Origin of the sequence: Aquamicrobium terrae, from assembly GCF_040545735.1 — a bacterium.
Lineage (GTDB): Bacteria > Pseudomonadota > Alphaproteobacteria > Rhizobiales > Rhizobiaceae > Mesorhizobium > Mesorhizobium terrae_A.
On record NZ_JBEPML010000003.1, the window covers coordinates 112364 to 166473 of the forward strand.

At 64.8% G+C, this 54110-nt stretch carries 63 protein-coding genes and 1 tRNA gene (2 of these 64 running past the window's edge); 47 read left to right on the top strand and 17 right to left on the bottom strand.

All coding sequences use genetic code 11. From position 1 onward, the window contains the following. Window positions 1-706 carry the 3' portion of a CobW family GTP-binding protein gene (locus tag ABID37_RS05685; RefSeq protein ID WP_354193192.1) on the top strand. The gene continues 398 nt to the left of window position 1, outside the view, so 706 of the gene's 1104 nt are visible here — the last part of the coding sequence; its start codon lies off the left edge, out of view; it ends in the stop codon at window positions 704-706. A 9-nt stretch (window positions 707-715) separates the two neighbouring features. Here ABID37_RS05685 and ABID37_RS05690 read toward each other — a convergent pair whose 3' ends face one another. Beyond that, on the bottom strand, window positions 716-949 hold the full coding sequence (locus ABID37_RS05690; RefSeq protein WP_354193193.1) for a sulfurtransferase TusA family protein: 234 nt from the start codon (window positions 947-949) through the stop codon (window positions 716-718). A 7-nt stretch (window positions 950-956) separates the two neighbouring features. Beyond that, window positions 957-2234 (bottom strand): L,D-transpeptidase family protein, encoded by a 1278-nt coding sequence (locus ABID37_RS05695; RefSeq protein ID WP_354193194.1) that lies wholly within the window; start codon window positions 2232-2234, stop codon window positions 957-959. Between ABID37_RS05695 and ABID37_RS05700 the strand changes: the two genes are divergently transcribed. Further along, complete coding sequence (locus tag ABID37_RS05700) at window positions 2233-2400, top strand: hypothetical protein (protein WP_354193195.1); 168 nt, start codon at window positions 2233-2235, stop codon at window positions 2398-2400. The genes ABID37_RS05695 and ABID37_RS05700 overlap by 2 nt on opposite strands. Before the next feature lie 131 nt (window positions 2401-2531). Here ABID37_RS05700 and ABID37_RS05705 read toward each other — a convergent pair whose 3' ends face one another. From ABID37_RS05705 to ABID37_RS05715, 3 genes are all read right to left on the bottom strand, one after another. After that, on the bottom strand, window positions 2532-3482 hold the full coding sequence (locus ABID37_RS05705) for an acetyl-CoA carboxylase carboxyltransferase subunit alpha (RefSeq protein ID WP_354193196.1): 951 nt from the start codon (window positions 3480-3482) through the stop codon (window positions 2532-2534). Window positions 3483-3588: 106 nt separating this feature from the next. Further along, window positions 3589-4506, bottom strand: coding sequence for a site-specific tyrosine recombinase XerD (locus tag ABID37_RS05710; protein WP_354193197.1), 918 nt, complete (start codon window positions 4504-4506; stop codon window positions 3589-3591). A 13-nt stretch (window positions 4507-4519) separates the two neighbouring features. After that, window positions 4520-4669 carry a histidine kinase gene (locus tag ABID37_RS05715; protein WP_354193198.1) on the bottom strand — a complete coding sequence of 50 codons (150 nt, stop codon included), beginning with the start codon at window positions 4667-4669 and terminating at the stop codon, window positions 4520-4522. Window positions 4670-4808: 139 nt separating this feature from the next. Here ABID37_RS05715 and ABID37_RS05720 point away from each other — a divergent pair, with 139 nt between their 5' ends. Genes ABID37_RS05720 through ABID37_RS05730 form a run of 3 tightly spaced genes read left to right on the top strand, consistent with a single transcriptional unit; the run spans window position 4809 to window position 7431 of the window. Further along, the gene (locus ABID37_RS05720) at window positions 4809-5405 is read left to right on the top strand and encodes a shikimate kinase (RefSeq protein ID WP_354193199.1); all 597 of its coding nucleotides are present in this window, start codon (window positions 4809-4811) and stop codon (window positions 5403-5405) included. Further along, window positions 5402-6535, top strand: a complete 1134-nt coding sequence (gene aroB, locus ABID37_RS05725) for a 3-dehydroquinate synthase (protein ID WP_354193200.1) — start codon at window positions 5402-5404, stop codon at window positions 6533-6535. Before ABID37_RS05720 ends, aroB begins: the two co-directional genes overlap by 4 nt. Continuing rightward, window positions 6532-7431 (top strand): transporter associated domain-containing protein, encoded by a 900-nt coding sequence (locus ABID37_RS05730; protein WP_354193202.1) that lies wholly within the window; start codon window positions 6532-6534, stop codon window positions 7429-7431. Before aroB ends, ABID37_RS05730 begins: the two co-directional genes overlap by 4 nt. On the opposite strand, the gene ABID37_RS05735 is transcribed toward ABID37_RS05730, so the two are convergent. Together ABID37_RS05735 and ABID37_RS05740 are read right to left on the bottom strand one after the other, a co-directional pair. Then, complete coding sequence (locus ABID37_RS05735) at window positions 7379-8089, bottom strand: aquaporin (protein WP_354193203.1); 711 nt, start codon at window positions 8087-8089, stop codon at window positions 7379-7381. The genes ABID37_RS05730 and ABID37_RS05735 overlap by 53 nt on opposite strands. 3 nt (window positions 8090-8092) lie before the next feature. Further along, window positions 8093-8389, bottom strand: coding sequence for a BolA family protein (locus tag ABID37_RS05740; protein WP_354193204.1), 297 nt, complete (start codon window positions 8387-8389; stop codon window positions 8093-8095). 176 nt (window positions 8390-8565) lie between these two features. Here ABID37_RS05740 and ABID37_RS05745 point away from each other — a divergent pair, with 176 nt between their 5' ends. The 5 genes from ABID37_RS05745 (at window position 8566) to ABID37_RS05765 (ending at window position 13767) form a co-directional block, all read left to right on the top strand. Then, window positions 8566-9180: a J domain-containing protein gene (locus tag ABID37_RS05745; RefSeq protein ID WP_354193205.1), complete on the top strand. Its 615-nt coding sequence runs from the start codon at window positions 8566-8568 to the stop codon at window positions 9178-9180. 271 nt (window positions 9181-9451) lie between these two features. Further along, window positions 9452-10438, top strand: a complete 987-nt coding sequence (gene cobS, locus ABID37_RS05750; RefSeq protein WP_354193207.1) for a cobaltochelatase subunit CobS — start codon at window positions 9452-9454, stop codon at window positions 10436-10438. 13 nt (window positions 10439-10451) lie between these two features. Next, entirely contained in the window at window positions 10452-10799 is a 348-nt protein-coding gene (locus tag ABID37_RS05755) for a GFA family protein (protein ID WP_354193208.1), read from the top strand. 15 nt (window positions 10800-10814) lie between these two features. After that, complete coding sequence (gene cobT, locus ABID37_RS05760) at window positions 10815-12707, top strand: cobaltochelatase subunit CobT (protein ID WP_354193209.1); 1893 nt, start codon at window positions 10815-10817, stop codon at window positions 12705-12707. A 22-nt stretch (window positions 12708-12729) separates the two neighbouring features. Beyond that, a complete protein-coding gene (locus tag ABID37_RS05765; protein ID WP_354193210.1) occupies window positions 12730-13767 on the top strand; it encodes an esterase-like activity of phytase family protein in 1038 nt (345 codons plus the stop codon). A 16-nt stretch (window positions 13768-13783) separates the two neighbouring features. Here the strand turns inward: ABID37_RS05765 and ABID37_RS05770 are convergent, their stop codons facing one another. Beyond that, window positions 13784-14953, bottom strand: coding sequence for an NAD(P)/FAD-dependent oxidoreductase (locus ABID37_RS05770; RefSeq protein ID WP_354193211.1), 1170 nt, complete (start codon window positions 14951-14953; stop codon window positions 13784-13786). 189 nt (window positions 14954-15142) lie between these two features. Here ABID37_RS05770 and ABID37_RS05775 point away from each other — a divergent pair, with 189 nt between their 5' ends. Together ABID37_RS05775 and ABID37_RS05780 are read left to right on the top strand one after the other, a co-directional pair. Further along, a complete protein-coding gene (locus ABID37_RS05775; RefSeq protein ID WP_354193213.1) occupies window positions 15143-16021 on the top strand; it encodes an HpcH/HpaI aldolase/citrate lyase family protein in 879 nt (292 codons plus the stop codon). A gap of 55 nt (window positions 16022-16076) precedes the next feature. Next, window positions 16077-16286: a DUF1737 domain-containing protein gene (locus ABID37_RS05780; RefSeq protein WP_354193214.1), complete on the top strand. Its 210-nt coding sequence runs from the start codon at window positions 16077-16079 to the stop codon at window positions 16284-16286. A gap of 21 nt (window positions 16287-16307) precedes the next feature. Here ABID37_RS05780 and ABID37_RS05785 read toward each other — a convergent pair whose 3' ends face one another. Further along, window positions 16308-16730 (bottom strand): metallopeptidase family protein, encoded by a 423-nt coding sequence (locus ABID37_RS05785; protein ID WP_354193215.1) that lies wholly within the window; start codon window positions 16728-16730, stop codon window positions 16308-16310. Window positions 16731-16902: 172 nt separating this feature from the next. Here ABID37_RS05785 and ABID37_RS05790 point away from each other — a divergent pair, with 172 nt between their 5' ends. The 3 genes from ABID37_RS05790 to ABID37_RS05800 are packed head-to-tail and all read left to right on the top strand — an operon-like array spanning window position 16903 to window position 22665. After that, window positions 16903-17868, top strand: a complete 966-nt coding sequence (locus ABID37_RS05790) for an ImuA family protein (RefSeq protein WP_354193216.1) — start codon at window positions 16903-16905, stop codon at window positions 17866-17868. After that, window positions 17810-19282, top strand: a complete 1473-nt coding sequence (locus ABID37_RS05795) for a Y-family DNA polymerase (RefSeq protein ID WP_354193217.1) — start codon at window positions 17810-17812, stop codon at window positions 19280-19282. The genes ABID37_RS05790 and ABID37_RS05795 overlap by 59 nt, the downstream gene beginning before the upstream one ends. Continuing rightward, window positions 19279-22665: an error-prone DNA polymerase gene (locus ABID37_RS05800; protein WP_354193219.1), complete on the top strand. Its 3387-nt coding sequence runs from the start codon at window positions 19279-19281 to the stop codon at window positions 22663-22665. Before ABID37_RS05795 ends, ABID37_RS05800 begins: the two co-directional genes overlap by 4 nt. A gap of 196 nt (window positions 22666-22861) precedes the next feature. Here the strand turns inward: ABID37_RS05800 and ABID37_RS05805 are convergent, their stop codons facing one another. The 4 genes from ABID37_RS05805 to ABID37_RS05820 all read right to left on the bottom strand — a co-directional run bounded on the left by ABID37_RS05805 (window position 22862) and on the right by ABID37_RS05820 (window position 25493). Continuing rightward, entirely contained in the window at window positions 22862-23068 is a 207-nt protein-coding gene (locus ABID37_RS05805; RefSeq protein ID WP_354193548.1) for a Trm112 family protein, read from the bottom strand. Between the two features lie 119 nt (window positions 23069-23187). After that, window positions 23188-23862 carry an LON peptidase substrate-binding domain-containing protein gene (locus ABID37_RS05810; RefSeq protein ID WP_354193220.1) on the bottom strand — a complete coding sequence of 225 codons (675 nt, stop codon included), beginning with the start codon at window positions 23860-23862 and terminating at the stop codon, window positions 23188-23190. A gap of 80 nt (window positions 23863-23942) precedes the next feature. Further along, window positions 23943-24908 carry a thioredoxin gene (trxA, locus tag ABID37_RS05815; RefSeq protein WP_354193221.1) on the bottom strand — a complete coding sequence of 322 codons (966 nt, stop codon included), beginning with the start codon at window positions 24906-24908 and terminating at the stop codon, window positions 23943-23945. A gap of 87 nt (window positions 24909-24995) precedes the next feature. Next, entirely contained in the window at window positions 24996-25493 is a 498-nt protein-coding gene (locus tag ABID37_RS05820) for a prolyl-tRNA synthetase associated domain-containing protein (protein ID WP_354193222.1), read from the bottom strand. A gap of 386 nt (window positions 25494-25879) precedes the next feature. Here ABID37_RS05820 and ABID37_RS05825 point away from each other — a divergent pair. The 27 genes from ABID37_RS05825 to ABID37_RS05955 all read left to right on the top strand — a co-directional run bounded on the left by ABID37_RS05825 (window position 25880) and on the right by ABID37_RS05955 (window position 43451). Further along, window positions 25880-25954, top strand: a tRNA-Gly gene (locus tag ABID37_RS05825). 286 nt (window positions 25955-26240) lie between these two features. Then, window positions 26241-26540: a hypothetical protein gene (locus ABID37_RS05830; RefSeq protein ID WP_354193223.1), complete on the top strand. Its 300-nt coding sequence runs from the start codon at window positions 26241-26243 to the stop codon at window positions 26538-26540. Then, window positions 26537-26959 carry a PIN domain-containing protein gene (locus ABID37_RS05835; RefSeq protein ID WP_354193224.1) on the top strand — a complete coding sequence of 141 codons (423 nt, stop codon included), beginning with the start codon at window positions 26537-26539 and terminating at the stop codon, window positions 26957-26959. The genes ABID37_RS05830 and ABID37_RS05835 overlap by 4 nt, the downstream gene beginning before the upstream one ends. Window positions 26960-27145: 186 nt before the next feature. After that, entirely contained in the window at window positions 27146-27406 is a 261-nt protein-coding gene (locus tag ABID37_RS05840) for an antitoxin (RefSeq protein WP_354193226.1), read from the top strand. Further along, the gene (locus tag ABID37_RS05845; RefSeq protein ID WP_354193227.1) at window positions 27403-27588 is read left to right on the top strand and encodes a PIN domain-containing protein; all 186 of its coding nucleotides are present in this window, start codon (window positions 27403-27405) and stop codon (window positions 27586-27588) included. Before ABID37_RS05840 ends, ABID37_RS05845 begins: the two co-directional genes overlap by 4 nt. Window positions 27589-27685: 97 nt before the next feature. After that, on the top strand, window positions 27686-27985 hold the full coding sequence (locus ABID37_RS05850; protein ID WP_354193228.1) for a type II toxin-antitoxin system TacA family antitoxin: 300 nt from the start codon (window positions 27686-27688) through the stop codon (window positions 27983-27985). A gap of 3 nt (window positions 27986-27988) precedes the next feature. Then, complete coding sequence (locus ABID37_RS05855) at window positions 27989-28498, top strand: GNAT family N-acetyltransferase (RefSeq protein ID WP_354193230.1); 510 nt, start codon at window positions 27989-27991, stop codon at window positions 28496-28498. A 333-nt stretch (window positions 28499-28831) separates the two neighbouring features. After that, entirely contained in the window at window positions 28832-29323 is a 492-nt protein-coding gene (locus ABID37_RS05860; protein WP_354193231.1) for a LexA family protein, read from the top strand. 127 nt (window positions 29324-29450) lie between these two features. After that, complete coding sequence (locus ABID37_RS05865) at window positions 29451-30122, top strand: Abi family protein (RefSeq protein ID WP_354193232.1); 672 nt, start codon at window positions 29451-29453, stop codon at window positions 30120-30122. Window positions 30123-30252: 130 nt separating this feature from the next. Further along, window positions 30253-31545, top strand: coding sequence for a dsDNA nuclease domain-containing protein (locus tag ABID37_RS05870; protein ID WP_354193233.1), 1293 nt, complete (start codon window positions 30253-30255; stop codon window positions 31543-31545). After that, entirely contained in the window at window positions 31542-32111 is a 570-nt protein-coding gene (locus ABID37_RS05875; protein WP_354193234.1) for a hypothetical protein, read from the top strand. Before ABID37_RS05870 ends, ABID37_RS05875 begins: the two co-directional genes overlap by 4 nt. Next, window positions 32108-34048 (top strand): AAA family ATPase, encoded by a 1941-nt coding sequence (locus tag ABID37_RS05880; RefSeq protein ID WP_354193235.1) that lies wholly within the window; start codon window positions 32108-32110, stop codon window positions 34046-34048. Before ABID37_RS05875 ends, ABID37_RS05880 begins: the two co-directional genes overlap by 4 nt. Beyond that, entirely contained in the window at window positions 34035-34271 is a 237-nt protein-coding gene (locus tag ABID37_RS05885) for a hypothetical protein (protein ID WP_354193550.1), read from the top strand. Before ABID37_RS05880 ends, ABID37_RS05885 begins: the two co-directional genes overlap by 14 nt. Beyond that, on the top strand, window positions 34268-34702 hold the full coding sequence (locus ABID37_RS05890) for a type II toxin-antitoxin system VapC family toxin (RefSeq protein ID WP_354193236.1): 435 nt from the start codon (window positions 34268-34270) through the stop codon (window positions 34700-34702). Before ABID37_RS05885 ends, ABID37_RS05890 begins: the two co-directional genes overlap by 4 nt. Before the next feature lie 212 nt (window positions 34703-34914). Continuing rightward, window positions 34915-35877 (top strand): ArdC family protein, encoded by a 963-nt coding sequence (locus ABID37_RS05895; RefSeq protein ID WP_354193237.1) that lies wholly within the window; start codon window positions 34915-34917, stop codon window positions 35875-35877. Beyond that, window positions 35874-36245, top strand: a complete 372-nt coding sequence (locus ABID37_RS05900; RefSeq protein ID WP_035029402.1) for a DUF2958 domain-containing protein — start codon at window positions 35874-35876, stop codon at window positions 36243-36245. The genes ABID37_RS05895 and ABID37_RS05900 overlap by 4 nt, the downstream gene beginning before the upstream one ends. 54 nt (window positions 36246-36299) lie before the next feature. Further along, entirely contained in the window at window positions 36300-36641 is a 342-nt protein-coding gene (locus tag ABID37_RS05905) for a hypothetical protein (RefSeq protein WP_354193238.1), read from the top strand. A 103-nt stretch (window positions 36642-36744) separates the two neighbouring features. Then, window positions 36745-38901 carry a ParB/RepB/Spo0J family partition protein gene (locus ABID37_RS05910; RefSeq protein ID WP_354193240.1) on the top strand — a complete coding sequence of 719 codons (2157 nt, stop codon included), beginning with the start codon at window positions 36745-36747 and terminating at the stop codon, window positions 38899-38901. A gap of 98 nt (window positions 38902-38999) precedes the next feature. Beyond that, a complete protein-coding gene (locus tag ABID37_RS05915; protein ID WP_354193241.1) occupies window positions 39000-39473 on the top strand; it encodes a UCP036055 family protein in 474 nt (157 codons plus the stop codon). A gap of 70 nt (window positions 39474-39543) precedes the next feature. Continuing rightward, window positions 39544-39810 (top strand): DUF6117 family protein, encoded by a 267-nt coding sequence (locus ABID37_RS05920; RefSeq protein ID WP_354193242.1) that lies wholly within the window; start codon window positions 39544-39546, stop codon window positions 39808-39810. Then, window positions 39807-40103, top strand: a complete 297-nt coding sequence (locus tag ABID37_RS05925; protein WP_354193243.1) for a hypothetical protein — start codon at window positions 39807-39809, stop codon at window positions 40101-40103. Before ABID37_RS05920 ends, ABID37_RS05925 begins: the two co-directional genes overlap by 4 nt. Before the next feature lie 396 nt (window positions 40104-40499). Next, the gene (locus ABID37_RS05930) at window positions 40500-40664 is read left to right on the top strand and encodes a hypothetical protein (protein ID WP_354193245.1); all 165 of its coding nucleotides are present in this window, start codon (window positions 40500-40502) and stop codon (window positions 40662-40664) included. A gap of 174 nt (window positions 40665-40838) precedes the next feature. Beyond that, a complete protein-coding gene (locus ABID37_RS05935; protein ID WP_354193246.1) occupies window positions 40839-41099 on the top strand; it encodes a thermonuclease family protein in 261 nt (86 codons plus the stop codon). 206 nt (window positions 41100-41305) lie between these two features. Beyond that, complete coding sequence (locus ABID37_RS05940; RefSeq protein ID WP_354193247.1) at window positions 41306-41863, top strand: hypothetical protein; 558 nt, start codon at window positions 41306-41308, stop codon at window positions 41861-41863. 51 nt (window positions 41864-41914) lie between these two features. Then, window positions 41915-42334, top strand: a complete 420-nt coding sequence (locus ABID37_RS05945; protein WP_354193248.1) for a hypothetical protein — start codon at window positions 41915-41917, stop codon at window positions 42332-42334. 63 nt (window positions 42335-42397) lie between these two features. Continuing rightward, a complete protein-coding gene (locus tag ABID37_RS05950; RefSeq protein ID WP_354193249.1) occupies window positions 42398-42814 on the top strand; it encodes a hypothetical protein in 417 nt (138 codons plus the stop codon). Further along, the gene (locus tag ABID37_RS05955) at window positions 42807-43451 is read left to right on the top strand and encodes a DUF8835 domain-containing pootine (RefSeq protein WP_354193250.1); all 645 of its coding nucleotides are present in this window, start codon (window positions 42807-42809) and stop codon (window positions 43449-43451) included. The genes ABID37_RS05950 and ABID37_RS05955 overlap by 8 nt, the downstream gene beginning before the upstream one ends. A gap of 1 nt (window position 43452) precedes the next feature. On the opposite strand, the gene ABID37_RS05960 is transcribed toward ABID37_RS05955, so the two are convergent. Further along, on the bottom strand, window positions 43453-43842 hold the full coding sequence (locus ABID37_RS05960; RefSeq protein ID WP_354193251.1) for a type II toxin-antitoxin system VapC family toxin: 390 nt from the start codon (window positions 43840-43842) through the stop codon (window positions 43453-43455). Continuing rightward, complete coding sequence (locus ABID37_RS05965) at window positions 43839-44096, bottom strand: type II toxin-antitoxin system Phd/YefM family antitoxin (protein WP_240578769.1); 258 nt, start codon at window positions 44094-44096, stop codon at window positions 43839-43841. The genes ABID37_RS05960 and ABID37_RS05965 overlap by 4 nt, the downstream gene beginning before the upstream one ends. Window positions 44097-44272: 176 nt before the next feature. Between ABID37_RS05965 and ABID37_RS05970 the strand changes: the two genes are divergently transcribed. The 3 genes from ABID37_RS05970 to ABID37_RS05980 all read left to right on the top strand — a co-directional run bounded on the left by ABID37_RS05970 (window position 44273) and on the right by ABID37_RS05980 (window position 50986). Further along, the gene (locus ABID37_RS05970) at window positions 44273-48634 is read left to right on the top strand and encodes a strawberry notch-like NTP hydrolase domain-containing protein (protein ID WP_354193253.1); all 4362 of its coding nucleotides are present in this window, start codon (window positions 44273-44275) and stop codon (window positions 48632-48634) included. Beyond that, window positions 48634-49689 (top strand): DUF7146 domain-containing protein, encoded by a 1056-nt coding sequence (locus ABID37_RS05975; RefSeq protein WP_354193255.1) that lies wholly within the window; start codon window positions 48634-48636, stop codon window positions 49687-49689. Before ABID37_RS05970 ends, ABID37_RS05975 begins: the two co-directional genes overlap by 1 nt. A gap of 364 nt (window positions 49690-50053) precedes the next feature. After that, window positions 50054-50986: a DUF2493 domain-containing protein gene (locus ABID37_RS05980; protein ID WP_435521543.1), complete on the top strand. Its 933-nt coding sequence runs from the start codon at window positions 50054-50056 to the stop codon at window positions 50984-50986. A 148-nt stretch (window positions 50987-51134) separates the two neighbouring features. Here ABID37_RS05980 and ABID37_RS05985 read toward each other — a convergent pair whose 3' ends face one another. Next, the gene (locus ABID37_RS05985; protein ID WP_354193551.1) at window positions 51135-52022 is read right to left on the bottom strand and encodes a LysR family transcriptional regulator; all 888 of its coding nucleotides are present in this window, start codon (window positions 52020-52022) and stop codon (window positions 51135-51137) included. Between the two features lie 136 nt (window positions 52023-52158). On the opposite strand from ABID37_RS05985, the gene ABID37_RS05990 reads away from it, so the two are divergent. Next, window positions 52159-53070 (top strand): DMT family transporter, encoded by a 912-nt coding sequence (locus ABID37_RS05990; protein ID WP_354193257.1) that lies wholly within the window; start codon window positions 52159-52161, stop codon window positions 53068-53070. Window positions 53071-53099: 29 nt separating this feature from the next. Here the strand turns inward: ABID37_RS05990 and ABID37_RS05995 are convergent, their stop codons facing one another. Next, window positions 53100-53600 (bottom strand): Lrp/AsnC family transcriptional regulator, encoded by a 501-nt coding sequence (locus tag ABID37_RS05995; RefSeq protein ID WP_354193258.1) that lies wholly within the window; start codon window positions 53598-53600, stop codon window positions 53100-53102. Window positions 53601-53686: 86 nt separating this feature from the next. Between ABID37_RS05995 and ABID37_RS06000 the strand changes: the two genes are divergently transcribed. Continuing rightward, window positions 53687-54110: the 5' portion of an MFS transporter gene (locus ABID37_RS06000; RefSeq protein ID WP_354193259.1), read on the top strand. 749 nt of this gene lie beyond the right edge of the window; 424 of the gene's 1173 nt are visible here — the first part of the coding sequence; its start codon is at window positions 53687-53689; its stop codon lies off the right edge, out of view.

A 54110-nucleotide genomic window follows, 5' to 3' on the forward strand; every position in this document is an offset into this window, starting at 1 on the left:
CGATGCCGTCAACGGCGCTGCGACGCTGGATGCCCATATGGAGGCGGTGAAGCAGGCGGCGGTTGCCGACCGCATCGTCCTCTCCAAGCTCGACATGGTCGCCGGCGAGGCGGTTCCGGCCGGGCTGACGGCGCGGCTCAGCCGGCTCAATCCGTCGGCGCCGATCCTCGATGTCCGCAATGCCGGGCTGCGGGACCTGTTCGGTTGCGGGCTCTACGACCCCGAAACCAAGACCGCCGACGTGCGCCGCTGGCTGGGGGAAGCGCGGCATGACCATGATAACTATGCCTGCGAGGGGCACCACGACCACGACGCGCACCATCGCCACCACCATCACGACGGGCGCATCCGCACCGACACCTTGGTCCATGACGGGCCGGTGCCTTTCGCGGCCATCGAGATGTTCCTCGACCTGCTGCGCTCCACCCATGGCGAGAACCTGCTGCGCATGAAGGGCATCGTCGAGCTGGCCGAGGACCCTTCGCGGCCGCTGGTGGTGCATGGCGTTCAGAGGATCCTGCATCCGCCGGCGCGCCTGCCCGCATGGCCGGACGACAAGCGCGGCACGCGGCTGGTGCTGATCACCTTCGACATGCCGGGCGACTATGTGGCGCGTCTGTTCGCGGCGATCACCAATGTGCCGCAGATCGACATGCCGGACCGCGCGGCGCTCGAAGGCAATCCGCTGGCCATCCCGGGACGATAAGCCCCGGACTCAGCCGCCCCGCTCGATCAGGAAGCGGTGGGCGCCGTCCAGCGCCGTGGTTTCGATCAGCAGATGGCCGGCCTCGTTGCAGAAGGCGGGAATGTCGAGCACGGCCAGCGGATCGGTGGTTTCCACCCACAGGAGCGCGCCCCGGGGAAGGCCGGCGAGGCGCTTGCGCGCCTTCAGCACCGGCAGGGGGCAGTTGAGGCCCCGCAGATCATAGACGTCGATGTCGTCGGGCAAGGCTATGTCAGCCGCCGAACATGCCGAGCAGCCGCTTCTTCAACTTGGCGGCGGTGCCTTCGTCCGCGTTTTGTGATTGCGCGGTCTGCATCGGCGGCGCGGGCTGGACGGGCGCCTGCGCCGCGACCTCGGCGGCTTTGGCCGCGGCGGCCGCCTCGACCTTCTGCGTTTCCTTCGCCGCCTTGGCGGCGGCGACCGCGGCCGCCTTTTCCTCGGCAGCCTTCTTCTTGGCTGCCTCTTCCGCCTCGATCGCGGCCATGCGGCGGCCTTCGGCGGAATCGATGCGGCCCATGCGCTCGGTCTGGGTGACGGTCCCGTCGGGGTTCAGCGACGGCGGCTCGATCGGCACGCGCTCGCCGCGGGCGCGCTTGCGCGTCCATTCCGAAACGATGTTGGCTTCCTTGACGCCGGCGATGGTCGGCTTCGGCGCCGGGGTGGAGGCTTTCAGCGCGCTGTTGAAGGCCGCCTCATAGTTGCTCTGGTAGCTGCTGTAGGCGACCTTCAGCGAATCCGGCTGCGAACTGGCCGGGCAGGCGCCGGTCGGGTTGAAGGGCTGGCCGTCGACCGGAAGCTGGTTGAACACATAGCGCCGCTCGCACACGTCGACCTTCGGCGGCACCTTGGTCAGCTCGAAATGATCGTAGCCGACCTTGAGCATCTTCCAGAACTCGTAGTTCGGGTCGTTGCGGTAGCGCGCCATGTTGGCGGCGGTCATGCGGAAGGGGAAGGCCTGCACCTGGAACTCGGTCTGCCCGCCCTGGAAGGCGTCGCGGCCGAAGGCGTAGATTTCCTCGATCTGCTGGTCGGTCATCGAATAGCAGCCGGCCGACGAGCAGGCGCCGTGCACCATCAGATTGGAGCCGGTGCGGCCGTTGGCGCGGTCATAGGCGTTCGGGTAGCCGATGTTGAAGGCCAGGTGGTATTGCGAGTTCGGCTTCATCTGCGAGGGCCGCACCGTGTAGAAGCCTTCCGGCGCCTGCCGGTCGCCCTCGGTGAATTTCGGCCCGAGCTTGCCCGACCATTTGCAGATGTCGTAGCTGGCGATGAGGTCGTAGCGGCCGTTGGTCTTCTGCTTCCAGATTTCCAGCTTGCCCTCTTCCTTGAACACACGCGCCAGGATCGGCGACGTCTTGTTCATGCCCTTGGCCTTCATCGCCTGAAGGACCTTAGGCGGAAGCTGCCGGTTGGCATGCTGGGGGGCGAAGTCCCCGATGGAGGAATCGGTACATCCGGCAAGCGCGATGGCACCGATGAGAAGTCCGGCCCTGGCGAAACTGGTCAGCATGGACACGCTCTTCGTCTTTGTCCCCGTTCCGGCCTGCCGGCCGGGTGATGTCTCAAATCTGGCGGCGCCGGACGATTGCACCTTCAGATCAACCGGTGAAACCGTCCAATTTCCTGAAACCTGCCCGGCCAAGGAATCGCCGCGCATTTTCCTAGAATTGTCTTAGTCTCGTTAACCTTGCAAAATCCTTACCGCAAGCCGGCCGGATGTGCCTTGACCCCCAAACGGCCTTCACAGCTTCGTTACGGGGGATGCGGCGGCATCTTTATGGCGAAAATGCGGTTGTGGGCGCAACGATCAGAGGTTGCGACCCATCGCCAGGTATTTTTCACGTCGTTGCTCGCGGAAATCGACATTGCCTTCGCCGAATTCCTTCATGGTGCGGGCGATCAGGTCGCCGGTGGCGGTGATGACCGCTTCGGGCCCACGATGGGCGCCGCCGAGCGGCTCGGGGATCACGGCATCGACGATCTTGAGATTGAGCAGGTCCTGCGCGGTGATCTTCATGTTGGTCGCCGCATCCCTGGAGCGCGTGGTGTCGCGCCACAGGATGGAAGCCGCGCCCTCCGGCGAGATCACCGAATAGATGGCGTGCTCGAGCATGTAGACCCGGTTGGCGGTGGCGATGGCGATGGCGCCGCCCGAGCCGCCCTCGCCGATGATCACCGCGATGGACGGGACCTTCAGGCCGAGACCGGCCGAGGTCGAACGCGCAATGGCCTCGGCCTGGCCGCGTTCCTCGGCGCCGACGCCGGGATAGGCGCCGGCCGTGTCGACCAGCGAGATCAGCGGGATGCCGAAGCGGTCGGCCAGTTCCATGATGCGCACCGCCTTGCGGTAGCCCTCGGGGCGCACCGAGCCGAAATTGTGCTTCAGCCGGCTGGCGGTATCGGAACCTTTTTCCTGGCCGAGGATCGCCACCGGCTCGCCGCGGAAGCGGGCGAAGCCGCCGACCAGCGCCTGGTCCTCGCCGAAAGTGCGGTCGCCGGCCAGCGGCGTGAATTCGGTGAACAGGCCCCTGACATAGTCGAGGCAATGGGGACGGTCGGGATGGCGCGCCACCTGCACCTTCTGCCACGGGCTCAGCGCCTTGTAGAGATCGCGGAGCGCGTCGCGGGAGCGCTTTTCAAGCCGGGCGATCTCGTCTGCAACGTCCACGGACTCGCCGCCTTCGGCAAGCTTCTTCAGTTCCAGGATCTTGCCTTCGAGATCGGCAACCGGTTTTTCGAAGTCGAGGTAATTGTACATTCGTGAGCGGACCAGTGCGCCGGAAATGGCGTTGATTGATGCCTGCGCAACCGTGAACGGAAGGTTATCAGGCGCGAAATGTCGCCCTCACATAACGATATGAGGCCTAGTCGGCAAGCGGATGGTGGTCATTGACCAGCCGCACCAGCCGCTCTTCCAGCACATGGGTGTAGATCTGGGTGGTGGAGATGTCGGCATGGCCGAGCAACTGCTGCACGGCGCGAAGATCGGCGCCGTTCTGCAGCAGGTGGCTGGCGAAGGCATGGCGCAGCACGTGCGGCGAGATCTTCGCCGCCGAAATGCCGGCCCGCGCGGCAAGGCCCTTGAGGTCGCGGGCGAAGACCTGCCTTGCAAGATAGCCGCTCGCGGAGGCGGCCGGGAACAGGAACGGGCTCTCGGCGAAGGCCGGCACCTTGGCCCGTGCCGCCAGCCAGGCCTGCATGGCGGCGCGCGCCTTGGCCGAAAGCGGCACCATGCGCTCCTTGCCGCCTTTGCCCTTGACCATGAAGAAACGCTCGTCGCGCAGGGCGACCGCGACGGGCAGGCCGACCAGCTCGGAGACGCGCAGGCCGGTCGCATAGAGCACCTCGACCAGCGCGTGCAGGCGCAGCGCGGCAACGGCGTCGCCGCCGGCCAAGGCGGGGTCGGCGGCCTCCAGGGCCGCGCGGTCGAGCAGGCGGCCGGTGTCGGCCTCGCTCATGATCCTGGGCAGCGCTTTCTTCTTCTTCGGGCTGTCGAGCGTGCCGGTGGGATCGTCCGCCCGCAGCCCCTCGGCATAGAGGAAGGCGAAGAACTGGCGCAGCGCCGAAAGCTTGCGGGCCTGCGAGGAGGCGGCGAAGCCGCGCCCGGCGATGTCGTCCAGATAGGCGCGCAGTGCGGCCGCATCGGCCCCGCCCAGCCCGCCCCCGATGATGTCCGAGGCATCCTCGAGATCGCGGCGGTAGGAGTCCAGCGTGTTGCGGGCGGCGCCGCGTTCCGCGCTCATCATCTCGAGGAAGGCTTCGATGCGGGCGGCGTCCTTCATGGCCGGTGGCAGCCTATCTTTGCGGGTTCAGCTTTTCGGGCGGGATGCGCACGCTGAGTTCCGCCTGCTTCGGCTCCACGAACATGACCAGCGCCACCATGGCGCCATAGACGATGCCGGCCAGTACGGCGAGCGTGACGACGAAACGGAACAGTGTCGGCATGAATTTTCGCTGGTTCTTTCTCGCCGGCCCGGAATTGTCCCCTTATGAGGCGCTGCCGCCGCCATTTCAAGGGCATGCCTACGCCCGCGCTGCCTTGTGCTGCTTGACGCAACCCGGCTTTTCATGTCGATACGCCACGATGAACGCACAGCACGCCTCCGCATCGCAGGCCGACCGCGCCGCCCTCCTCGACAGGCTGGGCAAGCGCTCAATCGTGCTCGTCGGCCTGATGGGTGCGGGCAAGACCTCGATCGGCCGCAAGGTGGCGGCCACGCTCGGCCTGCCCTTCGTCGACAGCGACCACGAAATCGAGGACGTGTCGCGCATGACCATTCCCGAGCTGTTCGAGGCCTATGGCGAGCCGGAGTTCCGGGCGCTGGAGCAGCGGGTCATCGCCCGCATCCTGGAAACCGGGCCCAGGGTGCTGTCCACCGGCGGCGGCGCCTATATGAACGAACAGACGCGCGCGGCCATCGCGGGCCATGGCGTTTCGGTGTGGCTGAAGGCCGATCTCGACCTGCTCATGGAGCGGGTGTCGAAGAAGCAGAACCGGCCGCTGCTGCGCGACCCCGACCCGCGCGGCGTGCTGAGACGGCTGATGGACGAGCGCTACCCGGTGTATGCGCTGGCCGACGCCACGGTGGTGACCCGCGACGAATCCAAGGACGTGATCGCCGCCGAGGTCATCGAGGCGATCGGCCGGCATATGAAGGCTTCCAGCGAGGTGGACCAGTGAGCGAAGACGTAGCCGTGAGCGAAGATGTGAGGGTCGAGGTGGGGCTCGGCGAGCGGGCCTACGACATATTGATCGGGCCGGGCCTGGTCGCGCGCGCCGGGGCCGAGATCGGCCGGCGCCTGCCGGGCATCCGTGCCGCCATCGTCACAGACGAGAACGTGGCGCAGCGACACCTGGAGATGCTGAAGACCGGGCTCGACCGGGGCGGCATCGCGTCCTCCACCATCGTGCTGCCGGCGGGCGAGAAGACCAAGAGCTTCGCTGCCCTTCAGGAAGTGGTCGACGGCGTGCTGGCGGCGCGGCTGGAGCGCGGCGACGCGGTCATCGCCTTCGGCGGCGGCGTTATCGGCGACCTGGCCGGCTTTGCCGCCGGCATCGTGCGGCGCGGCATGAATTTCGTGCAGATGCCGACCTCGCTGCTGGCGCAGGTCGATTCCTCGGTCGGCGGCAAGACCGGCATCAACAGTGCGCGTGGCAAGAACCTGATCGGCGTGTTCCACCAGCCGAAGCTGGTGCTGGCCGACACCGCCGTGCTCGATACGCTGCCGATCCGCGAATTCCGCGCCGGCTATGCCGAGGTCGCCAAATACGGGCTGATCGACCGACCGGATTTCTTCGCCTGGCTGGAGGCGAACTGGCAGGAGGTGTTTGCCGGCGGGCCGGCCCGCATCGAGGCCATCGCGCAATCCTGCCGGGCCAAGGCTGACGTGGTGGCGCGCGACGAGTTCGAGACCGGCGACCGGGCGCTGCTCAATCTCGGCCACACCTTCGGCCATGCGCTGGAGGCGGCGGTGGCCTATGACGGCGCCCGCCTCGTCCACGGCGAGGGCGTGGCCATCGGCATGGCGCTGGCGCACCGCTTCTCGGCGCGCATGAACCTTGCCAGCCCCGACGATGCGGCCCGCGTCGAGGCCCATCTCAAGGCCGTCGGCCTGCCGTGGCGGATGGCCGACGTACCGGGCGGCCTGCCGGATGCCGACGCGCTGCTTTCCTTCATCGCGCAGGACAAGAAGGTCAGCCGCGGCGCGCTGACCTTCATCCTGACGCGCGGCATCGGCCAGTCCTTCATCGCCCGCGACGTGCCGGTCTCGGAGGTTCTGGCCTTCCTGAAGGAGAACCATCCGGGATGAAGGAAGCCGGCTGGATCGTCGCCCTGATACTGGCGGCGCTTGGCGCCGCCGCCTTCCTGCTGCGCCACAGGCTGGCGCGGGCCATCGGCTATGTGCGTGCCGACCAGGCCGGCGGCGAAGGGCGGCGCGAGGAAAGCCCGCGCGGCAACGGGGCGCGCTCGGACCGGCAATGGCTCGGCGAGCGCTTCGAGCTGGACGAGCTTGAAGTCTCCGACGTGATGGTCCACCGCACCAACATGCGCTCGGTCAATGCCGACAATCCGCCGGAAGCCATCGTGCGGGAAATCCTGCAAAGCCCCAACACCCGCATACCGCTGTGGCGCGGCTCGCTCGACAACATCGTCGGCGTGCTGCACGCCAAGGACGTGCTGCGCGCGCTGGACGAGGCCGGCAACGATCTTGCCCGCGTCGACCTGATGAAGTTCGCCGAGCGGCCGTGGTTCGTGCCCGACACCACCACCTTGCAGGAACAGCTCAACGCGTTTCTTAGGCGCAAGGCGCATTTCGCCATCGTCGTCGACGAATATGGCGAGGTCGAAGGGCTGGTGACGCTGGGCGACATCATCGAGGAGATCGTCGGCGAGATCGCCGACGAGGGCGACATCGACCTGGCCGGCGTGAAGAAGGAGGCCGACGGTTCGGTGGTGGTCGACGGCACCGTGCCGATCCGCGACCTCAACCGCGCCCTCGACTGGGACCTGCCCGACGAGGAGGCGACGACCATCGCCGGCCTCGTCATCCACGAGACGCAGTCTATTCCCGACGAGAAGCAGGCCTTCACCTTCCACGGCAAGCGCTTCGTGGTGATGAAGCGCGACAAGAACCGCATCGCGCGGCTGAGGATCAGGCCGGTATCCCTTGAGGCGGTGCCGCGGCCTGATCCGGAACGGACCTAGGCGCGGGCCAGAAATAGCGCCCGGCGAGGATGGCCAGCACCGCGCCTGCGATTTCGGCGGCGGCAAAGCCGAAAACGTGCTGCGGCAGAATGCCGGCCGGCGTGGCCGTGAGGGCGCGGACCAGCGTCATGGCCGGATTGGCGAAAGCGGTGGAGGCGGTGAACCAGTAGGCCGCGGCGATGTAGAGGCCGACGGCCGCCGGCACCACCGAAGGCCTGCGCGCCACGCAGCCGAGAATGACGAGGATCAGGCCGAAGGTCGCGATCGCCTCGGCCAGCCAATGGCCGGCGCCGGTGCGGGCGGTGACGGCCACTTGCAGAACCGGCAGCTCGAACATGGCGTGGGCGCTCCACAGGCCGATGGCGAAGCCGGCAAGCTGGGCGAGGCCGTAGGGAAGGACATCGCGCCATGCGAGCTGGCCGTTGGCGGAGAAGGCGAGGCTGACCACGGGGTTGAGATGGGCGCCCGAAACCGGCCCGAACAGCCAGATCAGCACCGTCAGCATGGCGCCGGCCGAGGTCGAGGTGACGAACAGCGCCATGGCGGGCGCGCCCGCCGCCAGCTTCGCGCCCATGATGCTGGTGCCGACGATGGTGGCCAGCAGGAATGCCGAGCCGACGACTTCGGCGGCCAGTCGCTTGCAGAGCGGTTCGTTCATGGCCTACCAGCGCACCTTCTCGCCGGGCGCCGCCGGTTCCACGGCCAGCGCGTGCAGCCCGGCGGCGATCTCGCCGGCCAGCGCCTCGTTGACGGCCCGGTGGCGCTCGACCCGGCTCATGCCGGCAAAGGCGGCGGCGACGATGCGCACCCGGAAATGGGTCTCGCCGGCGCCGTCGAAGGTTCCGTCGGAATCATGGTCGTGATGGCCGGCATGGAGGTGGCTTTCGTTGACGACGGCGAGCCGTTCGGGTGCAAAGGCCGCGTTCAGCTTCTCTTCGATCCGTGCCTGTCTGGACATCGTCCCGCCTCCTCACCATATGGCCCGTATCGCGCCATTTCGGGCTCGTAATACGAGCATTGCCGTCACACAATGCGCAAAATCGCGCATGATCCCTGCCGGCGAGGGGTTAGGGGCAGGAAAGCGCAAATGTCAATTCTTGTTTCGCGGCGGCGAAGGCTCCATAGATCGGGCAAATGAAACCGTATCCGAAATATTTCGATAAGATTCGCATCCGCCGCGACAAGGACGCGGAAGCGAAGACGCAGGCGCCGCTGTGCCAGTGGGACGGCTGCCGGGAGCCCGGCACCCATCGCGCCCCGGTCGGCCGCATGCGCGAGGGCGAGTATTTCCGCTTCTGCTTCGACCATGTGCGCGAGTACAACAAGAGCTTCAACTACTTCTCCGGCGTCTCGGATTCGGAGGTCGCCCGCTTCCAGAAGGAGGCGCTGACCGGCCATCGGCCGACCTGGAAGATGGGCGTCAACAACGCGGCCCGCTCGGCGCCGGATTTCGCCCAGATGCGCTCGGGGCGCGCCGGCTACTACAACCGCATGCGCGACCCGTTCAACATTTTCGGCACCGATCCCAACACGCCGCCGCGCCAGCGCAAGGCGCGCCCGCTGGAGGCCAAGGCGCTGGAGACGCTGGGCCTGACCGCCGAGGCGACGGCCAAGCAGATCAAGTCACGCTACAAGGAACTGGTCAAACGCCATCATCCTGACGCGAATGGGGGCGACAGAGGATCGGAAGACCGGTTCCGCGACGTGCTGCAGGCCTATCGCGTGCTCAAGCAGGCGGGCCTGTGCTGAAGCAGGGCCGCAGCGGGGCGTCCGGAAGGACGCACGACGCTGGAGCATCGGACCGGAAAGTGGAACGGCTTTCGGAATATTCCCGATGCTCAATTGAAGTGTTGGAGCGTCCTTCGTGCGTCCGGAAGGACGCACGGCGCTCCAATGACAGGGCCAGAGTGCTTTTCCAACTTTCATCCGGCTGGAAAAGGCTTTAAGACCGCCCCGGACAAACCATGATTACCGGCGAAGGCACGGACTTTCTTTCGCCTGCGGAGACGTTGGAAGCATCATGAACAAGGTCGAACGAGACATTGCCAACCTGCCGGATACCACGGTTTCGGTGAAGGATACTTTCGGGTTCGAGTCGAAGATGGTCGTGCCGGCCTATGCCGCGCCGAGCGAGCATGTGCCCGACGTCGATCCGGACTATCTGTTCGACCGGAACACCACCCTCGCCATCCTGGCGGGCTTCGCCTACAACCGCCGCGTGATGGTGTCGGGCTATCACGGCACCGGCAAGTCGACCCATATCGAGCAGGTCGCGGCGCGTCTCAACTGGCCGTGCGTGCGCGTCAACCTCGACAGCCATGTCAGCCGTATCGACCTGGTCGGCAAGGACGCCATCGTGCTGCAGGACGGCAAGCAGGTGACGGAATTCCGCGACGGCATCCTGCCCTGGGCCTATCAGCGCAACGTGGCGCTGTGCTTCGACGAATACGATGCGGGCCGCCCGGACGTGATGTTCGTCATCCAGCGCGTGCTGGAGGCTTCCGGCCGCCTGACCCTGCTCGACCAGAGCCGCGTCATCCGCCCGCACCCGGCCTTCCGCATCTTCGCCACCGCCAACACGGTCGGCCTCGGCGACACCACCGGCCTCTATCACGGCACGCAGCAGATCAACCAGGCGCAGATGGACCGCTGGTCGATCGTCACCACGCTGAACTACCTGCCGCACGACAACGAGGTGAACATCGTGCTGGCCAAGGCCAAGCACTACCGCACCGACAAGGGCCGCGACATCGTCAACAAGATGGTGCGGGTGGCCGACATGACGCGCTCGGCCTTCATCAACGGCGACCTGTCGACGGTGATGAGCCCGCGCACGGTCATCACCTGGGCCGAGAACGCGGAAATCTTCGAGGATGTCGGCATGGCCTTCCGCCTGACCTTCCTCAACAAGTGCGACGAGCTGGAGCGGCCCGTGGTGGCCGAGTTCTACCAGCGCGTGTTCGGGGAGGACCTGCCCGAAAGCGCGGCCAACGTCGTTCTGGGATGATCGGGAGGAGAAGGTGAGCTATCAGGGCGGCTGCCATTGCGGCAAGGTGCGGTTCAGCGTGGAGGTCGATCTTTCGAGCCCCATCACCTGCAACTGTTCCTACTGCGCCAAGCGCGGCAGCATCCTGGCCTTCACGCCGGCCGAGAACTTCACGCTGGAAAGCGGCGCGGCCGACCTCACCGACTATCGTTTCAACTCCAAAACCATCGAGCATCTGTTCTGCGCTTCCTGCGGCATGGAATCCTTCGCGCGCGGCGCCATGCCCGATGGCAAGAAGATGGTGGCGGTGAATGTGCGCTGCCTCGATGGCGTCGACCTCGATGCGCTTCAGCCGCATCAGGTGGACGGCCGTTCGCGCTGACAGGCAGGCAGGATCATGGCGGGGCCCGGCGACAACACGCGAAACAAACCCAAGTCCGGCGCTGAAACCGACGGTTTCAAGCGGGCCATGACGGTGGCCATGCGCGCCATCTCCAACGACCGGGAGATGGAGGTTTCCTTCGCCAAGGACAAGCCGGCCATGGCCGGCAACCGGGCGCGGCTGCCCGAGCTGCCGAAGAAGGCGACGGCGGCCGACATCGCGGTGACGCGCGGCATCGGCGATTCCATGGCGCTGCGCCGCGCCTGCCACGACCAGCGCATCCACACAAGGCTCGCCCCGGAAGGCAAGCAGGCGCGCGCCGTCTACGACGCCGTCGAGCAGGCCCGCGTCGAGGCGATCGGCGCGCGCGCCATGGCCGGCGTGGCCGGCAATATCGGCGCCATGCTGGAGGACAAATACGCCAAGGCCAATCTGGCCGAGGTGCGGGACAGGGACGAGGCGCCGCTGGAAGAGGCCGTGGCGCTTGTGGTGCGCGAGCGGCTGACCGGCCAGCCCGTGCCGAAGAGCGCCGAGCGGCTGGTGGAGCTGTGGCGCGGCTGGATCGAGGAGAAGGCCGGCGAGAGCCTTAATGGGCTCGGCGCCAGGCTGGAAGACCAGCAGGCGTTCGGCCGCGTGGTGCGCGACATGCTCGCCTCCATGAACATGGCCGAGGAATTCGAGGACGACGACGAGACGGAAGAAACCGAGGACGACCAGGAGGAGGAGCCGCAGGGCGGCGAGGATTCCGAGGAAGGCGGCGAGGAAGATTCCGGCTCCGAGGAAGCCCAGGCCGAGGATGCCGCCGCTTCCGAGGAGGACCAGTCGCAGGCCGAGGCGGAAGCCGACGACGCCATGTCCGAGGACCTGTCGGACGACGACGATGCCGACGCCGAAAATCCCGGCGAGGCCCGGCGCGGCGACAATCCCTTCGCCAATCTGGCCAGGGACATGGACTACAAGGTCTATACGACCCAGTTCGACGAGACCGTCGGCGCCGAGGAGCTGTGCGAGGAGGAGGAGCTGGACCGGCTGCGCGCCTTCCTCGACAAGCAGCTCGCCAATCTTCAGGGCGTGGTCGGCCGGCTGGCCAACCGCCTGCAGCGCCGCCTGATGGCGCAGCAGAACCGCTCCTGGGACTTCGACCTCGAGGAAGGCTATCTCGATCCGGCGCGGCTGGTGCGCGTGGTCATCGATCCCATGCAGCCGCTCTCCTTCAAGCAGGAGCGCGACACCAAGTTCCGCGACACGGTGGTGACGCTGGTGCTCGACAATTCGGGCTCGATGCGCGGCCGCCCGATCACGGTGGCGGCCACCTGCGCCGACATCCTCGCCCGCACGCTGGAACGCTGCGGCGTTTCGGTGGAAATCCTCGGCTTCACCACGCGTGCCTGGAAAGGCGGGCAGGCGCGGGAAAAATGGCTGAAGGACGGCAAGCCGGCCAATCCCGGCCGCCTCAACGACCTGCGCCACATCGTCTACAAGTCGGCCGACGCACCGTGGCGCCGCGCGCGCCGCAATCTCGGCCTGATGATGCGCGAGGGGCTGCTGAAGGAGAACATCGACGGCGAGGCGCTGTTGTGGGCGCATCAGCGGCTGATGGCGCGGCCCGAGCAGCGCAAGATCCTGATGATGATCTCGGACGGCGCGCCGGTCGACGATTCGACGCTGTCGGTCAATCCGGGCAACTATCTGGAGCGGCATCTGCGCGCCGTCATCGACCTGGTCGAGACGCGCTCGCCGGTCGAGCTTCTGGCCATCGGCATCGGCCATGACGTCACCCGCTACTACCGCCGCGCCGTCACCATCGTCGATGCGGAGGAACTGGCCGGCGCCATGACCGAGCAGCTTGCCGGCCTGTTCGAGGAGGAAAGCGGGCACGGCCGCGGCGGCTTGCGGCGGGCCTCCTGATGCGCGGCTTCGCCTTTTCCTGATGCCCCCTCGCCCGGCGTCCGCTGCGTCGTTGTGCCTCCTGTGTGGACTGGTCCTCGCCATTGTGCTTGCGGCGGGCGCGCCGGCCCCGGTACTGGCCGATCCCGCTCCGATGCAGGCGGTCGAGGTTTCCTCCCGGCCGATCTCCCGCTTCCATATCGGCCGTGACGAGAGCCGCTTCGGCCCGCTGGAGTTCGTCGGCGGGCTGGAGATGACGGCGCCGGCCCGTGCGTTCGGCGGCATCTCCTCGATGCGTTTCCTCGCGCCCGGCAGCGATTTCATGGCGGTGACCGACACCGGCATGTGGCTGTTCGGCAGGATCGCGCGCGACGCGGACGGCAGGCCGTCCGGGCTCGAGCAAGTGCGCATGCAGCACATGGCCGACGCGACCGGCAATGCCATACTCGACAAATGGGAAGTGGACGCCGAGGGGCTTGCGGTGCGGGACGGCGAGGCCGTCGTCGGGTTCGAGCGCCGGCATCGTATCAGCCGCTTCCGCATCGCGCCGCAGGGCATGCAGGCGGCGACCGGCACCATCGACTTTCTCGTGCCCGCCCATGAGTTGCGCCAGAACCGCGGCTTCGAGACCCTCGCCTATGCGCCGGCTTCGGGTCCGCTGAAGGGAGTGCTGGTGGCGGTCACCGAAAAGAGCCTCGACAGGCAGGGCAACATCTTCGCCGCCGTGACCGATGGGCCGGGGAAAGGCATCTTCACCGTTCGTCGCCACGAAGGCTTCGACATCACCGACGGCGCTTTCCTGCCGGATGGCGACCTGCTTCTCCTGGAGCGCAGCTATACGATCATGAGCGGCGTGGGCATGCGGCTGCGGCGCATTGCCGGCGACAGCATCGGCAAGGGCGCGCTGGTCGACGGGCCGGTGCTGCTGCAGGCCGACATGGCCTACCAGATCGACAATATGGAAGCGCTCGACGTGTGGCGGCGCGGCAACGGCGCCACCATGGTGTCGATGATGTCGGACGACAACACGTCGATCCTCCAGCGCAATCTCTATCTTGAGTTCGTGCTGCACGAAGACTGACCGACGCCGGGCTGGCTCAGATGACGTTGAGTTCGCGGAACGGGCGGCCTTCGGCGATGCGCCGGTAGGAGAACACCGAGCAGTCGAGCGTGCGGTATGCGCCATGCACGATCAGCTCGGCCAGCGCCTTGCCGACGGCGGGCGCCTGTTGCAGGCCGTGGCCGGAAAAGCCGTTGGCGAAGATGAAATTCGCCACCTGCGGATGCGGGCCGATCACCGCGTTCTGGTCGAGCACGTTGTAATCGTAGTGGCCGACCCAGGCGCGCGTCATCTTGATCGCCTCGAAGGCGGGGATGCGGGTGGCCAGCACCGGCCAGATCTCGTTCTCGAACAGGCCCCAGTCGGGCTCGAAATCGGCGGGGTCGGCGGCCTGCTCGCCCGCTTCGTCCTCGGCGCCGCCGGTGATGTAGACCGAGCCTTCCGGGCGCACATAGATGCCGGAAGGGTCGACCAGCAGCGGCATGTCGCCATAGCGCTCGCGCGCCTCGAACACGAAGACGTTGCGCTTGCGCGGTTCCACCGGCAGCTCGATGCCGGCGAGCGCCGCGACCTTGCCGGCATTCGGCCCGGCGGCGTTGACGACAATGCCGGCCTCCAGCCTTTCGCCGGTGTCGAGGGTCACCGAGGTAACCTCGTCGTCCTGCCGTTCGATGGCCGCGACCGAGGCGGTGACGAAATCCACCTTCATGCCGCGCAGCGCCTTGCGGAACAGGGAGAGATAGGCGTGGGCGTCGAACCAGCCCTCGCCGCTGACCCCGTAAGCGCCGGCAGCGATGCCCTCGCTGGACAGCCACGGGAAGCGCCTCATCAGGGCTTCGGCATCCTCCAGCGCGATGTCGGCCCCTTCGGCCAGTTGCACATCGTGATTGGCCTTGAGCACCGGCAGCCCCTCCTCCGAGGCGAGGATCAGATAGCCGCCCTCGCGGAAGCCGATGTCGGCCTCGTCGCCGAACTCCTCCTTCAGCCGGCGGAACAGGTCGAGCGTGAAGCGCGACAGGCGGATGTTCTCGGCGATCGAGAATTGCTGGCGGATCGAGGCGGCCGACAGCGTCGTGGCGGAATGGGTGAATTGCGGGTCGCGCTCGATAAGCGCGATCGATCCCGCAAACCCTTCCTTGCGCAGATAATAGGCGAGCGAAGCGCCCATGATCGCGCCGCCGATGATGACGATGTCGTATTTCGCCATGATGCGATTCCCGATTTGCCTTTGCCGATCAATGCAGCTTTGCTCGCCTGGAGCGGCATTCTCCGGAACGCCGCTGCTTCAGCCTGTTTATCTGCCGCATTTGTGCAACGCCAGACGATTCCGTCAGGCTGCAAAATGCTCTTGCCGCAAGCTCTTGCAAGGGCCAGCGCGGCCGGGCAAGAAGACCAGATGACCGAGATGCAAAACCGCCCCCGCCGTTCCGTGCTGTATGTGCCCGCCGTCAACGACAAGGCGCTGGCCAAGATCAGGCAGCTGCCCTGCGATGCCGTTATCGTGGATCTGGAAGATTCGGTTTCGCCGGACCAGAAGGCGGTGGCGCGGCGGAAGCTGTCCGGCATCTTCGCCGCCCGTCCGCAGCGCGCCGAGATGGTGGTGCGCATCAATGCCCTGTCGAGCGAATGGGGCGCCGACGACCTCGCCGCGGTGATTGCCTGCAAGCCGGACGCCATCCTGCTGCCCAAGGTGGACACGGCGCGCGACGTGCTGGAAGCGAATGACCGACTGGACGAGGCCGATGAGGACGCGGCCATTGGCCTGTGGGCGATGATCGAGACGCCGAGGGCGCTGATGAACAGCGGCGCGATCGCCGAGCTTGGGCGCGATCCCGCCTCGCGGCTTTCCTGCTTCGTGATCGGAACGAACGATATCGCCAAGGAAACCGGCGTGGCGCTTACGCCTGACCGGCGCTATGTCACGCCATGGCTGATGCAGATATTGCTGGCCGCACGCGCCGGCGGGCTCGACATGCTCGACGGCGTCTACAACGACTTCCGCGATGCCGACGGTTTTGCCCGTGAGTGCTCGGAAGCGGCGAATATGGGTTTCGACGGCAAGACGCTGATCCACCCGGCCCAGATCGAGGCGGCCAATGCGGCCTTCGCGCCGTCCGAAGCGGCGCTCGCCGCGGCGCGCGCCATAAGGGAAGCGTTCGCCCGGCCGGAAAACCGGGACAGGGGCGTCATCGCCCTGAACGGGCGCATGGTCGAGCGCCTGCATCTGGCGCAGGCCGAAAAACTTCTGGCGAAAGCGGCTGCCATCGGGGCATGATCTTCGCCCACGATCCCGCCTATGTTCCCTGGCGACGCCACCACAGGACGAACCCATGCGACTCTACCGTTTCCTCACCGCCGTCGACGACGCCAGCTTCTGCCACAAGGTGACGGCGGCGCTGAACAAGGGCTGGCATCTCTACGGCTCGCCGACCTATGCCTATGACGCCGGGCAGCAGACCATGCGCTGCGGCCAGGCCGTGGTGAAGGATATCGAGGGCCAGGACTATGTGGCGGGCGAGACGAAACTGAGCGACTGGTAGGAAAAAAGCGAGCGATACGCCCTATTCGGCCGCCGCCTCGATGCGCTCCATGTCGTCGTCGGAGAGGCCGAAATGGTGGCCGATCTCGTGGATCAGCACATGGGTGATGATGTCGCCCAGCGTCTCCTCGTTCTCGGCCCAGTAGTCGAGGATGGCGCGGCGGTAGAGGGTGATGCGGTTGGGCCCTTCGCCCGTGGCCGGGTTCCAGCGCTCGGCGATGCCACGCCCCTCGAACAGGCCGAGCAGGTCGAAAGGCGTTTCCAGCGCCAGGTCGTCCATGATCTCGTCGGTGGGGAATTCGGCCACCTGGATGACGATCTCACCGGTCAGGGTACGGAATTCGTCCGGCAGATGCGCATAGGCCTCCAGCGCCAGCAGCTCCAGTTCCTCCAGTGAGGGCGAGAGTTCGCCGTGCCAGGTGCGGGTCTTGTAGATGCGGGCCATGCTTCGTCCTTCTTTCCCGCGGCATATAGGCTTTTGCGCGGGACTCGGCAAACGCTGATGCGTGCCGGCAAAGAAGGGGAGGAATAAATTCTCCTCAGGCGCCGCTTGACTCTTCCGCGCAGCTCTGGAATCCATAAGAACATAACAGGAACAAATAAGGAGATCGACCGTCATGGCGAGCCGCGCCGTGGCGCGGGAGGCTGTTTTTGCCCTGCGCCGGGAAATCGCGAGGATCGAAGGAACGCTGCCGCAACGCCTTGAAGGCCAGGCAGGAGAAGCCGAGGCTGCCCAGCAGGGTGCGCGCCTGCGCCTCGGCATCGATGGTTTCGACGCTCTGCTCGGCGGCGGGCTGATGCGCGCGGCACTGACCGAGATCCATGGCTGCGAGACGCGCGATGCCGGCGCGGTTGCGGGCTTCACGCTGGCCTTGGTGGCCCGGTTGCTGCGGGAGGTCCCGGAACCGGGGCTGGTGTTGTGGGCGGGCACGGTGGAGGTGTTCCGCGAAGCCGGCTTGCCGCATGCTGCGGGCCAGCACGCGCTGTTCGGCCTTGCGCCGGAGCGGCTTGTGCTGGCGCAGGTGCCCAGGCTCGCCGATGCGCTGTGGGTGGCGGAGGAGGCGATCCCGCTGCAAAGGCTGGCGGCCGTGGTGGTGGAGGCGCGCGGCAACCCGGAAAAACTCGATCTGACCGCGACGCGCCGCCTGCACCGCCGGGCGCAGGCGGCCGGCCGGCCGGTGCTGCTCCTGCGCCAGGCGGCCCAGCCCGAGGCCACCGCCGCCCCGGTGCGCCTCGTCGTTGCGCCGGCCGCGTCCGGGCAGCGCAGCACCCTTGCCGGTCCGCTCGACGGCTCGATCGGACGGCCCGCCTTCACCGTCTCGGTCGACAAATGTCCGGCCGCCTTGCCCGGCCTGTTCACACTGGAGTGGAATTCCGATGAGTGCCTGTTCACCGAAAGAGCAAAGTCGCAAAACCGGGCAGCGGATCCTGTCGCTGTGGTTTCCCTATCTGGCTGCCGAGCGGGTCCTGCGCCGGCGGCTGGGCAGGTCGTGGCGTTCCGCAGGCAAGGCGCACCCGCCGCTGGTGCTGAGCATACACCAGAACAACACGACGCAGGTCGCGGCCCTCGACGCGCGGGCTGAGGCGCTCGGCCTGAAGCGCGGCATGGGGTTGGCCGAAGCGCGCGCCATGCACCCCTCCATCGCTGTGGCCGAGGCCGACCGGCAGGGCGAGCGCCGCCTTCTGGAAGGACTTGCCGACTGGTGCGACCGCTACACGCCGCTGGTGGCGCTGGACGGCGAGGACGGGCTGTTCCTCGACGTGACCGGCTGCACGTCGCTGTTCGGCGGCGAAAAAGCGATGCTGAACGGCATGCTGGCCCGGTTTTTCGAACAGGGGTTCGAAGTCCGCGCCGGCCTTGCCTCCACGGCGGGGGCCGCATGGGCGGCGGCGCGTTTTTTTGGCCGGCTCGTGGCTGCGCCGGGACAGGAAAGGGAAGTGCTGGCGCCGCTGCCGCCGCAGGCGCTGCGTCTCGAAAGCCCGCTCTGCACGGGGCTCGACAGCGTGGGCCTGCGCAGCGTGGCCGACATCATGACGGCTCCGCGCGCCCCGCTCGCCCGCCGCTTCGGCCGGACGCTGCTGATGCGCCTCGACCAGGCGCTCGGCCGCATCGACGAGGCGGTGTCGCCGCGCCTGCCGGTGGCGTCGCTGTCGGTGGAGCGGCAACTGGCCGAGCCGGTCGTGCTCACCGAGGATGTCGAGCGGCTGGCCCAGATGCTGGCCGAGGCGCTGAGGCGCGATCTGGAACGGCGCGGCGAAGGGGCGCGGCGACTCGGCCTTTCCCTGTTCAGGGTCGACGGGGCCGTCAGCCGCATCGCCGTTTCCACCTCCCTGCCGTTGCGCGATCCCGGCAAGATCCACAATCTGTTCCGCGAGAAGCTCGCCGCCATCGCCGATGATTTCGACGCCGGCTACGGTTTCGATCTGGTGCGTCTGGCCGCCTTCGCGACCGCGCCCTTCGACATGCGCCAGACCGACCTTGCCGGCGAGGCGAGCACCGCACAGGATGATCTGGCGCTGTTCGCGGACCGGGTGCGAGCCCGGCTTGGGGCCGGCGCGATGATGCGGCCCGTGCCGGTCGAAAGCCATCTGCCGGAGCGTGCGGTCGCCCTGCGGCCGTTCACCGGGGAGGCCCGGCCGCCCGCTTCCGGGCGCGGGCGGCCGCTTGTGCCTGCGGCGCGGGTGGTGCCGTCTCACATGCCCGCGCGCCCGATCCGCCTGTTCGGCCAGCCGGAGCCGGTGGAAGTGCCGGCCACCGAAATGCCGGAAGGGCCGCCGCTGCGCTTCCGCTGGCGGCGGGCCGTGCACAAGGTGGTGCGCGCCGAGGGGCCGGAGCGCATCGCGTCCGAATGGTGGCATGGCGCCGCGGATACGCCGACCCGCGATTATTACCGCGTCGAGGACAGCGAAGGCCGTCGCTACTGGCTGTTCCGGCAAGGGCTGCATGAGGCCGGCCAGCCGTCGCCGCACTGGTTCCTGCACGGGCTTTTCGCATGAGCGCTTCTCCTGCCGGAAGCGGCCCGCCCGCCTATATCGAGTTCGGCGTGCAGTCGAATTTCTCGTTCCTGCGCGGTGCGTCGCGGCCGGAAGAGCTGGTCGTGGCTGCCTGCGTGCTCGGCCATGCCGGCATGGGGCTGGCCGACCGCAACACGGTGGCGGGCGTGGTGCGGGCGTGGAGCCAGTCCAAGGCGATCCGGTTTTCGACAAAAGACGAGCCCCGCACCCTGCCCTGTCATCCCGGCTGCCGGCTGGTCTTCGCCGACGGCACGCCGGACGTGCTCGCCTACCCGCAGGACCGCACGGGCTGGGGGCATCTGTGCCGGCTGCTGACGACAGGCAATCTGCGCGAGGAAAGCGAAAAGGGTGCGCCGCTGCTTTATCTCGACGACCTGATGGAATGGGGCGACAACATCTCGCTCGCCATCCTGCCCGATCCGCTTGCCCCCGATCCGCTTGCCCCCGATCCACTTGCCACAGAATCCGGCACGCTTCCCCTGCTCGCCCGGCTGAGGGACCGTTTCGGGGAAAATCTGTGGCTGGCCGTGGCGCCCGACTATCGCGGCAACGACCGCTTCCGGCTGGCGCAGGCCGCGGCTCTCGCCGATGCCGCCGGCCTGCCGCTGATGGCAACCAACGACGTGCTCTACCACACCGCAGAACGGCGGCCCTTGCAGGACGTGCTCACCGCGATCCGTCTCAAGACGACCGTGGCCGAGGCGGGCTTCGAGCTTGCCGCCAATGCCGAGCGCCATCTGAAACCGCCGGCCGAGATGGCGCGGCTGTTCAGAGCCTGTCCGCAGGCACTGGCCGAGACGCTGCGCTTTGCCGGCACGCTGTCCTTCTCGCTTTCCGAATTGAAGCACAACTATCCCGAGGAGACGACAGAGGCGGGCACGGACCCGCAGACGGAACTGGAAAGGCTGACATGGCAAGGCGCGCAAAAACGCTATCCGGACGGCATCCCTGAAAAGGTGAAGGAGCTGATCCGGCATGAACTCGGCATTGTCGGCCTCAAGAAATACGCATCCTATTTTCTTACCGTCAACGACATCGTCCGCTTCGCCCGCGAGAAGGCCGACATCTTGTGCCAGGGGCGCGGTTCGGCCGCCAATTCGGTCATCTGCTACTGCCTCGGCATTACGGAAGTCGACCCTAATCTGACCGAGGTGCTGTTCGAACGCTTCGTCTCGACCGAGCGCGACGAGCCGCCCGACATCGACGTCGATTTCGAACATGAACGGCGCGATGAGGTCATGGCCTATATCTATGAGAAATACAGCGCCAGGCGCACAGCCCTCGCCGCCGCCGTGGTCAGCTATCGCGGCCGCTCGGCGCTGCGCGAGGTGGCCAAGGCCATGGGCCTGTCGCAGGATGTGCAGGGGGCGCTGTCCGGCTCGATCTGGGGCTGGTGGTCCTCCAGGCTTGGCGAGAAGGAGGCGAAGGCCGGCGGCCTCGACAAGACCGATCCTCTGGCCGGGCAGGTGATCGACCTTGCCAATGCGATCATGGGCTTTCCGCGCCATCTGTCGCAGCATGTCGGCGGCTTCGTCATCACCCGCGACCGGCTCGACGAGATCGTGCCCATCGTCAAGACGGCGATGGACGAGCGCAAGATGGTGGAGTGGGACAAGGACGATCTCGACGCCGTCGGCATCTTGAAGGTCGACGTGCTGGCGCTCGGCATGCTGACCTGCCTGAAGCGCGCCTTCAACCTGCTCGAGGACCATTACCGGGTGCGCGACTCCCATGGCCGGCCGATCACGCTGGCGACCATGCGCAAGGAAGACCCGCGCGTCTACGACATGATCTGCCGGGCCGATACGCTGGGCGTCTTTCAGGTTGAATCGCGCGCCCAGATGTCGATGCTGCCGCGCCTGAAGCCGCGCAAGTTCTACGACCTCGTCATCGAGGTTGCGATCGTACGCCCCGGCCCGATCCAGGGCGACATGGTGCACCCCTATCTGCGCCGGCGTGAAGGCAAGGAGAAGGTCGACTATCCGAGCGAGGAGTTGAAGAAGATCCTCGTCAGGACGCTGGGCGTGCCCCTTTTTCAAGAGCAGGCGATGAAGATCGCCATCGATGCCGGCGGCTTTACGCCGGGCGAGGCGGACCAGTTGCGGCGCGCCATGGCGACCTTCCGCCGCAACGGGACCATTGGCAATTACGAGAAACGCATGATCGACGGCATGGTGGCGAACAACTATCCGAAGGAATTCGCCGAGCGCTGCTTCAAGCAGATCGAGGGCTTCGGTGATTATGGCTTTCCCGAAAGCCATGCCGCCTCCTTCGCCCTGCTGGTCTATGCCTCCTGCTGGTTCAAGGCCTTTTATCCGGACGTCTTTTGCGTGGCGATCCTCAACTCCCAGCCCATGGGGTTCTACAAGCCGGCCCAGCTCATCCGCGATGCGGCCGAGCACGGTGTCGAAATCCGGCCCGTCGACATCAACGCTTCCGGCTGGGAGTGCACACTGGAAAAGGCCGCGTTCGATCCGGCGCGGGTTTCGGAACGCCATGTCGAAATGCGCCGCACCATCCGCACCATGCATGCGGTGCGCATGGGCTTCAACCAGATCAAGGGGCTTGGACAGGAGCGCATGGAAGCCTTCGTCGCCCGGCGCGGCGACGGCTATGTTTCGGTGCGTGACGTGTGGCTGCGTTCCGGGCTGGATACGGGCGAGATCGGCAAGCTGGCCGAGGCGGACGCCTTCCGCTCGATCGGCCTCGACCGGCGCGCAGCCCTGTGGGCGGTGCGGGCGCTCGATGCCAAGAGCGCGGTGGAAAGCCTGCCGCTGTTCGACCGGCCGGGCCTCGACCTGCCGGACCGGGAACCGGTCACCCGCCTTCCCGCCATGCGGCCGGGCGAGCAGGTGGTGCACGACTATCGCAGTCTCGGCCTGTCGCTGAAGGCCCATCCGGTCGGTTTCCTGCGGGCGCGGCTGGAGCGGGCGGGCGTGACGCCCAATGCGCGGCTGGGGGCATTGATGGATGGCGTGCGCGTCACCGTGGCCGGGCTGGTGCTGGTACGGCAGCGGCCGGGCAAGGGCAATGCCATCTTCCTGACGCTGGAGGACGAGGCGGCGATCGCCAACATCGTGGTGTGGCCGCGCATATTCGAGCGCCACCGGGCGGCGATCATGGGCGGGCGCTTCGTGCGCGTCACCGGCAAGCTGCAATCCGAAACGGGCGTCATCCATATCATCGCCGACCGGATCGAGGACCTCTCGTCATGGCTGGGGATCCTGCTCGACGAGGGGGTGGGCGGCACATCCGCCCCGGATGGCGACAGCATGCGCCGCCCGGTGGAGCGTGCCGGCAGGAACCCGCAGGCGCTGGCCCGCAGCGCGCGTGACGTCATGCCCAAGGGCCGCAATTTCCAGTAAAGCATGTCGCCCGAAAGTGGGAACCGGTTTCGGGATGACGACATGCGTATAAACAAAAGCTTAAAGCACAAGGAGCGAATCTGAAAGATCGCGACGCGCTTTAGCAGGAAGAACCGGAAAGCCCCTGCCCGGGCGACGGAAACGTCCTGCTTCTGGCAGGATGCTCAAATCCGGAAGGTCGCCGCTCCTGAAACCTTCACGTTTCCTCGGACAGGGTGCGCGCTTCCGAAGGCAGCATGATGGGAATGCCGCCGCGGACCGGATAGGCCAGCCGCGCCAGCCGCGATACCAGCTCGCCGCGCTCCGGGTCCCAGCTCAGCGGCCCCTTGGTCAGCGGGCAGGCCAGCAGCTCCAGAAGCTTCGGGTCGACCTGCGGCTCCTTCTTGTCGCGCTCATCCGCCATATGCCTGCCTCGCATGCTCTCGCCCCACCATAACGCCTCCCCGGCGGAATGCGCAAAGCGCGCCGCGATCTTTCAGATTCGTTCCGGATGAAACCGGCTCCCGCCTTCGGGCGGCATGCTTACTGGAGGCTCGAGCCGAAATCGTCATTGTCGCGGGCCAGCGCGATTTCGGTGATGGCGATCAGCGTTTCGGCGCGGGTGCGCAGGTCCGGCGCCTCGAGCAGCGCCTGCTTTTCCGCCGGCCCATAGGGCGCCATCATCGACAGGGCGTTGACCAGCATGGTGTCGTCGGCCCGGTTGACCCCCTCCCAGTCCGCCTGCAGGTCATTGGCCTGCAGATAGGCGCGGAAAACCTTCAGCAGGGCCGGGCGGTCGATGCTGCCGGAGACGGCGCCGCTGTCGTCGAGATCGGCGAGGAACGGTGTGACCCGGCATTGGCGGAACGGGGTCTTGACCGCCAGTTCGTCGGCCAGCCGGAAACGGCACACGCCCTGCAGCGCGATCAGGTAGCGGCCGTCGCCGGTCTCGGTGAGCGAGGTGATGCGGCCGAAGCAGCCGACCTCGCACAGTTCCGGCTGGCCATCGTTGCGCTGGGCGCCGTCGAGGCTGGGCTGGATGAGGCCGATCAACCGGTCCGAGCCGATGGCGTGGTCTACCATCTGCAGGTAGCGCGGCTCGAAGATGTTGAGCGGCAGCCGGCTGCCCGGCAGGAGCAGGGCACCTTCCAGCGGAAACACCGCAACGGTGTGCGGAAGGTCCGCTTCGCGCCGGTAATGTGCGTTTCCTGCCTGCATTTCCTTGTCCGTCACAACAAGAAGCGGAGCGTTTTCGCGATTCGCAAAAAGCGGCATCGCTCCGCCATGTGCCGCCTCCCCTACGAGAACAGCAGCGAGGAGAGCTTGCGCCGGGCGGCGAGCGTGGCCTCGTCGGTCATGCCCCAGGCCTCGAAGAATTGCAGCAACTGGGCGCGCGCCCCGTCATCCTTCCAGGTCCGGTCGGCCTTGATGATGGCGAGCAGATTGTCGGCCGCCTCCATGCGCTCGCCCTTGGCATTCTGGATCATGGCGAGGTCGAAGCGGGCCTGATGGTCGTCCGGGTCCTGCTGGAGGCGCTTTTCCAGCTCGGCCGCATCGCCCAACTCCGCCGCTTGCGCGGCCAGCGACAGTTTCGTGCGGATGGCGGCTATCTCCGGCGCGTCGCGCGTGTCCTCGGGAACGCCGTCCAGCACCGCCCCGGCGCCTTCGGCGTCGCCCGCCTCGAACAGGATATCGGCCAGGCCGGCGGCGGCCTCGGCCGAATCGGGCGCCTGTTGCAGGATGGCGCCGTAGATGTCGGCGGCAGTTTGCGCGTCGCCCTGGCCGCGCGCCTCGGCAGCGGCGGCAAGCGCCTCGGCGAGGGCCGCCTTGCCGTCGTCCTTGCCGCCGCCCAGCCGGGCGATGAATTCGTTGATCTGGCTTTCGGGAACCGCGCCCATGAAGCCGTCGACCGGCTGGCCGTCCTTGAAGGCGATGACCGCCGGGATGGACTGGATGCCGAGCTGGCCGGCGATGGCCGGATGCTCGTCGATGTTCATCTTGACCAGCTTGACGCGGCCGCCGGCGGCCAGCACCGCCTTTTCCAGAACCGGGCCGAGCTGCTTGCAGGGGCCGCACCACGGCGCCCAGAAATCGACCAGCACCGGCTGGTTGCGCGATTCCTGGATCACGTCGGCGCTGAAGGCGGCCGTCGTCGTGTCCTTGATGACATCGGCGGGGGCGCTGCCGGCAGGGGCCGGGTCGGTGCCGAACTGGACCGTCGTTGCATATTGGCTGCCCGAGCCGAACGGATTGCTGTCGCTCATTGTCTCATCCCAGAAATTGTTGTCGGAGCCGGAGCGGTTCCCGGCCCCCGATTGCGTGCCCGAGCCGCATGGCCCTCAATGTGGCGATCAGGCCGCGACTTTCAAGATAACAGGCTCGTGTCCGGTTGCCTCGATGAATCTGAGCAGGTCGGCGGAGCGGATCGAACTGGTCGCCTCGTTGGTGAGGGGGTGGCCGTTGACGATGTCGTTTTCCATCAGCGCGGCGTCGAGCACCGTCTTTACCCGGCCCTGCGTGTCGTTGATGAGGCCGAACACGGTGACGGCGCCCGGCACGACGCCGAGCAGTTCCATCAGCATTTCCGGCTTGCCGAACGACACGCGGCTGGCGGCGCCGATCAGGTGGTGGATCTGCTTCAGGTCCACCTCGGCGTCCTCGTCCACGGTGACGAGGAAGAAATTGTCCTTCTTGTCCTTCAGGAACAGGTTCTTGGTGTGGGCGCCGGCAATGGTGCCGCGCAGCGCCTGCGAATCGGCGACAGTGAACAGCGGCGGATGGCGCGTGGTCGAAACCGTAATGCCGAGATCGGCGAGAAAGGCGTAAAGCTCGTCTTCGGTTTTCGGCATTTTCGCTCCCTGCTGTCCGTGCCGGGCCGGTTTAGAGCATTTTTTCGGCAAGGGGAATCGCTTCGGGCATTTCGCCTTTTCTTCGAATCGCGAAACCGCTTCCCTCCCTGTTTCGTGTAATTGCGCGCGGCAACCCGCTTCGCACTCTTTAAGGGCTTAAGGGCTTTCGCGCCCACCGACTGCCAGCCGCGCGGAGGGGCGTTGTGCGGGCCCTGCCCGATCCCGGCCTCGCCATCCGGCTTTTCGCTTCCTGCCGGCCGATTTTGCCCGGCCGATGCGGCTTCTTTCCGTCAGGTACAGAAAGCTTCAAAAAAGACGCGATTTCCCTGTTGCAATCGCCTCGGTCTTCGGCCATATAGGCGCGGCTTGCGGCGAGAGCCGCGCGAGCGGGTGTAGCTCAGGGGTAGAGCACAACCTTGCCAAGGTTGGGGTCGAGGGTTCGAATCCCTTCGCCCGCTCCAAAAATCAGCAATGATTTCAAGCACTTAACAAGCGCCCTGCGGGGCGTTTGCTGCTTCCCCGGCCCATCTTCGCAAAGCGGGGAAGCAGGGGGGAAGCACGAGGAAGCAAATTCCAGCGTGCCGCAGCGCACAGTCGGCGACCCGCCAAGACCCTGCCGTTCCACTCTCTTCCGCAAATCGACCACCGATTCGACTCCCTGCGTTCCGCCGCCTTCGCGCGGCAACGCGACGTTGCGCGCTCCGATTTCTCTGGTTATATTACTGGAAACATTTCTGGAGATCAACCTTGGGAAGCTCGCAGCGCCGTGCAATTCAAAACTATCGCTCTCGCCTCAGCGAGAAGGGCCTTGTGCGCTTCGAGGTGCTCGGCCGTGACTCCGATCGCGACCTTATCCGCTCACTCGCCAAACGTCTTACCGAGGACACGCCCGAAGCCTCGCGGCTCCGTACTGCCGTCAGCAAGAGCATGGCCGGTGACGAATCAAGGAAAGGCGGCATCCTCGCCGCGCTGCGCCGGTCCCCGCTCGTCGGGGCCGACCTCGATCTCACGCGCTCCCACGATGCCGGGCGGGATACCGACATTTGACGCGATACCTGCTCGACACCAACATCATCCGCAATGTCACCAAGCCGTCACCATCGGAATCGCTCCTCGCGTGGATGGCCGATCAGAATGACGATGACCTCTACATCGCGTCGCTAACCGTCGCGGAAATCCGGCGCAGCATTCTCGAAAAGCCGGCAGGCAAGAGACGCAACGATCTGGAAGACTGGTTCGGCGGCCCCGAGGGTCCGCAGGCGCTGTTCGCCGGCCGCGTTCTGTCCTTCGACGAGCCCGCCGCCCTGATCTGGGCGCGCTTGATGACCGACGGGAAAGCCGGCGGTCGGCCGAGAAGTGCACTCAACACCATCATCGCTGCCATTGCCGAAGCCAATGGATGCGTCGTCGTCACGAGTAACGGGAAGGACCTCGCTGGCGTCGAGTTTATCAACTCACTTCGTTAACGGCGGTGCGAAAAATCTTCCCCGCCGGGTATTGCAGGCGTCAAGAGTAGTCCGTTGCAGCGTTGAAATTTCGTGTCTGGCTTTTGTGGATGACAGGTCAAGATGTGTGCAAGCGCGCACCAGAGAGCCTTCCCGTATCAGCCGACCAGAGAGACTAATACGGCAGTATATCTACAGGAGGTCGCCATGCCCCATATTGCCAAGGTCTTCCGGGCCGGTAACTCCGAGGCCGTCCTGCTGCCAAAGGATTTCCGCTTCACCGTCGATGAGGTCGAGGTCACGCGAGAGGGCGATGCCGTGATCCTGCGCCCGAAGTTAGGTACGGTTGGACGTTGGGCCTCACTGCGCGCGGCGATCGACCGGGGCTTCAGTCCCGACTTCATGGCGGACGGCAGGGAGCAGCCGAACGAACAGCACCGTCCCGATCTCGACCCAGCGTTTCAATGATCTGCGGACTCTTCGACATCAACGCGGTGATCGCGCTGGTGAGGTATCTTTCGGAAGCGCTTCTGCGCAGGGTCGAATCCACAGAGACGGGTTCGCTGACCATCTCTTCCGTCGTTGCCCATGAGCTCCACTTCGGCGTCTATTGCAGTCGTATCGGTTTCCTCCCGCAGTCGTGGAACTAACCGAGCGCAAACGTCGACGCTTTCAGGCAGCAGACGACAGCTCGTGTATTGCATATTGCACTACGATCCACTATTCTCTTTCCAATAGGAGAGCGCAATGGCTACCACAGCTGGACGTAAGGAACATCCGATCTCGATGCGTCTGCCCGAGGCCGACATCGCGATGATCGATCGTGCGGCCGGCCTACGAGGCCGATCGCGTACGGATTTCGTGCGCGATGCAGCCGTGCGTGCGGCCGAGGATGTGCTGATGGAGAACGGACTCATCCGGATGAGCCCGGAAGGCTTCGCCGAATTCATGGCTGCATTGTCCGGGCCGGGAACGTCGGTGCCCGAAATTGTGGAAGTGACAAAGCGTCCGTCCCCGTGGGAATCCGGCTATACGGCCAAGCGCTAAGCCGTGGCGATCTCGGCGCCCGAACCGCTTACCGCGGTTCACGACGTTTCGGAATTCAACTGCGGAAAGCCGACGCTGGACCATTGGCTCAGGACCCGCGCCCTTTCCAATCAGGAGAAGGGCTTTACGGTTGTCTTGGTCGTTCACAAGGCAGGCCGGGTCGTTGGCTACTATGGTCTTGCCCCCACGGCGGTCGTGCCGAACATACTGCCCCGATCAATCCGCACCGGCCAGCCGCCCGATCCCGTTCCCTGCCTCCTACTCGGTCAGGTTGCGACCGATATCAACTGGGTCGGGCGCGGGATCGGTACCGGTCTCCTGAAACACGCACTCGAGCGCTGCGTTCATGCAGCCAGCCTCGTCGGCGGCCGCGCGCTCATGGTCAACGCGGTAGATGACGAGGCTGCAGCCTTCTGGCGCCGGCGAGGATTCCTCCCGTCCCGAGACGATCCACTCATGCTGTTCCGCTCGATCGCCGATATTGCTGTGTCTTTGGCAACGCTCAGACGGTGAGTGTCACGGCGGGTCTGCGCCCTATTTCGGCCATTCAGGGTACCGTCGTGGATTCCTGAAAGCTGCCGGTCCGCTGCAGGGTCTATCATAGGTTGTTCGCGCTCTGCGAGGTAGGTGAGTTTCCTAGCCTACGGTGGGTGCGCCTCCTGACCCAGGTAGGGCCCAGAACCTGTCCACTAATTAGGATCACGGAATTAGGGCTATTCGGTAACAGCGGAAGCACGGTAGGCACGTCGGTCAGAAATTTAGCCCACCTCGTCCTCTCCGACCTATTGCGGTCAGTGGCGGAGCGTCCTTATCTGTCGGGCACCACAACGAATCTGAGTATTTTCCATGACCATGCCCAACACAGTTGTCCCGTTCCCACCCAAGAGCGAAGACAAAACTCCCGGCAATTTCGAGAAGATCTGGGGGAAGAAGGTAAAAGGCCATGGATACGCTGCCATTCCGAGCATCATGATCCGGGCACAGCACCGTCTTGGCATCAACACGACCCAGTTCTCGATCCTTATCCAACTCCTCGAGTATCTGAGGACCCCTGGCCGTGACCCTTTCCCGACCAAGCAGCAGCTGGCCGACCGGATCGGCATCAAGTCCTCCACCGTCAAGGCCAACATGCAGGCCTTGGAGAAAGCAGGCTTCATCGAGAGGGAGCAGCACAGGACCGCGGTAGGTGACTGGGGAGCCAACACCTACCGCCTCGACGGCCTTATCGCTAAGATCAAGGCCCTTGAGCCGGACTTCACCCGGGAACGTGAGGAGAAAGAAGAGGCCCGCAAGAAGGCCGAGACCCCGAGGGGCAAGCGGACTAAGACAAAGGGTTAGACTAGGGGAATACTCGACCTATCCCCAGAAAAGAATTACCCCGGCCGCATGCCTAGGGCAGAGACGGTACCGGGGTCTACGGTTTCAATATAACCCCGGGTGGGTGAGAAATCAACCCCAGAGTGACATGGACATGGAAGCAGCCATATACCCCGGCTTAGAGTCCACCCTCTCAGCAGACAGGTTCGGTACCTATCTAGGGTGGGCCAAGCAGGACCGCAACCGCGCCCTTGAGCTCTACACCCTCAACGCAGCCCTATGCGAGAGCCTCTACACCCCCCTGCACATGCTCGAGGTGGCACTGCGCAACCGCATCCACCAAGTGATGAGCGGCACGTACGGGGAGACATGGTATGATCTTGAGGCCTACCAGAGCAACGACGTCCAGGTCGAGATGCTCCAGAAGGCCCGAGAGGACCTTGCCGAGAAGGGCAAGCACGAGACCCCAGGCAGAATGGTGGCATCCCTCACCTTCGGCTATTGGACTGCCATGCTCGGCAAGGAATACGAGGACCTCTGGCAGAAGACCTTGAAGGACATAGCACGGCGCGAGGATGGTAAGGGTCTCAGGCGCAAGGATTTCTCCACCCCCCTTGGGCCGATCCGCATGCTACGCAACCGCATCGCCCATCATGAGCCAATCCTCTACTGGAATCTGCCCAAGCACTATAGCGCCATCCTGAAAATGACAGAGTGGCTTTCGCCGGTCGCGGCCGCATGGTGCCGGGACTGCTCGCGCTTTGAAGCCCTCTATCCAGAGCAAGGCGTGGAGCTTTTCAAGGGCGAGGCGGCGGGATGAAATGCAAGGCCCGCACCCTTCAAGGAACTAGATAATCCACCTGCGTTAACTTCGATGGCAAGCAAATGCCATTCGTCCATCGCAGCAACACCCATATTCCATACTTGCAGCTCGGCTCTGATAGGATAGCATGCGCAATTGGTGGGAAATTGGGCTATGCATTGACGTTGTGAAATCTCCCGATCTGGTTCTGGATAAAGCTGATCCCGGTGACGACGTCTCTGCACGTTTTGACTATCAGCATACATATGCTGCGATAAACGCAATCCGCCTCATTACCGGAGAAGGAGACTGCGTTGAGATTATCTGCGAGAATCACGAAGATTTCCTGGTAAAGAACGGTGCCGGGAAGTTCATTGGTACCCAGATTAAGACCCGCAAGATTACGCTCTTGCCCTTCAAGGCTGGCGAGGAACAGGTCACGAATGCTCTTGGGAAATTTTGCCTGCTGGACCAGAAATTCCCTGGCTGTTTCGAAGGCTTCGACTTCACGACCAACCATTCCTTCTGGAAGAATGAGCAGTCGCTGAACAACCTCCCCTGGCTCCTCGACTCGCTCCGGCAGCGGGGCGGCATCAAAGGCCTGCGTGAGAACAATCCGCTGCGCCAATATGTCGCAGGGATCGCTGCCAGTACCGGCCTCAGCCCCCAGAATGTCGCTGCCACCCTTGTAAGGACGACGATTCGGGGTCACGAAGCGGAAATCACCCATATAGGCAGCAACCTGCAGGAGGCACTTTGCGAGTGTCCCGGCATAGAGGAATTGCCATATGCCACGGTCGCCGCGATTGCAAAAGCGCTGGTCCAACTCGCGCGAGAGGCGTCGGCCAAGACGCTACGGGGAGCGGTAACGGAGTTGTTCGCTCCAGGAACCGACCTGAAGCAAGCGGTCGACGACCAGCTTCTCGCCGGGAAGCGCATCTGCAAAGACGATGTTCTCGCTGTCATCGACCGGTTCAAAAGCGGCAGCAAGCCATACGAAGATATCAACGTCTCGACGCTGGTAACGCCCTCTGATGCGCCTTCCGATCTAGTGATCGCGTTCCGTAAACTAGCAAAGGGCGGCGTCGAGGCCGGCCGTGTCACGAACATCGCGGATCGTGTCCGCTCCTTCGAGGCGTTGTTCCTCGAATGGAGCCGGAAGTACGGGGCGGACGAGGCAACGAAGCGCTACAATAACGTGCTCGCGGCGGTGCAATTCGAAGCCGCCGAGGCGCATGCCGGTGCCGAGAAGGGCGGGGAGCCTTACGGTTCGGCGATGTTCGGCGCGCTTGCCGAACGCCTGATGGCGCGCGCCAGGGATGATCGTGATCAACTCCACGGTTGCCGCCCCGAGCATCTGATCGGCGCCGCGGGTCTTCTCACGCAGCAATGCAAGACGTGGTGGTCGCCGCACTTCAACGCAGCCGAGGACGCGCCATGAGCTTGGACCTCGTCGAGATCGTCACCGCGTTGGACAAGGACGAGGACGTGCACCTTGCCCGCATCATCGTCCTGCTTAAAGCTTTCTCGCAACCGGACGCCCCGGCGGCGATCGAAGGCATCACCAAGCTGGCGAAACTCGATTTCCTGCTCCGCTATCCGTCATGCTTGGAGAAAGCCCTTATCGCGCGCGGGGTTTCCACCAAAAACATTCCGGTGGACGACTTCGAACGGCTGACCATCGAAGCGCGGATGATACGCTACCGCTACGGCCCGTGGGATCACCGGTATCGCCGCTTCCTCAATATTCTGGTGGCACGCCGCCTCGCAGTCGTACGCACCGACGGGCGCACAATCCATATTGACCTTACTCCGCAAGGGGGCGATCTCGCGGAGAAGCTGATTGAATCGCCGGGGTTCTCGCGAGTTTATGAGCGCGCAGTGCTGTTGAGGAAGCATCTCAACCTGAAGGCGCGCGCGCTGATGGAATTTATCTATGAACAGTTCCCGGAGCTGACATCGCTGGAGTTCAACGAAGGGATCACGTTTACAGGGGACGCCCGATGAAACTGCTAATGGAATCCCTTGTCCTGCTCTGCAAGCAGAGCGAGGAGCGCGTGCATTTCGGCCGACGGATTTCTTTCTTCCACGGTGAGATGTCCACCGGCAAATCCACGATCGCGGAACTGATCGACTATTGCCTTGGTGGCTCGCTGCAAAAGACGCCCGCTATCCAGAGTGAGCTTGTCGGAGTTCAGCTTCAGGCGGTCATCCGCGATACGGCCCTGCTGATTGAGCGCAACCCCAACACAACCACCTCGGTTGAGGTGAGTTGGGAACGTGACGGCGAGGCCGGGCGCGAGAACCTGCCCCTTGCTGCCGGCGAAGTGCCCATCGTGGGCGACGAGATTTACAACTACAGTGATTTTCTCCTGCGCACCCTCGGCATGCCGGTGCTGAAAGTCCGCAAGCGCAAGGACGATCCGGAGTCGGCCCTCCAACGCCTGAGTTTCAGGGATTTCTATAAATTCTGCTATCTCGACCAGCCGGACCTTGATTCCAGCTTCTTCCTGCTCGACCAGCCTATCCGGCAGGAAAAGTCCAAGGATGTGCTGCGCTACGTTCTGGGCTTCCACAGCGACAGGCTGAATGAACTACAGGCCGAGCTTTCGGAAACCCGGCAGGAACAGCGCACGATGCGCGAAGCGGCCAGGCAGATCGACGAGTTTCTCCATCGGTACGGCTTTGCGTCGAAAGCAACGATCGAGGCCGAGATCGACAAGCTCAACGACGAGGAGGAGAAACTCGATCATGAGATTGAGAATCAGGGCAGTGACGATCTCCCCGCTTCGACCGTCGCCGAAGAGGATCAGGCGCTGATCGGCGGACTTTCCGATGCCATCGCATCGAAAACAGCAGCGATCGCCGATATCGAGCAGCGCCTAAAGGAACAGGAATCGCTCATCGCGGAATTCTTGGCAATGAAATTCAAGATCGCCCGATCCTCAACCGCCTCCGAGTTGCTGAAGGGCGCGGCGTTTCATGCCTGTCCGGCCTGCGGCACGGAGGTCAGCCGGAAAAGCGACGCAGCGCATTGCGTGTTGTGCAAGTCAGACCTCGCGGAAGCGCCCGGCGGATTTGAAAGCGATAGCGCCGTGATGGAGCGCGACCTGTCTGACCGCATCGACGACCTGAAACGGTCCGTGCAGCGCCTCAAGAGATCGCACGACCGGCAGAACGAGGAACTGGGCGGTCTCACGACCCGGCGCGCCGATGCGCAGCGACGCGTGGATGCTGCCCGCAGGCAGGTGGAGTCAGAATATATGAAGCGCGCCCGGCGACTTGAGAGCCGGCGTGGCGAGATCAGGGAACGGCGCCGCCTTCTGGTGCGCATCATGGGCATGCCGGGCGAAGTCGAGGCCAAGATGAAAGAGGCCGACGCGCTGTCAACGCGCATCAGCGAGCTTGAGCGGAATATTCAGACCGAACAGGGCCGGTTCGATGCCGGCCGGAAGAATGTCGATGCGCTGGAAAAGAACTTCCATGCGTTGCTTCGCGCCATCCATTTTCCGGAGATCAAGGCGGACGACAAAGTCTTCCTGAACCAACGTACCTGGTTTCCCTACGTGCATCCGAAGGGCAATGAATCCCTTGCCTGGACGTACAGCGATGCCGGCTCCGGCGGTAAAATGGTGCTCTTCAAGATATGCTTCGCACTTGCGCTGCACCAGACAGCGGCGCAACGGCATCTGCCGTTACCAAGATTCATCGTCATCGACTCACCGATGAAGAATATCACGCCGGACATCAATCCGGAGATATTTCGGAATTTCTATACCGAGCTTTATCGGCTGTTAGATAACGAGCTTAAGTCGTGGCAATGTATCATGATTGACCAGACATTTTTTGAGCCGCCAGAAACACTTGACGACCATCTGGAACGCCGACTAACTCAAAATGAACCAGATCATCCGCCGCTAATACGCTACTATCACGGTCATTGACTGCATATCGATCAAACTAGCCGCGTTTGCTCGCTCACTCGCCAAACGTCTTACCGAGGACACGCCCGAAGCCTCGCGGCTCCGTACTGCCGTCAGCAAGAGCATGGCCGGTGACGAATCAAGGAAAGGCGGCATCCTCGCCGCGCTGCGCCGGTCCCCGCTCGTCGGGGCCGACCTCGATCTCACGCGCTCCCACGATGCCGGGCGGGATACCGACATTTGACGCGATACCTGCTCGACACCAACATCATCCGCAATGTCACCAAGCCGTCACCATCGGAATCGCTCCTCGCGTGGATGGCCGATCAGAATGACGATGACCTCTACATCGCGTCGCTAACCGTCGCGGAAATCCGGCGCAGCATTCTCGAAAAGCCGGCAGGCAAGAGACGCAACGATCTGGAAGACTGGTTCGGCGGCCCCGAGGGTCCGCAGGCGCTGTTCGCCGGCCGCGTTCTGTCCTTCGACGAGCCCGCCGCCCTGATCTGGGCGCGCTTGATGACCGACGGGAAAGCCGGCGGTCGGCCGAGAAGTGCACTCAACACCATCATCGCTGCCATTGCCGAAGCCAATGGATGCGTCGTCGTCACGAGTAACGGGAAGGACCTCGCTGGCGTCGAGATCATCAATCCGATGCGCGGCCCAACGATCTGAAGAAACGCGGGCGGGTTTTGGCCACCTGCGGTTCTTACCCAATGTGATAGTGCGACAGGCTGCGAGTTTGCTGGTGCTCACGCTCAACATTGTGAGCGGGACGCTGCCCGTCACCAGGTCAATCACCGATAGAGTTGAGAGTGCGGACGGGTTTGCCGTGACGGGTTGAAGGCTGGGAGAGAGGCTTCCGGCGCCCGTCGCGGAGAACCGCAATGTTCAGACATGATCGCGGCGTTCGCACCGGCTCGGATCGGGCGAACCTTTATGACGAGATCACCACCAAAATCATCGCCGAGCTGGAGGCCGGTCGCGTGCCGTGGGTGCAGCCCTGGGGTACGTCGGCCGCCAGGGCGCCGCTCGGCCTGTCAAAAAACGCCGCGACCTCCCGCACCTACAGCGGCATCAACGTGCTCATCCTTTGGGGCGCCGTCATCGAGCACGGCTTCCCCAGCCAGGGCTGGCTCACATTTCGTCAGGCCCTCTCGCTTGGGGGCAATGTCCGCAAAGGCGAGCGCGGCACCACAGTCGTCTATGCCGACCGCTTCACCCCGGAAGACGAGAAGCGTCGTGCCCGCGAGACCGGCGACGAGGCCCATGCCATCCCGTTTCTGAAGCGGTACACGGTATTCAACGTGGCGCAGTGCGACGGGCTGCCCGACGATATCGCGACAGTCGCACCGCCGCCACCGCCCGACCTGATCGAGCCGCGGGTCGAGGCGCTGATAAGGGCGACGGGCGTCGACTTCCGTATCGGCGGCAACCGGGCCTTCTACGTCCCGTCCCAGGACTATGTGATGGTCCCGCCGCCCCAAGTGTATTTCGAGCCGATCAACTGGCACCGCACGGCGCTGCATGAACTCGGTCACGCCAGCGGCCATCACAGCCGGCTGAACCGTGACTTGTCCGGCTCGTTCGGGACCAAGCTCTATTCGGTCGAAGAAATCACAGCCGAACTGATCGCGGCGTACAGTTGCGCTGCCCTCGGTATTGTGCCGACCGTGCGTCACGCGGATTATATCGGGGCGTGGCTTGAAGCGCTTCGCGAAGATTCGCGCGCCATCGTGCGTGCCGCCTCGCAGGCGAGCAAGGCGGCCGACTGGCTGCTGTCCTTCCTGCCGAACGACGAGCAGCTGCCAGCCGCGCCCGAGACCGCCATCGATAGGAGGGCGGCATGATCCTCCTGACGGACGAGCTGCGCGCGCAGCTTCTCGCCAATGGCCGCCAGCGCGACACAGATCATGTGCCGGTCGTCAAATTCTTCAACCCGCTTGGCGCTGGCGTCTGGCTGGCGACCGAACTCGATGCCGACGGCGACATCCTCTTTGGTCTGGCCGATCTCGGCGAGCCGGAGCTTGGCTATTTCTCGCTCGAGGAGATGGCCTCGGTGCGCCTGCCTTTCGGACTTGGTATCGAGCGCGACATTCTCTTTTCCGGCGTCTTTCCGATTTCGGTCTGGGCAGAGGCTGCGCGGGAAGCCGGCAGCATCCGAAGTGCCGAACGGATCATCTATGCCGCGGTGCGTAAGCGGCGAGAGGGCGTCTGATGCGCCTCCGCCGCCGGCATAGATCTAACCCGCCTGACGACTGGGGGCCACGCGATGATGCCTCCTGATCGTCTGCGCTCGCTGCTGGCGCGCATGGAGGATGCGCTCGCGGATACGCGGCGCAATCTCGCGCTTGCCGAACGCGCACTGAGCAATCGCGCCGAGGGCGAGACCATTCGTTTGCGCCCGAAATCCCGGCACTACCACCGGCGTATGAGCCGCTGGACAGGCGCCGACGAAGCGGAATACCGGCGAGTGCTGAATCGTCTCATGGCGGTCGCGGGGCCGGATCTTGACCGGCTCCGGCGCAAGATCGACCGGCAGGAGGCGGCGATCCTCACGCTGCGCCGGAAATATCGGGTGAATGCGGAGCGACCGCAGCGCTACGGCTGGTAGCGTCGCGCGCGCGGCCCGGTCGAGAGTCAGAGAGGGGCTGGGGATTTCGTGACGGGTTGGAAGGTCGAGAGAGGGTCTCGGCCGCCCGTCGCGGAGAACCACCATGGCCAAAGCTGCCAGGAAGTCGAAGAAGCCCGCCGCCGCGATGATCGTGTTCTCGCGCTCGCGCGATATTCCCTTCAATCGCATCCGCCTCTCGGACAGCAATGTCCGCGAAACCGACGTCGAGGCCGGTCTCGACGATCTCACCCACGACATCGACCGCCGCGAGGATATCGTGCAGGGCATCAATGTCCGCGCCATCCTCGACGCCGACGGCAACGAGACCGGCGATTTCGAGACTCCGGCCGGCGGCCGCCGCTTCCGGGCGATCGCGCGTCTGGTCGAGGCCGGACGCTTTCCAGCCGACGGCCTCGTTCCCTGCCTCGTCAAGAAGGCCGACGCCAAGACCTCGGCGGTCGACGATTCGCTCGCGGAGAACACGCTGCGACTGGCGTTGCATCCGCTCGACCAGTTCCGGGCATTCAAGCGCATGTTCGACGACGGCATGGCGAAGGAGGAGATCGCCGACGCCTGGCGCACCACGCCGCGCTACATCACGCAGCGCATGCGCCTTGCCTCGGTCTCACCAGCGCTTCTGGAAGTCTATGCGCGCAACGGCATGACGCTGGCGATGCTGGAAGCGTTCACCGTCAATCCCGACCATGCCCGCCAGGAACAGGTCTGGGAGGCTGTCCAGCGATCCTACAATGTCCAGCCCTGGCAGGTCCGCCAGCTCCTTACCGAAACCACCGTTCCGACCGACGACAAGCGCGTGTGCTTCGTCGGCGTGGACGCCTATGAGCAGGCCGGCGGCGCGATGCTGCGCGATCTCTTCTCCGAGAACGACGGCGGGTGGCTCGAGGACGTGGCGCTTCTCGACCGCCTGGTCGCGGAGAAACTGAAAACGATTGCCGATGACGTGGCGGCCGAAGGCTGGAAGTGGATCGCTGTCGATACCAGCCATCCCTACGGATACGACAACGGCCTTCGCGAGATCACTGGCAGTTTCCCCGACCTCACCGACGAGGAGCGCGCCGCCCGCGATGCGTTGCGCAACGAGTATGACGACCTCGAATCGGAATATTCGGAGCATGACGAGCTGCCGGAGGAAATCGATCGACGGCTGGGCGAGATCGAGGCCGCTCTGGACGCCTTCGAAAAGCGCCCGGTCATCTATGATCCTGCCGAGATCGCCCGCGCCGGCGTCTTCATCAGCATCGACCGCGACGGCGAGCCTGTCATCGAGCGCGGCTATGTCCGGCCCGAGGACGAGCCGGTGGCCGATGCCGAGGACGGCGAGAGCGAAACCGCCGTCGCAGTCGCAGCAACTGGCGCAGACGGCGAGGTGCAACGCGCCGTCATCACCATCGGCGGCCAGCCTTCCGATGTCGAGGAGGACGAAGACGATGGCGGGATCAAGCCGCTGCCGGAACGGCTCGTCATCGAACTGACGGCGCATCGCACCGTCGCCCTTCAGGAAGCGCTCGCCAACAATCCGCACGTCGCGATGACGGCGCTGCTCCACCGCATGGTGATGGAGCGCTATCATTACTCCGCGCCGACCGGATGCCTGGAAGTCTCCGTGCGTCACAGATATCTGTCCTCGCAGGGCTCCGATCTTGCCGACAGCCCCTCGGCCAAGGCGATCGGCGAGCGCTTCGACGGGTGGAAGGCGGATCTTCCGTCCGACGAATCGGCCCTCTGGGACTGGATCGTCGCGCTTGACGAGGCGAGCCGGATGGCGCTTCTCGCCCACTGCGTCAGCTATGGCGTCAATGCGCTTTACGAGCGTCCGAACATCCACAGCGCCTCCGGTATTTCCCAGCATGGCCTCGATCGGCGTCTCGCCGGGGCCGACCGGATTGCCCGCGCCACCGGTTTCGACATGGTGGTCGATGCGGGATGGCGGCCCACGGTCGAGAACTATCTGGGGCGCGTGACCAAGACCCAGATCCTCGCGGCGGTGCGTGAGGGCGCGGGGGAACGGGCGGCCCAGCTCATCGACCATCTGAAGAAGGGCGATATGGCCAAAGAAGCCGAGCGCCTGCTCGCCGATACCGGCTGGCTGCCCGAGCCGCTGCGTCTGGTCGATCTCGACGGTGACGCGGCCGAGGTCGATGGCGAGATCGAGGCTCTGCCCGACTTTCTCGCCGGTGACGATGAGGATGTCGCGGCTGATACGGTCGACGATCCGGCGACCCTCGTTGCAGCAGAGTGATCTGCACCAGCGGGGCGGCTCCCGGTCGCCCCGCCTCACTCTCTTCCACCTCAAGGCCCGGCATTTCGCCGGGCCGTTTTCGTTTCAGGAGACAGAACATGTCCGCATACAATGTTTATGACGCCCCGCTCGGCAGTCTGGTCCGGTATTTTGACGGCGCGCCGAAACCGCCTGCGCGCTTCACCAAAAAGCTCGCCGCCTGGCAAACCCGCAACGGCGTCGGCCGGCTCGTGCGCAGGCAGCCCAGCCGTGAGCGCGCGACCTACACCGCGCCGGCCTCGATCACCCTGCATGAGGGCGACTTCGCTTCCGGTTCGGTAATCCTCGTCACCGTCATGCGCACTCATTCGGTCGACAGCGAACTCGGCTTCGAGATCGTCGAGCGGCCGAAGATCGGTATGGTCCGCGTGCTTCATCCCATCGGCGACGAGGAGGAACTGTTGCATCTGGCGGAGAACCGTGAAGCCGCCGAGCTCTGGCTGGCCAAGACGGGACACAGCCGTTGCAGCCTGGAGGAGATCACGGCCGATGAGGTCGGCGCCGACGTCGTGGAAGGTCGGGCGGCAGCCTGAAAATTCCTTCAGTCCTGTCACCCCGCTCGCTCTCGAAAGACGGCGGGCCTTTCGTTTCCGGAGAAATGCCATGGCCATCCCCGACCATGCCCGCACCAATTTCAACACCCTGCTGCGCGCCGCCGGCGACGGCAATCTTGCGCTCATGGAGTGTCTGGACGCCATTACCCGAGAACGCCGCTATGTCGTTTGCGCCCTAGGCCGCGCAGACGATGGCGATATCGTCATGACGCCATTCGGTCATCTTGCCGACGGCAACCCTTACGATGCCTACCTCCCGCCCGATCCCGCAGATCCAGACCGCTTCATCGGGAACGTCGACGGCGGCGCGTCATGACGACGCTTGACGAAATCTTCGCCGACGACCGCCGCAACCCTCCCTCGGAGCGTTCGCTTCCGTGGGAGGAGGCGCGCGACGACATCACCGTCGTCGTCGAACCCAAGCCGCCTTGGGCCGAGGATTTGCGGGCCTTCCGCATCGATGCCCGCGAATATTGCTCCTATGCGGACTGGAGCCGGTGCGGTGCGCGCGCCCGGTTCTACGCCCATATCGATACCTGCGGCGATGATCTGCTGCTGAAGGCGCACGCCCTCATCGTTCGTGAGATCGCCGAGGGGCAATGGAGCTGACCATAATCCCCGGTCGAGTTTCAGGTTCACCAACATCGGCCATGCTTGCGATGCCGTGCAGGGCTGGTTTCCGTCCCCGGCCTGAAACACCGATTCGGTTGAGACCGGCATGGAGGAAAGACTGGCGCAGGGCGGCACCTGCAACGGGTTTCCGGCATCCTGTCAGAGCCAGAACACCACTCCCGCTTCCATTCGCCGACCTTGGTCCGAGCCGGCTCTTTTACACTCAACCCTAAAGGGTCGGCTTACGCGAGCGTGCCGCCCTCGCGGATTCGGTCCCCCTTTTAAAAAGAGTTGTCCGAACGCGCGAGGGTGATTGCAGATCCGTTCAGACACTTCGGGCGCCTGTCGCGCGGGGGATGGTCCCCCGCCTCCAAAAGACAGGAGCCGGAACCCATGTCCTACGCAGATGCCATCGCCTTCGCCGCCAGCCTCGCCGCCACGCTGATGGTCTCGATCGTCGTGTTCCAGGCCGGGGACGGAACCCACGGCGCCATGCCCGCCAACGAATTCGATGGCGACGACGAGATGGTGAAGCTGGAACTCGATCCGTGGAGCTGAGGCGCGAAAGCGCCTCACTCCCACGGCCCGGCGCCCAACGCAGCCGGGCCTTTCTCCCGTCAATCGCCGCCGATTGCCGCTTGCGTACCGGGACGCATTGCGATCTCGGCACGCGTCGGAAAGAACCAACGGCGTTCACACAGATTTTTCTCCCTCAAGAAGAAAGCTCTCGCCATGCTCGGACATATCGTCGTTTCCGTCCTGCTCTGCACGGCCTCCTGCGAGCCGGCCGAAATCCGGGTCTGGGACGGCGATTCGATCCGACTCGGCACGACGCGCCAAGCTGAATCGGTTCGGACCTTCAACATCGACGCGCCCGAGCTTGAGGCCCGCTGCAGGCATGAACTCGAACTTGCCCGGCAGGCGAAAGTCAGGCTTGCGCAGATCCTGCAAGGCCAGCGGATCGAAGTTCTGCGTCAGGGCGCCGACCGTTAGGGCCGAACCCTGGCCGCGATCCGCGTCGAGGGGCAGGGCGTCGGCGATGTTCTCGTCGGCGAAGGGTTGGCGAGAACCTGGGCAGGACGCCGCGAACCGTGGTGCTGATCCACCCCCACAGAAGGAGAGCGAGAGTGCGGGCCGGTTGGCCGTGACGGGTTGCAGGCGGGAGAGAGGCTTCCGCCGCCTATCGCGGAGTATTCCCCATGCCCCTATCACGCCAGGCCGCTTTCGCTCCCATCGGTGAAATTGTCGCGCGGCAGGTGCTGCCCCGGCCGCACCACGCCCGGAGGCTGCCCCTGCGCATCTCCTGCATCGGCACCGCCCGTTACGATGGTCTTGGTGATCCCGATGGTTTCGACCGCACGATCGTCATCGGCGAGTGCCCGTCTCCCGAAGACGCCATGATCTTCGCCAGTCAGCGCGTCGCGCGCGGCGAAGTCCGCATCGGCTCCGACGATACGCTGCGCTCCCGCCCGCGCATCATGGTCATTCAGGACAACGACCAGCGCCTCGTCCTTGCCGGAGAGGTCCGCGCCGGGATCGTTCTCTGGCGGCAGCCCGTCGGTTCCGACGCCGAGGCCCGGCGCGTCGTCATCAAGGCCAGCCGTCTGCGCGGCATGGCCTTCGCGGCATCCGGGCACGGCGACGCGGCATCCGCCCGCGATCACCGCTACCGCGCCTGCCTGCTCGAGGCCCGCCTGGTCGATCCCTTCTGGCGCGAGACCGCCGCCGAACTTCTGCAGGTTCCGCAGGCGGCCTGATCCCCTTTTCACCCCGGCTGCACGCCGGCCCTTGCCGTTCAGGAGGCTGACATGCCCGACTACACCATCGAAACCACCTATCATCTGCCGGCCTACCGGCAACGCACCTATTCTGCCAAGACCGTGCCCGATGCCTGCCGGCTCGCGATCGAGGACGACGACTGGGATGGCGAGAAGCTAAGCTACGAGGACGCTGGCGAGACGTTCATCTCCGGCATCTGGGAAGGCCGTGACGCCGCATATACCGGCACTGCGGCTGCGATCCCCTCGCAATTCGGCGAGACGATCCAGCGAAAGGCGGGGCAATTCGAGCTTCTGCACGGGCTCTTGAAGCTGCTGCTTGCCGATGTGACGTCGTCCCGTCGGTCTTCGGACGAATGGATCGCCCGCGCCGCCTGGGCCGTCGCATGCGGCGAGGCCATCATCGCCGGGGCGCGTGATCCTGACGGGCCGCCCGAACCTTCAGCCTGATTTTCTCCCTTTCCTTCAAACAGCCCGGCCTCGTGCCGGGCCTTGTCGTTTCAGGAGCCTGCCATGGCCGACTATTTCACCCATTTCTCCTGCCTGCTCGATGTCGGCACTCCCGACAATGCTGCACGCGCCCTCGACCTCTACAATATCCTGTCCGAACAGAACGCCGCCGAAAACCCGCCTTCCGACGGATTTGTGCTGTCGATCCAGCCCGAGCACGGCGGCACGCAGCTTTGGATGCGCGATGATGGAACGGGCGATCCCGAGCATGTCATCCGGTTTGTGATCCGCTGCGCAAAAGAGTTCGGCCTGATCGGTCTCTGGGGGATGCAATACGCCACCACCTGCTCGAAGCCTCGGGTCGACGGGTTCGGCGGCGGCGCGCATGTCATCGACCTCGCGACCGGCGATACGGTGGATTGGATCTATACCGACGGCTGGCTCTCCGTCGTGCTGGAGGGAGGCGATCCCTATGCCTGAGATCATCGAAACCACCGTCTATCGGCTCGATGAGCTTTCGGAAGCGGCGAAGGACAAGGCCCGCGCCTGGTATCGTGAAGGCGGATTCGACTACGACTGGCATGATGCCGTCTATGAGGATTTCCAGCGGATCGCGGAAATCCTCGGCATCCGTTTCAAGACCTGCACCGTGCGCCTGTATGGCGGTGGATCGCGGCAGGAGCCGCGCATCTTCTTCTCGGGCTTCTGGTCGCAAGGGGATGGAGCGTGCTGGGAGGGGTTCTACTCCTACCGGAAAAATGCCACCGCCGAGATCCGCTCCTATGCACCGCTTGACGCCGTGCTGCATGGCGTCGCGGATGCCTTGCAGGCGATCCAACGCCCCAATTTCTACCAGCTTCGCGCCGAGGCCAGCCATCGCGGCCATTATTATCACGAATACTGCATGTCGATCTCCGTCGAACGCGACAGCCCGACCTGGCAGGACATGACGACCGATGCCGAGGAGATCGTCATGGAGGCGCTGCGCGATCTCGCCCGCTGGCTCTATCGCCAGCTTGAGCGCGAATACGAATACCTGACCTCGGACGAGACGGTGGACGAGACCATCGTCGCCAACGAATACACCTTCACCGAAACCGGACGCCGCTTCGGCTGAGCTAACGCTGCAACGCCGCTCGCACGTCCGTCTGGACGAAATCCTCTCCCACATAAAGCAACGGGCAATCATGTTCGGCGGCGACCTCATAGGCGAAGCAGTCGCCATAGTTCAGCGACGCCGGATGGATGCCCTTGCCCCATTTTCCATAGGCATCTCCTATCCGACGGGCCGAAGCCGCCGTCACCGATACAATCTCGAATCCCAGCCCGGAAATTAGCGTTCCGACCTCCTCGCCAACATTGCGCCGGCCGGCGACAATCAGGGCCTCGGCGACGGTTCCCGCCGAGATCAGCAGTTGCTCGGCTTCCTCGATCGCGGTCATGCAGGCTTCACCTTCGGGCTCGCCCAGCACGATCGCCATCAGAGCCGACGTATCGACCGCGATCATGCGGGCATACCGTCGTCGCCATAGAGAAAGTCCTGGCTGCGGGCGGCGTCCGGCCCCGGCAGCGCCTTGGCGGCGGCAGTGGCGCGGACCTTCTCCATCAAGGCGCGCCGGCCCTTCAGTCCGGGCGCTGGAGCCACGGCGACGAGACGCACGATCTCATGGCCGCGACGGGTCAAAATGACCTCATCCCCGGCTTCGGCGCGCTTCACCAACTCGGTGAGCTGCCCCTTGGCGTCGCTGACGGATACGCGCATCGTGCAGGCTCCTTTACATCTGTCTGTTTCGCTCCACTAAGTGGTCCATGTCATGGTCCAAGTCAATGGTTGGGTGAGAGGGAGAGGAAGGCCGGGACGGGTTTGAGCCTGTGCGGTCGAGAGAGAGAGAGCGCTGCGCGGGCGCGATCCTGACCCGCTCTCCAGAGGCTTATCCCATGAACATGATTTCCGTATCTGCGGCGGCATCCGCCACCGTGCCGGTTCCGCTCGCCCCCGATGCCGATATCTCTGCGGCGGTCTTCGCCGCGGCGCAGTTCCTCCTCCCTCATCTCGAACACGGCCAGCGCATTGACGCCGCCGCGCTGCGCGGCGCGATGGAGACGGCCTTCGGCGCCTCCGACGCAACCGGCGCCTGGAATTGGAAAACGGCCTACGATGCCTGCGAGGCCGCCACCGTCCTCTTCCTGCGCAAATACGGCAAGGCGCTTTTCCGCAAAGCCGCATCTCCGGCAACGGTGCTGCCGCAGCTCGCCAAAATCGCCGGCCTCCTGCCGACGCATACGCGCCGCTCTGAAGAGACGCAGTCCTTTCAGCAATTCTCGACCCCGATTCCGCTCGGCCTGGCGGCCGTGACGGCGGCGGCGATCACGCCGGCAGACCGCGTGCTGGAACCGTCGGCGGGAACCGGGCTCCTCGCCATCCTGGCCGAGATCGTCGGCGGCTCGCTCGTCCTCAACGAACTTGCCGAGACTCGCGCCGGTCTCCTGTCTCTCCTCTTTCCGGCCCTGTCCGTCTCCCGCTACGACGCGGCGCAGATCGACGATCATCTCGACGCCGGCATTCTGCCGTCCGTTGTGCTGATGAACCCACCGTTCTCGGTCTTGGCTAATGTCGAGGGTCGCGTGGCTGATGCCGCCTTCCGCCATGTCGCCTCGGCGCTGGCGCGTCTTGCGCCCGGCGGCCGCCTCGTCGCGATCACAGGCGCGAACTTCGCGCCCGACGCCCCGGCCTGGTCCTCGGCCTATACGCGGCTGCAGGAGCGCGGCCGCGTCGTTTTCTCCGCCGCTATCGACGGCTCGGTCTATGCCAAGCACGGCACGACCTATCCGACGCGGCTCACCGTCATCGACAAGCTCCCGGCAGACGATCCTGCCGCATTCCCTGCGGCGCCCGGCGTCGCACCGGACGTCGCCACGCTGCTCGGATGGCTCGCCGAGTATCTGCCCGCCCGGTTTCCCGTCGATCCGGCCGTCGCCGTGCCCACCGCTGCGCCAGCCGCTGTCCGCAGCGTGCGCGGCTATCTCGCCCGCGTCGCCAAGGCCGTTCCCGCCCCAGCGATGGCCGAACCGGAAGGCGCACCCCTCGACTACGAGACCGTCGATTGGTCGCCCGCAGAGGAAGGCCGCATCTCCGATACCATCTACGAGGAATACGGATTGCAGGCGCTCCGCATTCCCGGCTCTCAGGCGCATCGCACCATGCTGGTGCAGTCGGCGGCGATGGCTTCCGTCGCGCCGCCGAAGCCGGCCTATCGCCCGCATCTTCCGGGCGCGATCCATGGCCTCCTCTCAGACGCACAGTTGGAAACCGTGATCTATGCCGGCGAGGCGCATGCCGATTATCTCGCCGGATCGTGGACGGTGGACGAGACCTTCGATCTCGTCTCCGCCGCGCGCGAAGATGCGACGAACGCCGTCCGCTTCCGTCGCGGCTTCTTCATCGGCGACGGCACCGGCGTGGGCAAGGGCCGCCAGTCCGCCGCGATCATTCTCGACAACTGGCTCCAGGGGCGTCGCAAGGCCGTCTGGATCTCCAAGTCCGACAAGCTCCTGGAAGACGCCCAACGCGACTGGTCGGCCCTCGGGTTGGAGCGCCTGCTGGTCACGCCGCTGTCGCGGTTCCCGCAGGGCAAGCCGGTCACGCTGCCGGAAGGCGTCCTGTTTACAACCTATGCCACGCTACGCTCCGACGACCGCGGCGAAAGGGTTTCCAGGGTCAAGCAGATCGTCCAATGGTTGGGTTCCGACTTCGATGGAGTGATCATTTTCGACGAGGCGCACGCGATGCAGAACGCCGCCGGCGGCAAAGGGGAACGGGGGGACGTGGCTGCGTCCCAGCAGGGCCGCGCCGGCCTGCGCCTTCAGCACGCCCTGCCAAACGCCCGCGTCGTCTATGTCTCGGCGACCGGCGCCACCACCGTTCATAACCTTGCCTATGCGCAGCGGCTCGGCCTGTGGGGTGGCGAGGATTTTCCGTTCTCGACACGGACCGAGTTCGTGGAGGCGATCGAGGCCGGCGGCGTCGCGGCGATGGAGGTGCTGGCCCGCGACCTTCGCGCGCTCGGTCTCTATACCGCCCGTTCGCTCTCCTTCGACGGCGTGGAATACGAGTTGGTCGAGCACGCGCTGACGCCCGAGCAGACCCGCATCTACGACGCCTATGCCGGCGCATTCGCCGTCATCCATAACAATCTCGATGCGGCGATGGAGGCGACCAACATCACTGGTGCGACCAGTGCGGCCGGCAGCGCCGGCACGTTGAACAAACAGGCCAAGTCCGCCGCGCGCTCGGCCTTCGAGAGCGCCAAACAACGCTTCTTTGGTCATCTGCTCACCAGCATGAAGACCCCGACGCTGATCCGCTCGATCAGCCAGGATCTGGAGGCGGGCCATGCCGCCGTGATCCAGATCGTCTCGACCGGAGAGGCGCTGATGGAGCGCCGCCTGGCCGACCTGCCGACCGAGGAATGGAACGACGTGCGCATGGACATTACTCCGCGTGAGTACGTCCTGTCGTATCTGGAAACCAGCTTTCCAGTGCAGCTCCATGAACCCTTTACCGATAGCGAGGGCAATCTGTCTTCGCGTCCGGTGTTCCGCGACGGCCAGCCCGTCGAAAGCCGCGAGGCGGTCGCCCGCCGCACGGCGTTGATCGAGAAGCTGGCGAGCCTCCCCCCGGTTCCGGGCGCGCTCGACCAGATCGTCCAGCATTTCGGGTGCGATCTCGTCGCCGAGGTCACGGGCCGCTCGCGTCGCATCATCCGCAAGCCGGGCGTCGGCGACGCCGGCGACCGGCTCGTGGTCGAAAACCGCGCCGCCGCAGCCAATCTTGCCGAGACGCAGGCGTTCATGGACGACCAGAAGCGCATCCTGATCTTCTCGGATGCCGGCGGAACCGGCCGCAGCTATCACGCCGAGCTGTCGGCGCGGAACACAAGGCTGCGCGTGCATTATCTGCTCGAGCCGGGCTGGAAGGCCGATGCCGCCATCCAGGGGCTCGGCCGCACGCATCGCACCAACCAGGCGCAGCCGCCGCTCTTCCGGCCCATCGCGACCGACGTCAAGGCCGAGAAGCGTTTTCTCTCCACCATCGCCCGGCGCCTCGATACGCTCGGCGCGATCACGCGCGGTCAGCGCCAGACCGGCGGACAGGGCCTCTTCCGGCCCGAGGACAATCTGGAAAGCCCCTATGCCCGTGACGCGCTGCGCCAGCTCTATCTTCTTCTGGTCCGCGGCAAGGTAGAGGGTTGTTCGCTCGACCGCTTCGAGTCCGCCACCGGCCTGAAGCTGATGGATTCGACCGGCATCAAGGACGAACTGCCGCCCATCACCACCTTTCTCAATCGGCTGCTGGCGCTGACCATCGAGCTTCAAGGCATCCTGTTTGCCGCCTTCGAGCAATTGCTGAACGCCAGGATCGAGGGCGCGATCGCCAGCGGCAGCTATGATGTCGGGCTGGAGACGCTGACAGCGGAACGCTTCACCGTCACCGACCGCCAGACCATCTACACCCATCCGGGAACCGGGGCGGAAACCCGGTTGCTGACGATCACGCAGCGCGAACGCAACCGTCCGGTTACGCTGGACGGCGCGCTCGACCATCTCGACGATCCGCGCGCCAAGCTCCTCATCAATGAGCGTTCGGGCCGCGCCGCCGTCCAGATCCCGACCACCAGCATCATGCTGGACGATGGCGAAATCGAGCGGCGCGTGCGGCTGATCCGACCGATGGACGGCCACAACATCCCGGTCAAGATGATGGGAGAGACCCATTGGGTCGAGGCCGACAGGGAAGTTTTTGCGTCGGCATGGAATGCTGAGTTTGCGGAAGTGCCGGAGTTTTCCGAAAGCACCATCCATATCGTCGCCGGGCTGCTGCTGCCGATCTGGAAGCGGCTTCCGCACGAATCGTCGCGCGTCTATCGCCTCCAGACCGACGACGGCGAGCGCATCATCGGCCGTAAGGTCCCACTGGCATGGGCGGCCAATGCGGTGACGACCGGCACGGCGGCGCTGACGCCGGATGCCGCCTTCACCGCGCTGATGGACGGCCGCACCGTGCTCGAACTCACCGAAGGGCTTCAGCTTCGCCGCTCGCGCGTCATGGGCGTCAACCGCATCGAGCTGTCCGGCTTCGATGACACGATGCGCGCGCGCCTGACCGCCTATGGCCTGTTCCACGAGATCATCTCCTGGAAGCTGCGCATGTTCGTGCCGGTCGACGCCAGCGGGACCATCGTGCTCGGCAAGCTGCTGGACCGCTGGCCGGTCGAGCGCATCGGTGAGCAGGCGGCGTGATGGCCCGTCACGATGCTTCCGATCTCGCAGCCCGTCTCGGCCGCAATGCCGAGGCGGTTTGCCGCCACTACCTGTCGTCCGGCCACCGTGCCGGACGATACTGGATGGTGGGCGATGTTCAGAACACCCCCGGCCGCTCGATGTTCGTGCGCCTGACCGGCCCTGAATCCGGCAAGGGCGCTGCAGGTAAATGGACTGATTCCGCAACCGGAGAGCATGGCGATCTTCTCGACGTCATCCGCGAGACGCTCGGCCTGACCGACTTCAAGGATGTGGCCGAGGAAGCGCGTCGCTTCCTCTCGCTCCCGCATCCCGAACCGGAAAAGCCGGGAACGCCGACCGGCAGGACGTCGAGCAGAGCGTCGGGATCGCCTGAAGCCGCACGGCGGCTCTTTGCCATGTCGCAGCCGATCGGCGGCACACTCGCAGAAGCGTATTTCCGCAGTCGCGGTATTACGGCTTTGCACGAAACCGCCAGCCTGCGCTTCCATCCCCGGTGCTATTACAGACCTGATGATCATGCGCCCCGGCAGATGCTGCCCGCGATTGTTGCCGCCGTGACCGATCTGGCAGGGCGGCAGACCGGAGCGCACCGCACATATCTCGATCCTGGGCTCGCCCCGGACGGCGCAGCAAAAGCGGATGTCGAAACCCCGCGGCGGGCGATGGGCGACCTTCTCGGTCACGGCGTACGCTTCGGCGTCGCCGGTGATGTGCTCGCAGCGGGCGAAGGCATCGAGACCGTGCTGTCGCCTCGTCAGGTTCTGCCCCACATGCCGATGATGGCCGCGCTCTCAGCCGCGCATCTCGCCGCCATCCTGTTCCCGCCGTCGCTGCGCAGGCTCTATGTCCTCAGGGATCGCGACCCGGCCGGGGACAATGCGCGCGACAGCCTGATCACCAGAGCCGCGAGTGCCGGGATCGAGGTCGTGGCATTGTCGCCGGTGCGTGGGGACTTCAACGAGGATCTTCGCGAAGCCGGCGCCGATGCGTTGCGGGTTGCGCTTGCCGTTCAGCTTCATCCTGAAGACAGGGCGCGCTTTCTGGAGGGGTGAGGAGAGATGTAGGGGGAGAGGCGCGTTCCGGTCCGCCTTCACCCGTCGTCCCCATGCATCACCTGCGCTGTCTGTCGGAGAGGCCACGCCCACGGCCTTCCCAGAGGGCGATCGGCCCACAAACGGTCCGGGCAGACAATGGCCGGGTGCGGGCTATTTTCCGCCGGCGGCTAGCCACCCCACGCGACAGGTCGCGTGGGGACCCCGTCTTGGCCCGCCTTTGCATCGCGAAAGTCAAAATAGCCCGTACCCGGCCATCGAGCCCTCGCGGGAGCGCGGGGGTGTCAGCCCGTCCCGCCCGTGGGCTTTCGACGCCTGCGAAGGCCGCGATGGGCGCGGCTCCAGACGAAGGAAGCTCCCGATGATGCACGAAGACGACGATACGGGTTTCGGGCTGGTTCACACCTCTTCCCCCACCGATCATGTCCTCACCGAACTCCAGCTTTACGGCTGGCGTCCGTTTCAGGATGAAGCGGACCCGAGGCCGCTTCCCGAAGGCAACGCCGTCGCCGGCGCCGTCGCGGATATCTTCGACGCCCTGATCGCCACGCTCGGCGATACCCGCCTCGAACCCGACCTTGACGAATTGCTCTGGTCGACCGTCAATGTCTTCCATCGCGCCACCGGCCGGGTAGAGCGCAACCTGGATGATAACGAGCTGGCGCAGCGCCGTCTTCAGCGGGAACAGGACGGCAGCGAGGTGAAGTCCGTCGAGCTGGAACGCCTGACGGCAGAAGGGCAGACATTCATCGAACGGCGCAACAGCATGGAACTCTTCCGCGACATCGCCGCCGAACAGTTCGAGCGCCACACCGGCACCGCCTGGCGCCCTCGCACCGGCTCAATGGTCAACTATCGCAATCTCACCGCCGCGATGATCGACAGCCGCGACTTCCTGGCCGCGAAGCGCCGGGCCGAGACCGAGGTGATGCTGCCCCCCGGTCCCAAGGTCGCCCTGACCGGCGGTCTCGACTACAATGACCACAACCTCATCTGGGCGAAGCTCGATCAGGTTCGCGCAAAGCACGCCGACATGGTGCTGCTGCATGGCGGTTCGCCCAAGGGCGCCGAATTGATCGCCGCGAAATGGGCGGACAATCGCAAGGTGCCGCAGGTCGCCTTCAAGCCTGACTGGACGAAGCATGGCAAGTCCGCGCCCTTCAAGCGCAACGACGCGCTGCTCGACGTCCTGCCCGTCGGTGTCCTCGTTTTTCCGGGATCGGGGATTCAGGAAAACCTTGCCGACAAGGCTCGCAAGCTCGGCATCCCCGTCATGAAGTTCGATGGCGGAGCGTAAGCGCCGCCGGGCGGTCGCCTCGGTCGAATCCTCGTCAGATTTCTGCTTCCGACCCAATTCTGGCTAAAACCATGGACTGACATTCACATCAGAAGCGGGCGATAGACGCGATATTCTCAACGACGAGCTTACTCTTAACACTCTGAACTCACCGGCGTCGGCTGGGCGCACCGCCGAATGCCGAGAAATCACAACCGTTCACATAGGCGCGGAACGCGGCCTGCGCCCTTGACTGGTTCCTCACATTGGGAAAGGCCAGCATCATCTCGTATGGTGGTATGTCCCAGTCCGGCAACAGCTCGATCAGGCGATGAGTTGTCAGCGCGGGCTGGCATATATAGGCCGGAAGAAGCGCGACCCCGCCACCTTCTATGGCGCTTTGAAGCAGGAAGCCCATCGAATCCGATACGGTAGCGACAGGAAGACGCTGCGCCCATCGCACATCACGCGCACACAATATCCATTCCGGCTGCGCATCATGGATCAGGCAGCGATGGAGCAGTAATTCTGCAGGCTCCCTGAGCGGCGGGCTCGTCTCCAGATAGGACGGCGCGGCGACCAGTATCCGCCGGATGGAAGAAATCCGCCGCAGGATCATATCCTGGCCGGTGACAACGCCGACGCGGAACGCGAAATCGATCCGCTCCCGGATGATGTCGACATTCCTGTTCGTGGCGATCAACTCAACAGCGATCCGGGGATATGCCACGGCAAAGCCCTGAAGGAAGGCCGGCATGAAGTGGCTGGCCGTCACCTCGGGGCAGGTGATGCGCAACGTCCCGACCGGCTGCTCTTTCAGATTGCCTATTGCGACGGCTGCGGCCGCGACCTCGGTCCGGACACGGCGGCAGTAGTCGAGATAGATCTGACCTGGGCCAGTGAGGCTGACATGGCGGGTGGAGCGGTTCAGAAGCCGCAGCCCCAACCGTTCCTCAAGCTGGGCGATTCGCTGGCTTATGGTGGACTTCGGCATCCCTATCCGCAGCCCCGCCTGCGTGAAACTGCCCGTTTCTGCAACCTCGGCCAGAAGGATCATGTCGTTCACGCTGTCCATCGTCTTGGCTTTCATATCCTACGTTCTGATTGTCCGTATTTTCGGACAGTATTTCTGTAGTGACCGCATTATCAGATTTATCTCGGAACGCTAACCTCCCGCCGACAAAGGAGCATGAATGACGATCGGTCAGGCAATTCCGAAGGTGGACAGGGTAGGCTTCGCCGTGGCGGTAATGGTGTTTACCTGCCTGACGCTTTCCATCGCCGATGCGATCATCAAGGTCACGATCTCGAACATGCCCCTGTCGCAGTTCGTCCTGTTGCGGGCTTGCGTCACGCTGCCCCTGCTGGTCGCCGTCCTGAGATGGCGTTTCCCGCAAGTGTCCTTGCGACCTGTCCATCCGGGGTGGACCACGCTGCGCAGCGCCCTGCTGCTTGCAAGCTTGCTCTTCTACTACGCCTCCTTGCCGCGTCTCGACCTCTCGATGGCGGCAGCGGTTTATTACACGATCCCGCTGTTCATCACCCTGTTTGCGGCCATCTGGATCAGGGAGCCGGTCGGGCCGAAGGGGTGGACAGGGGTGGCCATCGGTTTCGGCGGGGTGCTGTTGATGCTGAAGCCCGAAGCCGGGGATTTGAACATTCACGCGCTGATGCCGCTTGCCTCGGCCATCCTTTACGCGCTGGGGATGGTGGTGACGCGCACCAAAACCCGCTCCGAAAACCCGTTCATCCTGGCGCTGGTCTTCAACCTGATCGCGATCGTCCTTGGCGGCGGGGCAAGTCTCGCAGGTTTTGCCGAAGATGAGGCGGCCACACCGGGCCTGTTCATGGGCGCCTGGCTTCCGATGGACGCGGGGCAATGGGCGTTGATCCTGCTTTTGAGCGGAACGATGCTGATCGGCAGCGTCGGAACCGCCATCGCCTACCAATCGGGGCCGCCCTCCATCGTCTCCACCTGGGATTTCTCTTATCTCGCTTTCGCGGTGCTATGGGGTGTCGTGCTGTTCTCGGAACGTCTCGATCTGGCATCCATGCTGGGCATGGCCCTCATTGCCCTTGCGGGGATCATCGTCATCCGGCGCTAGAGGGAAGTTTCATACCCCGGACGAGTTGGTCAGTCTGGCGACGGCCCTCTTTCGAGAAACGTCGACAGGGCGATGTAGCTGCGCAAGGATCGGACGCCTTCGAGGCTCTGGATCTCCATCAGGAATTCTTCCAGGGACTCGGTATCGGCTGCCCGTACCTTCACGAAAACGCATCCGTCGCCGGCGACAGTATGCAGTTCCTCGACTTCAGGTCTGTTGACGAACGTCAGTAACTGGCGCGTGGCGTTGTAGCTGCTGGTGTCGACCACGAGGAAGGTCAGCAAGGTTCGGCCAAGTTTGCAGCCGTCGAGTATCGCCACGGTGCTCTTGATTACGCCATCGCGCTTGAGGCGCTTGACCCGGTCATGCACGGCAGGCGCGGATAAATTCACGATGCTGCTGAGTTCAGCGTAGCTCCGTGAGGCATCTTCCGCGAGCGCACCTAATATCTTTCGGTCGATCAGGTCGAGTTCGGCCGGATGATGCCTCGTCTGCCGAACGACGTCTGTTTCTTTCCCTACTGCGCCCATTCCGGCTTTATCTCCGAACACGATGTCTCATATAGGGATTATAGCCGAACAATGTTCGGATTGAAATCCGTAAATGGAGACATCTCATGCCAGCCGCCCTGTTCGCGCTGGCGATCGGCGCGTTCGGTATCGGCCTGACCGAATTCGTCATCGCCGGCATCCTGCCGCAGATCGCCAGTGATTTCGGCGTCGACATTCCGACCGCCGGCCTGATGGCCACCACCTATGCCCTGGGCGTTTTCGTCGGTGCGCCAATCCTGACCGTTCTCGGCGCGAAAATCCCGCGCAAGACGATGTTGATCGGCCTGGCCCTCATCTTCACGCTGGGAAATGTCCTCACCGCGCTCGCGCCGACTTTCCCGATCGCGCTGGCGGGCCGCATCCTGACCGCGTTCAACCACGGCGCTTTCTTCGGCATCGGCTCGATCATCGCCGCCTCGCTGGTTGCGAAGGATCGGCAGGCAAGCGCCATCGCCCTCATGTTCTCGGGACTGACATTGGCAAATCTTT

Coding starts and splice junctions, on each gene's coding strand:
- ABID37_RS05870 (WP_354193233.1), top strand. CDS start 30,253: ATGCGCAATTGGTGGGAAATTGGGCTATGCATTGACGTTGTGAAATCT.
- ABID37_RS05705 (WP_354193196.1), bottom strand. CDS start 3,482: ATGTACAATTACCTCGACTTCGAAAAACCGGTTGCCGATCTCGAAGGC.
- ABID37_RS05720 (WP_354193199.1), top strand. CDS start 4,809: ATGAACGCACAGCACGCCTCCGCATCGCAGGCCGACCGCGCCGCCCTC.
- ABID37_RS05730 (WP_354193202.1), top strand. CDS start 6,532: ATGAAGGAAGCCGGCTGGATCGTCGCCCTGATACTGGCGGCGCTTGGC.
- ABID37_RS05805 (WP_354193548.1), bottom strand. CDS start 23,068: ATGGCGGATGAGCGCGACAAGAAGGAGCCGCAGGTCGACCCGAAGCTT.
- ABID37_RS05945 (WP_354193248.1), top strand. CDS start 41,915: ATGCCCGACTACACCATCGAAACCACCTATCATCTGCCGGCCTACCGG.
- ABID37_RS05920 (WP_354193242.1), top strand. CDS start 39,544: ATGGCCATCCCCGACCATGCCCGCACCAATTTCAACACCCTGCTGCGC.
- ABID37_RS05820 (WP_354193222.1), bottom strand. CDS start 25,493: ATGCCGAAAACCGAAGACGAGCTTTACGCCTTTCTCGCCGATCTCGGC.
- ABID37_RS05950 (WP_354193249.1), top strand. CDS start 42,398: ATGGCCGACTATTTCACCCATTTCTCCTGCCTGCTCGATGTCGGCACT.
- ABID37_RS05735 (WP_354193203.1), bottom strand. CDS start 8,089: ATGAACGAACCGCTCTGCAAGCGACTGGCCGCCGAAGTCGTCGGCTCG.
- ABID37_RS05770 (WP_354193211.1), bottom strand. CDS start 14,953: ATGGCGAAATACGACATCGTCATCATCGGCGGCGCGATCATGGGCGCT.
- ABID37_RS05980 (WP_435521543.1), top strand. CDS start 50,054: ATGCACGAAGACGACGATACGGGTTTCGGGCTGGTTCACACCTCTTCC.
- ABID37_RS05810 (WP_354193220.1), bottom strand. CDS start 23,862: ATGCAGGCAGGAAACGCACATTACCGGCGCGAAGCGGACCTTCCGCAC.
- ABID37_RS05780 (WP_354193214.1), top strand. CDS start 16,077: ATGCGACTCTACCGTTTCCTCACCGCCGTCGACGACGCCAGCTTCTGC.
- ABID37_RS05975 (WP_354193255.1), top strand. CDS start 48,634: ATGGCCCGTCACGATGCTTCCGATCTCGCAGCCCGTCTCGGCCGCAAT.
- ABID37_RS05895 (WP_354193237.1), top strand. CDS start 34,915: ATGTTCAGACATGATCGCGGCGTTCGCACCGGCTCGGATCGGGCGAAC.
- ABID37_RS05960 (WP_354193251.1), bottom strand. CDS start 43,842: ATGATCGCGGTCGATACGTCGGCTCTGATGGCGATCGTGCTGGGCGAG.
- ABID37_RS05915 (WP_354193241.1), top strand. CDS start 39,000: ATGTCCGCATACAATGTTTATGACGCCCCGCTCGGCAGTCTGGTCCGG.
- ABID37_RS05990 (WP_354193257.1), top strand. CDS start 52,159: ATGACGATCGGTCAGGCAATTCCGAAGGTGGACAGGGTAGGCTTCGCC.
- ABID37_RS05865 (WP_354193232.1), top strand. CDS start 29,451: ATGGACATGGAAGCAGCCATATACCCCGGCTTAGAGTCCACCCTCTCA.
- trxA (WP_354193221.1), bottom strand. CDS start 24,908: ATGAGCGACAGCAATCCGTTCGGCTCGGGCAGCCAATATGCAACGACG.
- ABID37_RS05850 (WP_354193228.1), top strand. CDS start 27,686: ATGGCTACCACAGCTGGACGTAAGGAACATCCGATCTCGATGCGTCTG.
- ABID37_RS05965 (WP_240578769.1), bottom strand. CDS start 44,096: ATGCGCGTATCCGTCAGCGACGCCAAGGGGCAGCTCACCGAGTTGGTG.
- ABID37_RS05745 (WP_354193205.1), top strand. CDS start 8,566: ATGAAACCGTATCCGAAATATTTCGATAAGATTCGCATCCGCCGCGAC.
- ABID37_RS05880 (WP_354193235.1), top strand. CDS start 32,108: ATGAAACTGCTAATGGAATCCCTTGTCCTGCTCTGCAAGCAGAGCGAG.
- ABID37_RS05800 (WP_354193219.1), top strand. CDS start 19,279: ATGAGCGCTTCTCCTGCCGGAAGCGGCCCGCCCGCCTATATCGAGTTC.
- ABID37_RS05995 (WP_354193258.1), bottom strand. CDS start 53,600: ATGGGCGCAGTAGGGAAAGAAACAGACGTCGTTCGGCAGACGAGGCAT.
- ABID37_RS05840 (WP_354193226.1), top strand. CDS start 27,146: ATGCCCCATATTGCCAAGGTCTTCCGGGCCGGTAACTCCGAGGCCGTC.
- ABID37_RS05700 (WP_354193195.1), top strand. CDS start 2,233: ATGGACACGCTCTTCGTCTTTGTCCCCGTTCCGGCCTGCCGGCCGGGT.
- ABID37_RS05695 (WP_354193194.1), bottom strand. CDS start 2,234: ATGCTGACCAGTTTCGCCAGGGCCGGACTTCTCATCGGTGCCATCGCG.
- ABID37_RS05860 (WP_354193231.1), top strand. CDS start 28,832: ATGACCATGCCCAACACAGTTGTCCCGTTCCCACCCAAGAGCGAAGAC.
- ABID37_RS05970 (WP_354193253.1), top strand. CDS start 44,273: ATGAACATGATTTCCGTATCTGCGGCGGCATCCGCCACCGTGCCGGTT.
- ABID37_RS05935 (WP_354193246.1), top strand. CDS start 40,839: ATGCTCGGACATATCGTCGTTTCCGTCCTGCTCTGCACGGCCTCCTGC.
- ABID37_RS05985 (WP_354193551.1), bottom strand. CDS start 52,022: ATGATCCTTCTGGCCGAGGTTGCAGAAACGGGCAGTTTCACGCAGGCG.
- ABID37_RS05925 (WP_354193243.1), top strand. CDS start 39,807: ATGACGACGCTTGACGAAATCTTCGCCGACGACCGCCGCAACCCTCCC.
- ABID37_RS05910 (WP_354193240.1), top strand. CDS start 36,745: ATGGCCAAAGCTGCCAGGAAGTCGAAGAAGCCCGCCGCCGCGATGATC.
- cobS (WP_354193207.1), top strand. CDS start 9,452: ATGAACAAGGTCGAACGAGACATTGCCAACCTGCCGGATACCACGGTT.
- ABID37_RS05845 (WP_354193227.1), top strand. CDS start 27,403: ATGATCTGCGGACTCTTCGACATCAACGCGGTGATCGCGCTGGTGAGG.
- cobT (WP_354193209.1), top strand. CDS start 10,815: ATGGCGGGGCCCGGCGACAACACGCGAAACAAACCCAAGTCCGGCGCT.
- ABID37_RS05905 (WP_354193238.1), top strand. CDS start 36,300: ATGATGCCTCCTGATCGTCTGCGCTCGCTGCTGGCGCGCATGGAGGAT.
- ABID37_RS05900 (WP_035029402.1), top strand. CDS start 35,874: ATGATCCTCCTGACGGACGAGCTGCGCGCGCAGCTTCTCGCCAATGGC.
- ABID37_RS05790 (WP_354193216.1), top strand. CDS start 16,903: ATGGCGAGCCGCGCCGTGGCGCGGGAGGCTGTTTTTGCCCTGCGCCGG.
- ABID37_RS05715 (WP_354193198.1), bottom strand. CDS start 4,669: ATGCCGACACTGTTCCGTTTCGTCGTCACGCTCGCCGTACTGGCCGGC.
- ABID37_RS05930 (WP_354193245.1), top strand. CDS start 40,500: ATGTCCTACGCAGATGCCATCGCCTTCGCCGCCAGCCTCGCCGCCACG.
- ABID37_RS05775 (WP_354193213.1), top strand. CDS start 15,143: ATGACCGAGATGCAAAACCGCCCCCGCCGTTCCGTGCTGTATGTGCCC.
- ABID37_RS05785 (WP_354193215.1), bottom strand. CDS start 16,730: ATGGCCCGCATCTACAAGACCCGCACCTGGCACGGCGAACTCTCGCCC.
- ABID37_RS05955 (WP_354193250.1), top strand. CDS start 42,807: ATGCCTGAGATCATCGAAACCACCGTCTATCGGCTCGATGAGCTTTCG.
- ABID37_RS05710 (WP_354193197.1), bottom strand. CDS start 4,506: ATGAAGGACGCCGCCCGCATCGAAGCCTTCCTCGAGATGATGAGCGCG.
- ABID37_RS05940 (WP_354193247.1), top strand. CDS start 41,306: ATGCCCCTATCACGCCAGGCCGCTTTCGCTCCCATCGGTGAAATTGTC.
- ABID37_RS05740 (WP_354193204.1), bottom strand. CDS start 8,389: ATGTCCAGACAGGCACGGATCGAAGAGAAGCTGAACGCGGCCTTTGCA.
- ABID37_RS05875 (WP_354193234.1), top strand. CDS start 31,542: ATGAGCTTGGACCTCGTCGAGATCGTCACCGCGTTGGACAAGGACGAG.
- ABID37_RS05765 (WP_354193210.1), top strand. CDS start 12,730: ATGCCCCCTCGCCCGGCGTCCGCTGCGTCGTTGTGCCTCCTGTGTGGA.